The sequence below is a fragment of the Gardnerella bivia genome (assembly GCF_049262715.1).
GTDB classification, from domain to species: domain Bacteria; phylum Actinomycetota; class Actinomycetes; order Actinomycetales; family Bifidobacteriaceae; genus Bifidobacterium; species Bifidobacterium vaginale_A.
Genome location: NZ_CP058399.1, coordinates 576,715 through 634,385 on the forward strand (window position 1 = coordinate 576,715; position 57,671 = coordinate 634,385).

Below are 57,671 nucleotides of genomic sequence, written 5' to 3' on the forward strand. Positions count from 1 at the left end.
CGGCAACTTCGGTAACGGTACCCGTAGCCGCCTGAAGACAGTTAGTTCAGGTAGTGGAGATTGGGTATGGTTGGCAAGCGCCGGACTGGTATGTAACGGGCAATCCAGTTCCGTAACCCGAACCTGGGATGCAAGATTGGCTGCTCAGGTTCGCACCTTCCAAGCAGACTACGCGCTACCTGTTACTGGGAAAGTTGACCCAACCACCTGGATGAGCCTATTGACCTCAAAAGGCGACCCAAACCGAGCCTGCAAAGCCTGTGATTGCGCAACGGTACTGAATGCGCAACAAGCTAAGGACTTGAAGGCGGCCGGTTACACTCATGTTGGCCGATATTTGACCGGATACGTTGGCAAGGATACCTCGAAAGCGCTGACACAAGACGAGGTAAAGAACATCACCGATGCTGGTTTGGCAGTTTTCCCGATCTATCAAGATGGTGGGTACTATCAAGAATACTTCGCTAACAGTTCCCAAGGAACTATTGATGCTGTGACAGCTATTAGTGCCGCTCAACGTATCGGAATTCCATCGGGCGTAACAATTTATTTCGCCGTCGATTTTGATGCTTACGAATTTCAAATCGATTCCATGATTCTTCCGTATTTCCGGCAAATCAAGGCAGCGTTCAACTCGTCGAAGAATCGTCTGCGCTATAAGGTAGGCGTCTATGGACCGCGCTTGGTATGCGCCAAGGTTAGTGAAGCCGGTTATGCGTCGTTTTCTTTCGTTGGAGATATGTCAACTGGCTTTTCAGGTAATCTTGGTTACGCAATCCCTGATAATTGGGCGTTTGATCAATTCCACGAATTTACTTTCCCGTCATCGCCTAGCTTCCCGCTAGACAAAGATGCGTATTCGGGGCGAGACAGGGGTGTAAGTTCGTTTGTTAAGGTTCCTGCGAAAACGCCAGAAGAGCTGGAAGAAGATAACCGACGTAATCTGCTCGAGATCGCACGAGAAACTTTCGTGCGACGTGTACTTGAGCCCTTGGGTTACTACCCAAGCTTTTCTTCTGTTGGCTGGGAATACGGCCAGACACTTGAGCTTGGCAATGTGCATACGCCAACTTTCGACATGAAGGTCTCAGCACATATCGCGACTCAAGCAACGACATCCTCTAATGAATTGTTTTCAACTAACATCACGGTAAACAATGCGGGAGAACTGTCAGCCTCGACTCTAAGTTCAATTGACTCCGCAAGCGCAACCTTCGATGTGAAAGATTTCGGTTCCAATGGTGACTTCGCCTCAAAAATCAAACGTATAGCAGGGTCTGTTAAGTCAGGAAATATTTCATATGGACTCACAGTTGTGGATCCCACTTCATTGCAGGTATGGATTCGAGTGGATTCAGATAACCTTGCAAGCGGAAACACCGCAGTAAAGTCCACCATGTCCGTGACTGTCACCTATGAGGTCACCCTGCATTCAACGCTAGGTGTAGAATTACGACTACCCGAGGTTTCTGGCAAGGCAGTTGCTGTAGCAGTCGGTGTTGTCGCGCTCGTGGCACTCGCTGCCGTTGTAGTTGTCGTCGCACCCGAAGCTGGGCTAGTCGGAGGGCTGGTGGCAATCGGAGCAGCTGGATAGGAGCGCAAAGCAATGAACGCAGGCAGCAACAATGTGAAAACTAGAATTCTTGTTCTCAGAATAAGAAAAATAGCGCTCATTATTGCTGCCTGCGCGCTCTCTATCCTCGGAATTTTAATCGCGCTCTATTTCAATCTAATCCCTGGAGTCGTGGTTACCTCTCCCAAAATCGATGCGAAGTATTTGGTGGCTAGAGTCGACTCTGGCAACAATACCGTTGACGTTTATCAAACTAAAGGCCAGGTATGCGTTGACACTCACTCAGCATCACCAGCTGATGTACCACATCAGGTCTGTTCAGAGTCTGCACGTAAAATTTCCCATAGCGATATAACACTTCGTTGGTTTACATATGATGGCAAATTGACAGAGGTAAACGCCAACTACCCGAATACAACGTCCGTGCATGTTGTGATCAAAGATGGGGCAACGGTAATCATTGATCATAGTGAATCGTTTATTGAAAACCTCACTGACGCGTTGAACAAAGGAATGAAAAGCCTACCTGAGTCGGAGAAATGATTAGTAAGAGGGTAGGGTTGTTGGGCACCTGTAGACTATTGATTGTCGTCTAGTTGTTGATCCTCAGTGGTTTCTGGGCGTCGAGTACACCCAGTTTGCTGACGGCGAATATAGATTGTCGTTAAACCACACATTAAAGTGTAGATTGTCAGATTGAGTACGAGGTGCCCGCAGAGCATTGCTCGCACTGATAAATTGCCACTCTCAGCTAGTTGTGCCGTGGCGTAAGCCACTACAATGCCAACGAAAATAGAGAACCCAGATTTAATCAAGAATCGAGAGTTAAACCCTCTGAGTGGCAGGACACAACCAAAAAGAGCGCTAACGGGTATTGATACAGCAATCAAAAGTGACCCGAGTAGCTGAATACTCGGAAGCGTAAGAGCTAAAACGGTGTAGGAAACATGGCAAGCGAAAAATACAAAGGTAATACCTAGCAGCCATCTATACCGAATCCCACGATTGGATAAGTTATTGGTCGCTTCCATCTCAGTAGTCCACGAAGTCTCTCCATTACCGATGCTAATTATGTCAACTGGTGAAATTATATAGAGTATCAGCACGTCCAGCAAGAGGGGAGGATTCCCATGGCTAAGAATGGTACTAACAGGGGTGGACGTCGGGTGCGTGCGGGTGCGAAGCCGGATGCGTTGAGTGAGAAGGTTGCCAAAGGCAGCCCTGCGACTAGGTTGCATGATCCGCTTGAGGACGTGTTTGATTTCAGCGGCTCCGATGTGGGTGAGGACGCAGTGCTCGCCGGGGAGACCATGCCAGAACCTAGCGAGTATTTGTCTGAGGTTCAGCGGGATGGTAAACCCCTAGGCGCCGATGTGGTGTATCGCGAGACCTGGCAATGGCTCGATGCGCGTGGCTGCTCCCAGTTCGTAGTCCCGCGCCTGATTGAATCCTATGCGCAGGCGTTCGCGCGGTATGTGCAGTGCGAGCAGGCGATCTCCAAGTTCGGCCTACTTGACAAACATCCAACCACAGGGGCTGCAATCGCGTCCCCGTTCGTCGCCATGTCCCAGTCGTTCGGGAAGCAAGCGAACGTGTACTGGTACGAGATTTACGAGATCGTCCGCGCCACCTGCACCACCGACTACTCGGGCACGGCTCCGGGTGATGACGTGATGGAGCAGCTATTGAAAGCCCGCTCGTAGATGCGTCCTAGTTGCTTACTGGGGTTATGCGGATCGAAGAAACGATCACGCTGATGAACTAACTCATCACCACCGCAGCAGCCACAGCCCACGACCCCGACGACTACGACCGCCGCTACCACCAGCTCGAAACCCGACACCACCAACTAGAGACCGAGCACCAGCATATCACCGACAAGATCGACGATCTGCGCCACCGCCGAGCACAAGCCATCAAAGTCCACTTCTACCTCGCCACCCTGCCACCACTCGCATACAGCGACCAAGCATGGAACACCCTCGTTGACCACGCCATTATCAACGCTAATGGAGCCATCAGCGTCATCTTCAAAGACGAATAATCGGCCAGCTAACTCGCTCACAGCAATAAAAACCAGCAATTCCTACCCCCGTCTTTGGAAAACACCCCCCTACCGAATGAATCTGCCCCCAAGCCAGTCTTGTATCAAAATGAACGTGTAAGTATCCATGTGGGGAGAGTTGATATATCAACGTTCTTCGCTTGTTATTACACCTTAAAAATAGGCTAAATGTGCAAATAATGTGCTCAGTAATATAAAGATAATTTATCTTTAATGTAGTAAATTGTGTGTTGATAGTGTGTAAAATTCTTTACAAAATTCTATGATTTTATTTTTTCTTTATGCCAATGTAACGATTAGATATTACAAATAGTTGTTGCATTGAATAGTCAGTTGGCGAGGACGAAAAATATGAAAGCGCCAACTTGCTTAAAAACTTATTGTTCAAGTGAGTCGGCGCTTATTTATTAGGAGATTAAATTGTAATGTTATCTATTAAAATGTGCGAACATTATAGAAATTATTTAGTTCTTTCATATAACGTCCTGTTCCAGAAATGTCGCCTCTTGTTCCAACTGTGAATCCTGGGAATCTGTTCATGCGCGATTCAAAGTAGCTACGAGATCCATGTCCTTCGTATGAACGGCCTATGCTAATAGCTCCTGCGAAATTGCCAACAGAACGTATTACTCTATCGTTATCAACTTTGTAGTGAACTGCATAACCTTCTTGAGTTAGACGATTTCCAGTTTTTGCAACTTCACGAAGCCAGCGGTTGAAAATATTTCCCCAAATCTGTGGAGCGTTGAAAGTGTAAATCTTTCTAATCCAAGGATATCCTTTGCCTTTAGCGCGAATTAAAGCGCGTTGTGCTAAATATCCGCCGAGAGAATGACCTGTAATGTACAAGTTGCTAACAGTGTTTTCACGTCCATAGCGTTCCATTAGATTCTCAACATCGCGAGCTTGATCCGGATTGTGCCCAACAGCTATTGCGAAGTCATCGTCATAATCATTGAATTGCGAAGTTCCGCGAATTGCGAGAACTTGGACTGTTCCTTGTTCAAGGAATGGATAAGGGCTCACATTTTCAAACAATACGGCATCAAATCCGCCCCTATAATGGTATGTTTCCTTAACTTTCCAGAATGGAGCTATTTCATTGTGAATCAGACGATACTCGTTGCGATTTCTATAAACATCGTGAAGTGGTCTTGTGTAATCAAGAACTTTTTTAATGTAATCATCGTTTCTGTAAGAAAGCTCAGAAAATAGCGTCATATCTCGAGCGCTAATATCCCATCGTAACGGATTCTTGTCTTCGTTATCTGGGATACCATCTCCATCCGTATCGTTAATTTTTGGATGAGAATTGTATCCGTAATAAGTTTTGCCATTTTTTGTGTAAGTATAAATTTCTTGACTGTTAGTTAAACCATCACCATCCAAATCTTCATTAGGATTAAGAGGTTTTTTATGGAATAACGACATATCAATTGCGCCTGGCGTTTCAAGGCGAATAGTTCCATCTGAAATTTCTTTAGCTGTTTCCACTGTAAGAGGAGTGTGTGTACTCTCAGAAGATTCGCTTCGCGTATAAGCCATTGCTGGAGAAGTGAAGCTCAGCATGCTAAATACAAGGCACAGACCAGTGAAAAAGCCTGCAAGTTTAATGTACTTTTTCATGACAACTCCTATTTTGTTCGCATGATTTTTACATTTATAAAATCGCTAGCTATATTCAGTTATTTGTATGATATTCAGTTATTTTTTGATAGATTCTTTTCAAATGCGCGTTAGGAAATCAACTTTGATAACACGCTTTTTATTAAGAATGAATCTTAATTTTTTAAATCTTAATTGTTTCATTACTGCAACTAACAACTACTATTCTACACTGTTATTTTGTTTAAAAATACAACAATGCGTATAAAAGGAAAATTTATTGAATATCAATAAAATAAACTGTTTTTTGTTTAATAGTTAAACTCTCACGTTTTTTAGATTTGTTATAACTATTAGCTTTTAGATGTTTTATTCATTTGCTAGTTGAATTATTGTTTTTGAGATTCGCCTGTTTTTATAGTGTTTTATGTTCCTCTATTTTTGTATAGCTTTATCTAGTTTTGTATAGTTTTGTTTATTTTTATCTAGTTTCCTATAGTTTTCTATAGTTTTATCTAGTTTCCTTTTTTATTCCAAATCTTTTTTATTTTTAATAGTTTTAAGCGCGATATATGCAGATGCTATAAGCGTAAAGATTAATATAATTGTCAAAATATTATTTCCAGTCTTCGCTAGAGTATCATTTACAGAGTTTTGGCGCTTATTTTCAGAATATTCAAAAGAGTTGCTTTGCTTAACTAGTACGTTATTCCACGCTACTTGTTTTCCGTTTTCATCTATTAACAAAATTGTGTGATTTCCAACATATTCTTCAGGAATAGCAGCTTTGAATGTTGGCTTACTATTTTCATGATAATAAACAGTCACATATTCTGTTCCAGTTGGACTGTATAACAATCTAGGATCTGAATAAATATACGCGTACGCTTTTAATGCTTTTTCGCGCTTAAGTTTTTGCATAAATTCAGCTGTAGTATTTAAATACAATGTGATTTCATTATTTTTACCAGCGTAAACGATGTTATTTTCGCCAGCTTTAAGCGTATTTGCGAGTTCGCGATTAAGATCTGCAGAGCTTATTGGAGCAGAAGGCGTTTTTGTTGATTTTTTGTGTTCTTCGCTCTGATGCTCTTGATCGTTGTGTTCAGCAGGTTGTTCGTGATTTTGTGAATCTTGCTTTGGCGTTACTGGGTTCTCTTGTTCTGGAGTGGATGGAACAGTCGGGTTTGGTTGAGGTTGAGGTTTTGGATCAGGTTCAGGATGCGCAGGTTCAGGAATTTCTGGCTGTGGAGTTGGAACTGGAACAGGTTCAGGCTTCGGCACTGGAGTAGGGTTTGGCTCTGGTGAAGGCGCTGGATTAGGTTGTGGAGCAGGTGCAGGAACTACAGGAGTAGGAGTTACTGGCTTAGGTGCAGGAACTACGGGAGTAGGAACAGGCTTAGGTGAAGGAGTAGGATTTTCTGGCTCTTTCTTTATCGGAATTGATGGAGTAAGCTCTGTCCAAGCAATGATCTTTTTTGCAGGTTTCAATACTTCTGCTTTTATAGTTTTAACAACATGAGCGTTAAGTTTAACTCTTCTTTTTGACCCATTTTTGAACGTTATTTCTATAGTAAATGTTGTAATCCCAATGTTTTCAGTTTTTGGCTGTTCAATAACTGAAACTTTGCTTTCATCTGGCAAAGTGCTCAAATATGGAGTGAAATCAAAATTGCTAGGAATAGATGAGTCTTTCTCAATCTTTATTTCCTTGTTTTCTATAGCAGTAACAGTTGGAATTTGCATAATATCAGCTAATCGCTTATGCACAGTTATAGGAACTATAAGAGTTTTAAACTGGTTATTGGCAAATGTGAGTAATATTTTACCTTGATATTTTCCACTTTTAGAAGTATCAATTTTATCTGTAATATCTGTAATAGTAGATCCTTGCGGTCTGTCGGATGCATTAAGAAGATAATCTGTTACTTTTGGTAAAGCATCGTTTTCAAAAATGTCTATGTTCTTAATTTTAGGCTCGAAAGATTGTTCGTCAGTTTTAATAACTGGTTCATTAACTAATCCATCTAAAGCTGTTATTTTTCTTCCAATGCCGCTTATATCTTTGCGCTCGCCAACTGTGAATCCTTCGAAATCATTCATTCTAGGCTCAAAGTAACTGCGAGATCCGTGACCTTCTCCAGATCTTCCTACGCTTATTGCGCCTTTGAAGTTCCCTATTGCGCCTATTACATTATCATTATCAACCTTGTAATGAACGGCATAACCATCTTCTGTTAATTTGTCGCCAAAATCAGATGTTTCCCAAAGCCATTTGTTGAATAGATTTCCTTTAATCTTTGGAGCGTTAAAAGTATAGGCCTTAATTTTAAAGGAAGCGCCACTACTTTTAGCTCGAATTAAAGCTCTTTGCGCTAAATATCCTCCTAAAGAATGACCAGTAACGTAAAGATTGCTTACAGTGTTATTTTGACGATAGGTATCAATTAGTTTATCTATATCAGCAGCTTGACCTGGGTTTGAGCCAGTTCCAAGCAATACATCATTCCATATGTCAGATTTGCTTTCAGTTCCGCGTATTGCAAGAACTTGCACGCCGTTTTGCTCAATAAATGGATATGCAGGATTTACATTTTCAAATAATATTGCATCAAATCCGCTTTCAAAGTGGTATGTTTCTTTGACTTTCCAGAATGGCGCAAGCTCGTTATGCATGAGCTTATATTCGTTGCGATTTTTATAAATGTCAGTGAGTGGTCTTGAGTAGTCAAGTACTTTTTTGACGTAATCGTCTTTTCTATACACGAGTTCCATAAACAGTGCCATATCGCGAGGGCTAATATCCCATCTACGCGGATTTTCGTCTGTTTTGTCATCAATGCCATCGCCATCACTGTCTTTTATAAGTGGATGCGAATTGTATCCGTAATATGTGCGTCCGTTTTTAACGTATGTATAAAGTTCTTCTCTATTCTTAAGTCCATCGCCATCGCTATCTACATTTGGATCTAGTTCGGGCTTGTGATATAACAATGAGTCAATCTGATTGTTTTCTAAGCGAATTTTGCCAGTAGAAATATCGTGTGCGGTTTTAGCTGTAAGAGGAGTGTGTGCGTTTTGTGTTTCAGATGCATATGCTGTGTTTGTATATTTTGGTAATCCAGTGAATGCAGAAATAATCAATCCAAAAGTTATTGCAATTGTGCTTGCGTAGCGTATTGTGTTCGCGAGTTTTCTCATCTTTTTGTTATCCCTTTTATTCTTTTTTAATTATTCTTTTTATTTTTATTCTTTTGGAATTGATTTGAGAATAGATTTTCTCGTTTTTCTTTTTGCATACATTAAATATTTAGTACAAGTTATGAATTTTAGCAGATTGTTTAGCGTATAGTAAATAGCCTAGTAAGTATGCTAAATAGCTTAATAAATATATTCAGTTAGTATCTTAGTAAATTTGAAAGTAAAACTTAATAATTTTTTAAAATTATCTCTTTTGTTTCATTTTTTATTGCGATTATGCGAAATAAGTTCATTCTAAAAGATTTATCCAAATTTTATAGATGAATATTTTTTAGCTGTTGTTAAAGTCCTTATTTTGGTGTATTTTTAATTGTAAAGAAAGTAAACAAAATGGTGAAATAAATATAATTTGCTTTCTTTGCATAATTTGTATTATTGCTTTATAACGCTTTAGGTGTTTTTGTACGACGAATGTACAAAAGGAGTACGAAGACTGTACCCGTGCAATATGTGCGAGTTGTATGCGCAAGTGGATATGTGCAGATTTGTGTCTGCGCTTTAAGGAGGCAACGATGGCTGAAGTAATTATTGTGCGTAATCAAGATGAAGCAGGCGAATTATATGCTAAAAGCGTGGTTTCGCTTATTGAGCGCAAACCAGATGCTGTGCTTGGTTTAGCGACTGGATCAAGTCCATTAAAAGCTTATGAGCATTTAGCTAGTCTTGTTAAAGAAAAAAATGTTGACGTAAGTCACGTTCGCGGTTTTGCTTTAGATGAATATATTGGTTTGCCTCTTGAACATGAGCAGTCGTATCACAGTACAATCCGTAGAACTGTTACTGATTTAATTGGTTTGAATCCAGATTTAGTTCACGTTCCAGGAGATGTGTTGCAAGGTGCTCCATTGAGTGAAGGAGAAAAGATTGCGCGCGCAGGAGCTGAGTATGATGCTGCTATTAAGGCTGCTGGCGGTATTGATGTGCAAATTCTCGGTATAGGTTCAGACGGTCATGTTGGATTTAATGAGCCAGGTTCTTCTTTAGCTTCTAATACTCGTGTTAAGACTTTGACTCAACAAACTCGTATTGATAATTGTCGTTTCTTTGAAGGTGATATTACTAAAGTGCCTACTCATTGCATTACTCAAGGTATTGGCACTATTCTTCGTGCTCGTCATCTTGTACTTCTCGCTTTTGGTGAGAATAAGGCGGATGCTGTTGCTGCAACTGTTGAGGGTGCTGTTAGCTCGTTGTGTCCTGCTTCCGCACTTCAGCTACATCCTCACGCAACTGTGATTGTTGATGAAGCAGCAGCAAGCCGCCTGAAATTATCTGATTATTATCGTTTTGTGTATGCAAATAAGCCTTCTTGGCAAGGTATCTGATAATAATCGAATAAGTTAATAAGTGATAGATGAATAATAGGTGATAGGTAAATAATAAGTGATAGATAAAAAATAGGTGATAGGTGAGTAAAATGTCAAGAAATACTTATGCTGAAGTTGCACAGAAGATTGATGATTTATTCGCATCGCGTGAAAGTCGCACATATATAATAAAGAATGCTACTCGCGTGGATGCTCGCGGTATCGCACACAATGCGTGGATTGTCGTTGTAGATGGTGTAATTCAGCAAACAGGCTTTCGAGATACGGATCTCACCTCTTTTATCTCCTCTAGCGGGCTAGAAAACAAAGTTGGTTCTACAAAATCTGTTTCTGTTATTGATGCAAATGGGGATTTTCTTGCTCCTGGTTATATTGATCTTCATTCGCATGGTGCTTGGGAGAGTTCGTTTGACGATGGAGTTGACGGTATTCGTATTGCGCGTGCTTATCATCTAATTCATGGCACTACTAGACAAGTGTTGAGTTTGATCACAAATCCTTTAAATGTTATGCGCGAGAATTTGCGCGTTGTGAAAAATATTATGGATGATCGTCCGGATGTGCTTGGTTCTCATCTAGAAGGTCCATTTTTAGCGCTTTCTCGTAAAGGTGCTCACGATCCTAAATGTCTTGTAGACCCTACTCCTGAGCGTGTAGAAGCTTTGTTGGAAGCTGCAGATGGATCTTTGCGACAAATAACTTTAGCTCCTGAACGTGAGCATGGTATTGAGGCAATTAGGCGATTTGCTGAAGCTGGAGTTATTCCTGCGCTAGGGCATTGTGACGCTGATTATGATTTAGCTCGTGCTGCGTTTAATAATGGTTCTACTTTGATGACGCATGTATTTAATGCAATGAATGGGATACATCATCGCAATCCTGGTCCAATTCCTGCTGCTTTGGAAGATTCCAGAGTGACTATAGAGCTTATTAACGATGGTTTCCATGTTGAGAATCCTGTACTAAGAATGATTTGGAATTCTGGCAAACATCGCATTGCTTTAGTTACAGATTCTATGGCTGCTACTGGTTGTGCTGATGGGTCTTATAAATTAGGTGCTTTAGACGTGACAGTGAAAGATGGTCATGCTCGATTAGTGTCTAATGGTGCTATTGCAGGTTCTACTCTCATATTAGAGGTTTCTGTGATGCGTGCTGTTAAAGAGCTTGGATTTGGTTTGCCTGAGGCGATTGAAGCAGCAACACTTGTTCCAGCGCATGCTTTAGGTATTGATAAACCTAATGACATAACAGGTGCGCCATTGGGAATGATTGAGAGAGGATACGCTGCAGATATGCTCTTGCTTAATTCTGGTGATTTAACAGTTAAACACGTTTGGTGCGATGGTTATAAGATTTCCTAGTTGATTGGTTATCGGGGGCGAGGTGTGGCGTGGCAGTTGCCCCCGAATGTGTGCTGGAGGGTGGGTGTTTTTGGGGCTGATGGGCTGGCTGGTTGGGTGTTTTATAGTTGATTAGATAGTTTTTGTTAATAGTTTTAGTTTTGTTATTGGTTTTTTCTTGGTCTTGTTTCTTGTTTTGGCTTGTTTGTGGGTTGGGTTGGTGTTTTTCGACACGCCGGTGTTTTGGCTTGTTTTCAGTGGTTTTGGGGTTGTTTTGTTTTTTGGGTTTGCGTTTTAGCGTTGGTTGGTGTAAGTTTATCTTTTGCTGCTCAGCGCGGCTGGTTCTCCTCGGTTGGGGTTGATGGGCCGGCTGGTGTGGTGGTGGTTTGAGAACTCAAAAGCGTGTCTGTACTACTTATTTAGTTAATTATTGCCAGTTCATTGTCAGCCTCACAGTTTGTGGGGTGCCTGAGAGATGGTTAAATGATGGTGAGGTTTTTGTGGGATGTTTTTTCCTTAAAGAATATCTCGTCTTTTTCTTTATTTTTTGGAGCCTAGTTTGGCTTTTCATTGAAATTTTTTTCGTGGAGGGTTCGATTCTGGCTCAGGATGAACGCTGGCGGCGTGCTTAACACATGCAAGTCGAACGGGATCTGACCAGCTTGCTGGTTGGTGAGAGTGGCGAACGGGTGAGTAATGCGTGACCAACCTACCCTATGCTCCAGAATAGCTCCTGGAAACGGGTGGTAATGCTGGATGCTCCAACTTGACGCATGTTTTGTTGGGAAAGTGTTTAGCGGCATGGGATGGGGTCGCGTCCTATCAGCTTGTAGGCGGGGTAATGGCCCACCTAGGCTTCGACGGGTAGCCGGCCTGAGAGGGCGGACGGCCACATTGGGACTGAGATACGGCCCAGACTCCTACGGGAGGCAGCAGTGGGGAATATTGCGCAATGGGGGAAACCCTGACGCAGCGACGCCGCGTGCGGGATGAAGGCCTTCGGGTTGTAAACCGCTTTTGATTGGGAGCAAGCCTTCGGGTGAGTGTACCTTTCGAATAAGCGCCGGCTAACTACGTGCCAGCAGCCGCGGTAATACGTAGGGCGCAAGCGTTATCCGGATTTATTGGGCGTAAAGAGCTTGTAGGCGGTTCGTCGCGTCTGGTGTGAAAGCCCATCGCTTAACGGTGGGTCTGCGCCGGGTACGGGCGGGCTAGAGTGCAGTAGGGGAAACTGGAATTCTCGGTGTAACGGTGGAATGTGTAGATATCGGGAAGAACACCAATGGCGAAGGCAGGTTTCTGGGCTGTTACTGACGCTGAGAAGCGAAAGCGTGGGGAGCGAACAGGATTAGATACCCTGGTAGTCCACGCCGTAAACGGTGGACGCTGGATGTGGGGCCCATTCCACGGGTTCCGTGTCGGAGCTAACGCGTTAAGCGTCCCGCCTGGGGAGTACGGCCGCAAGGCTAAAACTCAAAGAAATTGACGGGGGCCCGCACAAGCGGCGGAGCATGCGGATTAATTCGATGCAACGCGAAGAACCTTACCTGGGCTTGACATGTGCCTGATGACTGCAGAGATGTGGTTTCCTTTCGGGGCAGGTTCACAGGTGGTGCATGGTCGTCGTCAGCTCGTGTCGTGAGATGTTGGGTTAAGTCCCGCAACGAGCGCAACCCTCGCCCTGTGTTGCCAGCGGGTTATGCCGGGAACTCACGGGGGACCGCCGGGGTTAACTCGGAGGAAGGTGGGGATGACGTCAGATCATCATGCCCCTTACGTCCAGGGCTTCACGCATGCTACAATGGCCGGTACAACGGGGTGCGACATGGTGACATGGAGCTAATCCCTTAAAACCGGTCTCAGTTCGGATCGTAGTCTGCAACTCGACTACGTGAAGGCGGAGTCGCTAGTAATCGCGAATCAGCAACGTCGCGGTGAATGCGTTCCCGGGCCTTGTACACACCGCCCGTCAAGTCATGAAAGTGGGCAGCACCCGAAGCCGGTGGCCTGACCTTTTTGGAGGGAGCCGTCTAAGGTGAGGCTCGTGATTGGGACTAAGTCGTAACAAGGTAGCCGTACCGGAAGGTGCGGCTGGATCACCTCCTTTCTACGGAGTTTTTGTGCACGCTCGGTTTGAGTGTGGTTACTGGTGTGGAAAACAATAGTTGATGTTTTTATGTGAGTGGTTTAGGCATGTTTTTGGGTTCCCGGATTGCCACCCCCCTTGTTTTGGGGTTGTAGTCTGTGACTCATGGGATTACGGGTTAATGTTTTGTTGGCTCGTGTTTCGTGGTGTTGTGGTGGTTTGAGAACTGGATAGTGGACGCGAGTAAGAATACGAAACTTTTTGTTTTGTTTTTTTGCTTTTATCAATTTCAACCGGCTCCATTTTGGTGGAGTCGTCTTGATCGTTTTATGATCGTTTAGTGTGATGATTAGTTGTCTAGAGTATTTTGCTGGTAGGTCTTATTAGTGTGTATTACTGGTAAGGGCGTATGGTGGATGCCTTGGTAGACAGGACCGATGAAGGACGTGACGGGCTGCGATATGCCTCGGGGAGCTGCCGAGTGGGCTTTGATCCGAGGATTTCCGAATGGGGAGACCCGGCCATTGTTATGAGTGGTCACCACAGTTTTGTGGGGGGTACGCAGGGAAGTGAAACATCTTAGTACCTGCAGGAAAGGATACTCCGTGAGTAGTGGCGAGCGAAAGCGGATGAGGCTAAACCGGGTGCGTGTGATAACCGTCAGGTGTTGCGTGCTCGGGGTCGTGGGATTGATTGTTCAGCCTCTGACGGGGTTGAGAAGAGTGATAAAATGTCGTGTTATGTGAATGGGATTGAATTCCCAGCCGTAGAGGGTGATGGCCCCGTAGCAAGTCGTGCGATGTCTCTTTATGTTTATTCCCAAGTAGCGCGGGCCTCGTGGAATCCCGCGTGAATCTGCCCAGACCGTTGGGTAAGCCTAAGTATTCCTGTCTGACCGATAGTGTACTAGTACCGTGAGGGAAAGGTGAAAAGCACCCCGGGAGGGGAGTGAAATAGTTCCTGAAACCGTGCGCTTACAATCCGTCGGAGCCTTTTTATGGGGTGACGGCGTGCCTATCGAAAAATGAGTCTGCGAGTCAGTGGTATGTGGCGAGGCTAACCCGGGTGGGGGAGCCGTAGCGAAAGCGAGTTTTAAAAGGCGTTTGAGTCGCATGTCCTGGACCCGAAGCGGGATGATCTAGCCCTGAGCAGGTTGAAGCGCGGGTAAGACCGTGTGGAGGACCGAACCCACCTAGGTTGAAAACTGGGGGGATGACTTGGGGTTAGGGGTGAAAGGCCAATCAAATTCCGTGATAGCTGGTTCTCTCCGAAATGCATTTAGGTGCAGCGTCATGTTATTGCTTGCAGGGGTAGAGCTACTGGATGCTTGCGGGCCCATACCGGGTACTAATAGCAGCCAAACTCCGAATACCTGTTAGGTTTATCATGGCAGTGAGTCGGCGGGGGATAAGCTCCGTCGTCAAAAGGGAAACAGCCCTGATCGTCGTCTAAGGTCCCTAAGCGTGTGCTAAGTGGGAAAGGATGTGGAGTCGCATAGACAGCCAGGAGGTTGGCTTAGAAGCAGCCACCCTTGAAAGAGTGCGTAACAGCTCACTGGTCTAGTGGTTCCGCGCCGACAATGTAGCGGGGCTTAAGCACGCCACCGAAGACGCGACTGTGTGATTTTTTCACGCGGGGTAGGAGAGCGTCCTGTATGAGGTGAAGCGGCCGTGTGAACGTGTCGTGGATTATACGGGAGTGAGAATGCAGACATGAGTAGCGAGAGACAGGTGTGAATCCTGTCCGCTGAATGACTAAGGGTTCCGGGGCCACGTTCGTCGTCCCCGGGTGAGTCGAGTCCTAAGGCGAGGCCGACAGGCGTAGTCGAATGGATGAACGGGTTGATATTCCCGTACCGGTGTTACACCGTTCGAACTGAATCTGAGAGTACTAACCTTCGTTTTATTATCTGGTTTCCTTTCGGGGTTGTTAGATGGTTTAATGTTGGGACTGTATCGGTAGTAGGTTAGCGTGGGAGTGACGCGGGTAGGTAGCCGGCTGCGGAGGTGGTTTTCCGTGGCTAAGCGTGTGGGCTGTCCTCTAGGTAAATCCGGGGGATGTTAAGCTGAGGCGTGATGGGTAGGCTGTAAGGCTGATTCCGGTGATCCTGCTTGCCAAGAAAAGCTTCAACGTGAGGTGTGATTCCGCTCGTACCCTAAACCGACACTGGTGGTCTGGTAGAGTATACCGAAGCGATCGGGCGAATCCTGGCCAAGGAACTCGGCAAATTACTCCCGTGCCTTCGGCATAAGGGAGACCCCTGATGGTGATATGGTTTCACATTGTTGAGCTGTTGGGGGTGGCACAAGCTAGGGGGTAGCGACTGTTTACCAAAAACACAGGAGCGTGCGAAGGCGTAAGCCGCTGTATACGCTCTGACGCCTGCCCGGTGCCGGAAGGTTAAGAGGATCCGTTAGCCTTTTAGGTGAAGCGGTGAATTTAAGCCCCGGTAAACGGCGGTGGTAACTATAACCATCCTAAGGTAGCGAAATTCCTTGTCGGGTAAGTTCCGACCTGCACGAATGGCGTAACGACTTCCCCACTGTCTCGGCCAGGAGCCCGGCGAAATTGCAGTACGAGTAAAGATGCTCGTTAAGCGCAGAAGGACGAAAAGACCCCGGGACCTTTACTATACCTTGGTATTGTCGTTAGGTGTGGATCGTGTAGCATAGGCGGGAGGCTGTGAAGCGTGGGCGCTAGCTTGCGTGGAGTCGTAAGGTGAAATACCGCTCTTTCCATATCTGGCGTCTAACCTCAACATGTTATCCGTGTTAGGGACAGTGCCTGGCGGGTAGTTTAACTGGGGCGGTTGCCTCCTAAAGAGTAACGGAGGCGCTCAATGGTCCGCTCAGCCCGGTTGGCAATCGGGTGTTGAGTGTAATCGCACAAGCGGGCTTGACTGTGAGACTGACGGGTCGAGCAGGGACGAAAGTCGGAGATAGTGATCCGGTGCCGGCGTACGGACGTGGCATCGCTCAACGGATAAAAGGTACCCCGGGGATAACAGGCTGATCATTCCCAAGAGTCCATATCGACGGGATGGTTTGGCACCTCGATGTCGGCTCGTCGCATCCTGGGGCTGGAGCAGGTCCCAAGGGTTCGGCTGTTCGCCGATTAAAGCGGCACGCGAGCTGGGTTCAGAACGTCGTGAGACAGTTTGGTCTCTATCCTCTGCGCTCGTTGGAATGTTGAAGAGGCCTGCCCATAGTACGAGAGGACCTGGGTGGACAAACCTCTGGTATGCCGGTCGTCACGCCAGTGGCGCTGCCGGTTAGCTACGTTTGGAAGGGATAACCGCTGAAAGCATCTAAGCGGGAAGCCTGCTCTAAGATTAGCATTCCTTACACTTTTGTGTGTGAACCCCCATGTAGAACACGTGGTTGATAGGCTGGATGTGGAAGCCCTGTGAGGGGTGGAGCTGACCAGTACTAATGGGTGATTGTAATATACTTTAAATTTAAGGTTTAAACAGTTTAATGTTTTAGACGCTTGGAGTGTTAAACGTTTCTGCGGTTAAGATTGTTGAGATTGATTTAAGTTATACTCGCGTTCATGTCCGGTTCCCAAACCGTCACTTTCCACTCATTAAGTGAGTGTATAATATAGTTTTGCGGTGGTCATGGCTCAGGTGAGACGCCCGGTCCCATTCCGAACCCGGAAGCTAAGGCCTGACACGGTGAGGGTACTGCACTCGATAGGGTGTGGGAGACTAGCACGCTGCCGCATTATTCTTTTAACGGGGAGTCACTTGACTCCCCGTTTTCTTATATTACTTTCCACGTTCAGCAACCTACTACTTACCATATAAGCCTTATAACCCGGTTTACAAGTTAAGCAGGTTTATAAGCTAAGCACGGTTTATAAGTTAAATTAAAAACCCCGGGGCTTTAGTCCCAGGGTTTCTAACTAAAAGAGAAGAAGAAAATTAAATTATATTAAACACAACTCAAAACATTAAACTCAATGATTTAAATCCTATTAAAAATAAAACCACACTATCCTGAACAAAAGAATACCAAACCCTTAAAAAACCCTGAAAAAACGGTATTTTTATTATAAGTTAGTATAAAATTATCGTATTTGACTATTTCTTATGCTATTTTTAGTGCACAGTCTTGAACATATGTGAGAATTGCTATTATGACTAAAGCGATTTTGAATACAACTGAAGGAAAGATTGAAATAAATCTCTTCGATGATAAAGCTCCAAATACTGTTAAAAATTTCATTGGATTAGCGACTGGAGCTATAGCTTGGGAAGATCCATATACTCATAAAAAATCGCATGAACCATTTTATAATGGTCTGCTTTTCCATCGTATTATTAAGGATTTTATGATTCAAGGCGGTTGCCCATTAGGTAATGGTACTGGTGGACCTGGTTATGAATTTGATGATGAGATTGATCCTTCTGAAACCTTCGACAAGCCTTATTTGTTTGCTATGGCAAATGCAGGAAAATATCGTGACGCTGACGGTAGTGTTCATGGTACGAATGGTTCTCAATTCTTTATAACCACTGTTCCTACTCCTTGGCTTAACGGTCATCATACTATTTTCGGCGTTGTAAGTAATGAAGATTCACGCAAGGTAGTTGATGCGATTCAAAATTGTCCTACTGATTCTACTGATTTTCCGATAGAACCGATTGGTATAATTTCAGTAGATATTGTGGAATAATTTTTTGAATTTTGAATTTTGAATTTTTTAAAAATTTAAAGCTACTCTGTATTTTTGCTATTAGCTCGTATAGGTTTATATTCGTTAAGCTTGAGTTATATATGCGTTTCAAGTAAGAGTAGCTTTTTGTTTTTTGTTTTTGTTTTTGTTTTTGTTGCTGTTTGCTGTGTATTTGTTGTATTTTTCCGTTGTGTTTTGTTTCTTAAAAAGTGTGTACAAAAGTAGTGTGTTGTTAGCATAAAAGTAGTGTGTTGTTAGCATATTGTGTTCATCTTTCGCGTGATCAGCTATGAATTTGCTAATGGGACACCGTTTGCCAAGCACTGCTAGTATTCGATAATAGCTGTTATTACTGCATTTCTTTCCAACTGTTCATATTGACTAGCTATGTCGTTGCCGTATGCGCTACAAACGTGATTATTGCAAGACTTGTTCTTCATGCATGATTTTTAAGCATGAAGTAGACCTGCCAACGCTTGAAATAAGAACATAAACAAGAAATTCTGTACACAAATTTTGGGGAATAACCCGAAATGCGTGTACACACTTTTAGGAAATAACACTGTGTTTTACTTTTATTTTCCTTTCTTTTTGTAATTTTGTTTTCTCTTTGCTTTTATGCACTTTATTCGTTTATTTAGTATTACTATTTGTACTTTTCTTTATTATTCGCTTTTTCTTTATTACTTACTTTTCTTGGTTTTCTTGCCTTTCTTTACATTGCTATGCACGTAATCTTGATAATTTTCAGGCAAATTTGGTCCGTTAATAGATTGCCCATCGTATTCGCATTGTCGAGCGAATTCCGGCATTTCGTCATCTTGTATTTCTGAGTTTTGATCAGTTTCATCTTTATTAGAGTTGCGCAGCTTTTCTGCAGCTTCATACCCTATAAAGCATTGCTTTTCCCATTCTTCAGAATATAAAGGGTTCTCTTTATGTCTTCTTCGTTCTTTAGTCTCTTCGTAAAATCTGTACCAAGCTAATATCAATTGTGTGTTTAATCTTGTTTGTAAAGTGATTACTTTTGCAGCTGATAAGTCATTTGTTAATGATTTCCGCAAAGAAATAAATATATCTACTATTATTTGTATGCATCTATTTTTTTCTTTAGGATCTTTGGTTGAAAATATCTTTCTTGCTAATTTGTCATCTTTTGATATTTTGATTCTGATATTTTTGTTATCGTGCATAGCGTATTTCTCTCTACGTAATGTTTTCGTGCAATATAATTTAAAACATAGGTTTCAAAGTGATAATAAATTATATTTATTGGCTGTATAAGAATCGAAAAACTAGAATAATTGCTATATAGCAGGGTAGGCCTTGTAATAAGTTTTCATATAACTTTTGAGTATGATATCTTCGCAATATTTGTTTTCTTCATGAGGCATTCGTGTTATACGCCATGGCATTTCTGTAATTACTCTGTTATATAAAGTCAGACCCGAACAGTTCTTTAGCTTTTTGCTCACAGTGTCTATGAGTTTTAGTTGAGATTTGTTGAGAGGATGTTCTCGTTCATACAAAGACATTATTAAACATCCTCTGTGTATTATGACTTTATCTCTATACCTATTGAATAGTTCTAAAGATACTGGTCCATTATCCCATGCTTCAAAGTCCTCATAAAAGAGTTCTCTATCTGTTGTGGCAAGGCTATGAGCTTGGGCATAGTATGTTAATTTTTGCAATCTCATTGTTGTCATGGTTCCGAGATTGTCTAATATGCGGTTAGCAACGTTTATAATAGACATGTTTAGCTCCCTTGCTGGAAACGTCTAATGTAAAAATCATAGAAATTCATAAAATATGCAAATGTATTTTTCTGTAAAAAGTACATTAGCTATTTATTATTCTCTATGATGCTCTTATCGATTTCATCAATGAAATTAATAAGGTTATGCGATTTATTATACTGAAAAATTACATTTTACAATAGTATTTTCTATATATACTATTAAATTTTTCTTAGAACTGTTACGACCTTTCCCATTATCGTTGCGTTGGTTCCGTCTATAGGAGAATATGTTGGATTGTGTGGTATCAGCCAGACGTGTCCGTTATCGTTTCTTAATGTTTTAACTGTAGCTTCGTTATCAAGTAGTGCTGCAACTATATCTCCGTTGTTAGCGTCATGCTGTTCTCGTACAACAACGTAATCTCCATCGCATATAGCTGCGTCAATCATGGAATCGCCATGTACTTCTAACATAAAGAGGTTTCCTGATCCTGTTAATCTCTCTGGAAGACGCATTACATCGTCAATATGCTGTTCTGCTGTTATTGGCGTTCCTGCTGCAATTCTCCCAACGAGTGGCACGTCATGTGATGTTTGTATGCTTTCGCTTTCATACATATCTACGTCAATGCCTAGTGAGGGTGTTGGAGTTAATTTATTTAATTGGCTTGTTTGAGTATTGTTGATAACCTCGATGGCTCTTCCCTTGTTCGCGCTAATGCGAATAAGTCCCTTAGTTTCTAGAGCTTTTAGTTGATGCTTAACAGAAGATGTGCTACGCAGTCCAACTATTTCGCCGATTTCTCGGAATGAAGGTGGGAAACCATGAGCGATTATATTTCGCTGTATGGCATCCATAATTTTTTTCTGTCGTTCGGTCAGTGAAACGGCATTATCTTCCGGAAAATCATCTTGTTTAGTGTTTTCGTCGTTCATGGTCGCTCCTTTCAATGTTTATAGTAGCGCATGTTTAAGAAAAAATCAAACATCTGTTCGACACGCCGTTGCATATTTTTTGAGAATGTGTAATTATTAAAACACTTGTTCGATAGAACAAATGTTCACAAAGAAGATTGTATGGAAGGAGAAACGTATGAACAAGATATCTGGTGTGCGCTCAGTAAAGAGAAGCAGAGTTGTTAAAAAGTATTTTATTTCGCGAATTAGCGTGGTGCTTTTAGCTATTTTTGCCATCTGGTTAGTCGCTTTTCCTAAAGTTACTGCTTCGGCTACTACAGAAAAGCTTGTTTCTTACACAGTAAGACCTGGTGACACTTTATGGGGGTATGCAAAATCAATAAATGATGGCGGAGATATTTCTGATGATGTAGAGCGTTTAATGGAGATAAATCATCTTTCTTCATATGATCTACAAGTTGGTCAGATTATTAACGTACCAGTTATAGAAAAATGATTTAAGTGCTTTTTATTGTATTGCTAGATTGCATACGAATTATTCTTCTGTATGAGATTTGGGTCAGTTGTGTACAGAGTTTTTTGAACATGTAAAAGTCAACTAATAACTATGAATTGGGGGAATTATAATGAGTTGTGATAATAACGATTTGAATCGCGTAGATAGTTGTCAGTGCTTTGGATGTAAAAGCAATGATGAAAGTTTTGGCAATGACTATCCAAATGCTATTGATAGTTCGGAAAATGTAATAGTTGAAATAAACCAATATATGGATATAGGTATAAAAAATAAGGATAGGAATTGTATTAAGGATTTTGGCGATTCAATTTATTCAAAAGTTCCTATGAATATTGAGCTTCATATGAATGTTGATGCTATGAAATATATTTACGCTCGTTTGGCTGATAGTCAATTTGCTGCTATGAGATTACGAGATCTTTTACGCGAATGTATAGAAGAGTGTACTAATTCCTACTATTGTCAAAGAGATGATTCTGGTTGTATGAATCGTGAGGATGATTCTTTATCTTGTTATTCATTATTGTCAAAAAGTGGGGATTGTGGCTCTGCTAATTTAGATGGAACTGACGGGTGTAATCGAGAGTATGTTGTGTTTTGTTCGTGCGTTGTCTAGTGCAAAATAGATTTAAGCTGGTTGTTTATTATCAGTTTATATTTATGCATTTTTCAAGATGCAATACCATGCTTTTGGTTATAGCTTATGTTTCGAAGATCGCTTGTACTGTAACTCGCAAATTGCTATTGCTTACTGGCGCTCGTTTTGATCGTTAGCAAATGCTGTGTGATGTAATCAAAGTATCTTGCTTTTGACTTATAAAATCTAAGTTGACTAATTCTTTTTAAGAATATTAGTTAGTTTAGCTTTAGATGCTTTTTGCCTATAATCACGCTTTTGTGTACGACCGAAATAACTCAAATTTTTGCCTATAGCACTAAATTTTGGGGAATAACCCACATTTTGGGGAATAACCCAAATTTTGCAGCTTATCCGTTGATAACTCTAACCCAGACCTATAAACCCAGATAATATGTGAGGCGAATATCATCATAGACATTCGCCTCACAGGACATCATCTTGCGCATTCGTAAAAGCATCAATGCAATACGAACGCATTATTAAGTGGAATGATGGTCACTTTTGCAGGTAACCAACGCGAGTAAGTATACTCATAGCACTGTATTTCCAGCCAGTGGAGCGTGTTATATGGTGTGTGCAAAACATGTTCACATTTGCAATTGCAATCGTCTGTGTGGAGCATAGAAGTGTTTGTGGTTCTGAGAGTGTGTGCGGTTGTGAAGAATGTTTATGCTGATGAAGAGCGTGTTCATCATAAAAGTATTTGTGGTGTTAATGCGTGAATGGTGTTAATGCGTGTATGGTGCTGAGAGTGTGCATAGCGTGAGAGCGTGCATGGTGTGAGAGTACGTACTGTATAAAAGCATGGCGGTTGTGAAGGCTTGCGTGGCGTAAAAGTGTTTACTGTATTAACGCTTGTATGGTGCTGAAGGCTTGCGTGGCGTAAAAGTGTTTACTGTGTTAAAAGCGTGTCAGTGTTGGAAAGTGTTTGCAGTGTTATTGAAAGCGTGTGAAGCATAAAAGTGTTTGCAGTGGTATTTAATTTAGTTGCGTGGCTATTGTTCTAGGTGCTTAAGTGCGGTTAGTTAAAACGCAGCTGAAAAAGTATTGAATTATATAGACTCTTATGCTGAATCTTGTGACTTGTGATTAGTGACTTGTGATTAGTGACTTGTGATTAGTGATTAGTAATTAGCTACTAGTGATCAATAATTATTGATTAGTAATTATTGATTAGTAATCACTAATTAAATATTAGCGATTAGCTACCAGTAATTAGCGATTATCGATTAGCAATTAGGATTGTGCACTTGATTTGTTTTGTTTCAAATCTTCAATGGCTTTTTCAAAATCTTTAAGGCCGGTGAAGTTTTGATATACACTTGCAAATCTTAAATAAGCGACTTCATCTAATTCTCGTAAAGGTTGTAAAATGGCTTTTCCAACTTCTTCGGATGTAACTTGCGCTAGTCCGCGCGCCCTTAAATCTGCTTCAACTCTCATTCCTAGAGTTTTAAGCGCTTCAGAATCAATAGGTCTGCCCTGGCATGCTTTGCTTACGCCAGCAACTACTTTTGACCTATCAAATGGTTCTACTGATCCAGACCTTTTCATGACAAGAAGTTGTGTAGTTTCTACAGTCGTGAATCGGTTGCCGCACATTTGGCATTCACGACGACGGCGTATAGAATAGCCATCTTCGCTGATTCTGGTGTCAATAACTTTTGTGTCAGAATTTTTACAAAAAGGACAATGCATAAGATAAGCATACTAGAAATTATGAGAAATTTAATATAGTTATACCAATAAAATAGTTTTAATTTATTAAATTATTAAAATTTTGGTTAAAACTTCATAAATTCTGAATTATTTTATGTTATTTTTCATAATTTTGTGATTGAGAAATTGGATTTTATTGCATAAGAACTTAGAAGATTATGTGAGCTATGGCTCATGGATAGTAATTTTGTTATGCTTGCGCTGTGCGAATTATTGTTGCTGATTGTAGTGCTGAATACTCAGGTCGTCTTAATGCTTCGCTCCCAGCTGCGAAACGTGTTCTGCTTATTAAAGCAGATGGTAGCGTATTGATCTTTTCAGAATTAGGTTCTTATAAACCTCTTAATTGGATGGCTGCTCCATGCACTACGCGTGTGGAGCATGTTGCTCAAGGGATGAGATCAAATAATAACAACGTGGAAAATGATAGAAACAATATGAAGGAAATTTCTGGAGCTGGAGTTTCTGGAGCTCTGGTTTCTGAAGGTGAAATTTCTGGAGATGTGGTTAATGGAGTTGGAGTTAATGAATATCGGGTTTCTGGAGATGTGGTTAATGATTCTTCTTATAAAGTTAAAGGTGATGAAGATGATCTGAGAATATCTGAAAATCTTTATGATGATTGTAATTTTTGTGATGGTGATGTGTTAAAAGTTGCTGCAAAAAAAGGCAAGGATCTATTAACAATTATTTTGCATCACGTTTATGATGATCAGTCGCATGATCTTGGTGAAGATCCAGGTCTTATTAAAGATGGTGTTGAAGATCATTTACAACGTTATTTAGCAGAGCAAATTGAAAGAATAGGTAAAGGTGCTTCGTTAATTAGGCGAGAATATCCTACAGCAATAGGTCCTGTGGATATTATGGCTGTTGATGCTGATGGAGTGCATGTAGCAATAGAGATTAAACGTCATGGTGGAATAGATGGAGTTGAACAACTTACTAGATATTGCGAACTGTTGAATCGTGATCCATTATTAAAACCTGTACGAGGAGTTTTTGCAGCACAAACCATTACTCCGCAAGCAAGAGTATTGGCGCAAGATCGCGGTTTTACATGCCTAATACTTGACTATGATGACATGCGAGATACAAAATCTAACGAGTTGCGTTTATTTTAATTTATGTGCGCTCGCGGAATTACAGGTTGTGTGTGTTGTGCGTATGCGCCTGAGAGTGTGATGCAATGTGTGCAATGTGCGCAATGTGTGCGATTGCTTGCTTTGGTGATTGCATGATTGTGTGGTGTGCATTATATGCATACGCTCGTGTGGTTGAGTGATATACGTAATTGAGAATTTCGTATATGTGCTCACGCGATGTTCGTTTGATGCCTGTGATTGTGCATTGTGCGATTACTTGCTTAGATGATTGTGTTATATAAGTGATTGCGTGATTCTGTGCTGTTATGTGTGCGCTCGCGGGATTGCACACAACCGTCATGATAATGCATTCGTGTTGTCGGCATTATGCGTGCGCTTGTTGGATTGCATTATGTGCATTTGATGTTCATGTAAACGCATATGTGCAAGCGTTGCGTCAACGGTCGCAGTTGTAATTGTGTGAGCGTGCGATGCAGTGCATGCGATTGTCTGTTTCGGTGATTGCTCAATTGAGATTTGCGTGATTACGGTGATTGTATGATATACACGATTGCATGATATAAATAGAATAGTGAAGGTAGATTTGTAGAAGTTTATAGATGTGATTAGGTTACAAAGAGGTATGATTATGGGATTTTTTAAAAATAAAAAGTTTTTAGATAAGCAAACAGATAATTCGAAAGATGATTCCTCAAGATTGACTAGCACAAGTCTTAGTGGAGTATCATTTAATGGGTATTTTCATGAATCTTCACATGAAGAAAAGCTTGATAATAACGGAAATCCCATTCGCTCAGATAAAAACATTAAAAAGGGAATCACGCTGAACAAGCTTAAAGTGATGTGTGCTTCAATGATTGTATTAAGTGTTTTTGGAACAACATTGTTGTCGAATTTTTCTGGCGGATTATTTGCTGTTTTATGCGAGGTCGTGTCTTGGACTGCTTTACCTTGGTATGCTTGGGCGCTAGTTCGTGGATATCATAATACGCATAACGTTACGTTTTACGGATTAAGATTATTGGCTTTGGCTTTAATATGCGAAGTGCCTTACGACTTTGTAACATCAGGAAAAATATGGGATATGAGCTCACAAAATCCGGTATTTGCACTTCTTATATCGCTTGTTGTTCTTAGTGGCTTAGATATGGCGCGATCAAAATTAAAAGGCTTTATCAAAATACTTATGTCTTCAATTATTGTAATTGCAGGAGCTTTATGGAATTTGATTGGAATGGTTGGCGTAAGACAGAGAATCATGTGGGGAGGAATAATTATTTTTGTTTTAGCTATGATTTTTGAGCTTATGAAGAAGCGCGAAATTAGCATGGAACTTACAGCAGGCATGTTTGGTGGACTATCTCTTGTAGCGCCTGGAATTGGAGTAGCAGTATTGCACTACAGGAGCGTATACGGTGATGGTCCTATGCCAACTAATAGATTCAGATGGATTATGTATGCTTGGTATCCGTTAATGCTGCTAATTGCGTCAATAATAATACTTCTGTAGATTCAATTCATAGTTAGAATCAGGCAAGTTTACATTCGATTTTTTGCGATAATCCATTAGATTTATAGCTTTAAGCGCTAGTACAGCTGTAGCTACAGAGCTTTAACTTCAGTTTTGAGTGCTACTTATAACTTTGGCGCTACTTATGGATTTGGTTACTACTTATAGCTATAAGTGTTAGCTGTTTAGCTGTGGACTCGAAGTTTTGTTTGCGCTTTGTTTTTTTCAAGAGTGTAATTATTGACGTAATTAGGCTGTATTGCAGTGTAGTTTGGCTTGAGATCAAATTATCTAGTCAGCATGCTTAGAGTGTAACCAAGCAATTTAGAATGTAGTCTGCATATTTATCTGCTTAGTATCAATGTCTTTCATGTGCGAGTTGATGAAGATGTCTTTTGTATGCAAGCTGATAGCGATGTTTGTTGCTTACAAGTTCGTATCAGTTTCGTATATGAGTTGATAGCGATGCTTGCCGCTTACAAGTTAGTATCAATTCTGCTTACAGCTTAAATATTGCGAAAGATTGTGATCCAAGTATAAGAGAAGAACTGTTGAAAGAAATTTCTCCAATTTGCAATAGAGCTGGGTTTGATTCTTTAGAATTTAGTCCTGCAAGAGAGTCAAGCGGGATAGACTCATTGCTTAAGCTAGGATTCATTACAACAATAGTCTTTTCAGCTCTAAAATCAGATCCTTCTAAACTGTCTACAGAGCAACGTTCATATGCAAAACTACGCCCATTAACAGGAGCGTGTAATACTCTCCATGAAGCATTTGCATGTAAAGAAGCGCGATTGTGTCGCAAGAATATCAGCGCGCGTACCCATGAGAGTAAAGAATCTTCACATTCTTCTTGAGCTGACACTGTAGGTATCTCTCCAGATTTCACTAGGCAACGGCGTTCGGAAGCGTTTGAACTTTCTTCAACAGGCAAATACAATTTCGACTTTGGCGCTGTAGAAAAACCTAAATTCTTAGAATCGTCCCACTGCATTGGTGTGCGAGTTCCAGTCCTAGCGTATCCGCCTTCTTTAGTTGGAATATCGCGATATTTCATGCCTATTTCATCGCCGTAATACACGAATGGAACTCCCGGCATGGTGAGAATCATGCCAAAAGCCACGCGTCTTTCCCTATCGCTTAAGCGTGGAGCCATGCGAGGAGTGTCATGATTGCAAGTTATAAAACTAAAATAGCCCTCATTGCAAGTAGATTCATATTGTGGGCAATAATCGTCCAAAAATTGACAAATACTACCACCGCCTAGAGCGTTAAAATAACTGTGATCATGTTCAGGGTTATTATCTAACGCATTGTCAACATCCCTCGTGAGTCTAGCGTAGCCATTTGGATAACCGTCCCATCGCCAATTAAGATAGAAATCCATATCAAATCCGGCAGCCAAAGCTTGACGCGGTCTGCCCCATTCTGAAACAAATGCAGCTTGTGGATATTCATCTTTCACAATTCCTAACATCTCTTGCCAAGCGTGAATTGTGTTATCTTTACCTAGACTTCCTTCGCCATTATTGTCGTCATTTTTTACAAGCGAATCTGCCATGTCAACACGGAATCCATCTGCACCCATTCCAAGCCAAAAACGCATTACATCGACCATTGATAAGCGAGTTGCTGCAGCTTCTTCAGACTCTGGAGAAGATTGCCAAGATCTATCACGATTAGCGAAACCGTAATTTAACGCTGGCTGACACTTAAAGAAATTCAAAATATACGTTGCATCTCTATCTGTTTCTCCGCCAATAAATGGCATAGAATAACCAGAAAAAGCGCTATCTGTCCAAATGTAACGCTTAGTAAATTCATTTTCTTCAGCACTAGAGCTTTTCTTAAACCATTCGTGCTCTTCGCTTGTATGACCGGGAACTAAGTCAAGCAAAATATGCATATCCCTTTTGTGAGCTTCAAGAAAAAGACGTTTCAAATCCTCATTAGTTCCATAACGCTTAGCAACCTTTTTGTAGTTACGTACATCGTATCCAGCATCTTTGAAAGGTGAGTCATAGCAAGGATTAAGCCAAATTGCGTTACATCCGATAGATTTCACATAATCTAATTTTTCAATAATTCCAGCTATATCGCCAATTCCATCGCCATTTGAATCGCAGAAGCTTTGAGGATAAATTTCGTAAAATACGGCATCTTTAAGCCATTCAGGGTGATCGTGTAATGACATTTTAAAACCTCTTTGTACTTAATTCGCTTGTAAATTTGCCAATTTTCTATTTATTTTTTATCTTATTTAGTATTTTTTATCTTATTTATTTTTATTATCTCGTATAGATTTTTCATTATCAATTATTATCAATCGGTTGTTGCTTACGTTGATTAGTTAATCGGTCAATCATTTAATCAGTAAATTATTCAATCAGATTTAGTTAATAATTTAATCAGATTTAATCATTTAATCAGTAAATTATTCAATAAAGTTAATCAGTCAATTTTATTTGGAGTTTTCGCATCATTTTTTCAGTAAACAAGCCGAATTTATTAAATGCAAACATGCAGATATATGCAAAACTCACAAAACATACCATAAATAATTAAAGAATATACAGCTATAACATTATTAAAAATATTAAATGCAAGCGATATCAACATTTTTTAGATTTTGCATTAACTATTAAAACTATATTTTTCACACAAAACTAAACATAAACCAAACATAAACCAAACATTTTAATAACAAAATCAAGCATGCTGTTATACGTGGTTTGCGAACGTATTCATATTCGTGTATACTTCACAGTGCTTACGGACGGATACTCAAAGCATGTGACGCTGCCAAGCGCAGCAAAACGCGATGTTGCGCCACAGCTTAATCCGTCACTACGCCACCAAGGAACATGCCAACAAGGGCATGACATGAGGAGGTCAAGGATGACGAATATCAAGAAGATGCTGGGCGCTGGTATTGCAGTTGCTTCATTGCTTGGATTTGCAGCATGTGGTTCAAGCTCCAGCACAAAAAGCTCGGAACCAAAGGAAGCCAAGCTCACTGTATGGGCAGCTTCAGAAGATCAGGCAAAGTCTGATTCTTGGTTACCAACTATGGAAGAGGCCTTCAAGAAGGCTCATCCAGAGTACAAGATTACTTTTAAGAACGCTGTGGTTGCTCCACCAGATGCTTCCAAGACTGTAAAGCAGGATGCTAAGGCTGCAGCTGATGTGTATCTCTTCGCTAACGATCAGTTGGGCGATTTGGTACAGGCTAATGCTATTGGTGAGTTGAGCGATGACGCAGTTGCACAGGTTAAGCAGCAGGATGCAGAGCCATTGATTCAGTCTGTAACTGCTCAGAATGGCAAGATGTACGGCGTTCCATTCACTGGTAATACTTGGTTCATGTACTACGATAAGTCCAAGTTCACCGATGAAGATGTTAAGTCTCTCGATGCTATGCTCGCAAAGGGCAAGGTTGCTTTCAACGTTGCTAACGCTTGGTATCTCCCAGGCTTCTATCTCGATGGCAATATGTCCCTCTTCGGTGAGAAGAGCAATGACGGCAAGGCTGGCATTAAGCTCAGCGATAAAGCTGCTGCCATCACTAAGTACCTCGTTAAGCTCGTTGCTAACAAGAACTTCGTCATGGATAATGATGAAGGCGCTGGCTTAGCTGCAATCCAGAACCACACTGCTGACGCATTCTTCTCTGGTTCTTGGCAAGCAAATGACGTTAAGAAAGCTTTGGGCGCAAACTATGCTGCTGCTCAGCTTCCAAAGTTCAAGACTGAAGCTGGCGAATTCCAGATGAAGTCCTTCGCTGGTTCTAAGGCTGTTGCTTACAACCCGAACTCCAAGGCTGCACGCATTGCTGCTAAGTTTGCAGCATTCCTAGGTTCTAAGGAATCTCAGAAGAAGTACTATGAGCTTCAGAACACCATTCCTTCCGATAAGTCTCTTGCAGACATCGTTAAGGGTGATCCAGCTGCTGTTGCTCAGATGAACACCATCGCCAACACCTCCGTGTTGCAGCCAACTATTGCTGAGATGGGTTCCTTCTGGGATCCAACCAAGACCTTCGGTACCGCCCTCGCTAATAAGGAAATTAACGAAGGTAATGCTGCTGCTAAGACTGCAGATTGGGCCAAGGGCTTTGAAGCTGCTTTGAGCAAGTAACTTATAAAACAAAATAGGTCATAGGAATTTATTATCTTATGGCTTCTTACCGGCAGATGCCCCGCTCCCCATTTTTAAAGTTGCACGGGGCGGGGCATCTTGCCTTATAAAGCCCATAACCATATGAAAGGTATGTCATGACTAGCACGGCATCCACCAAAGGCAAGCGCAAAAAGTCGCCAGATCCTGAGCGCTTTGAGCCTTCAGCTTTTTCCTTAAAAGAGGCAGCAAAGAATGCTGACGTTCTTTCCTGGATTTCAATTCTTATTTTCGGATTTGGTACTTTTGCACGCCGTCAGTTCGTTAAGGGCATTGTTTTCTTGGCGTCTGAGGTCGCAATCTTTGCATTCTTATTCACCATCGGCGCTGAGTATCTTCCTAAAATAGTGACGTTAGGTACTGAGACGCAGCATTGCGTTAAAGTTGACGGTTTCCCAGAGTGCACAGCAGGAGACAGTTCTGTAGAAATTTTGCTTTACAGTGTTATGTCAGTAGCGGCGGTTGTTTTACTTGTTTATGTAGCAACTTTGTCTTTGCGTAGCGCTTACAAAGCTCAATCAATTGTTGCTAAAGGCAAACGTCCTGTTAACTTTATAGAAGACGTAGCTTCGCTTTTTGATCGTAATGCGCATGTTGGCTTAATGTCATTACCAACAGCTGGCATAGTTGTATTTAGCATTTTGCCATTGATCTTCATGATTTCCATGGCCTTCACTAACTACGATTCTACGCATGTTCCGCTGTTCCAGTGGGTTGGATTAACTAACTTCTTCAAGATTTTCTCTACGTCTAGCGGTGCAATCAACGCAGCAACATTCATAGAAGTTCTTGTATGGACTCTTGTGTGGGCATTCTTTGCTACATTCCTGAACTTCTTCTTTGGTATGTTTATTGCAATGATTATTAACAGGCGCACAACTGTGTTGAAGAACTTGTGGCGTACTTGCTTCTCGTTAACAATTGCAGTTCCTCAGTTCGTGTCATTGTTGATTATGCATAGCATGCTTCAGCATGATGGTGCAATCAATCGTCTTTTGCATTCATTGGGTTGGATTGGTGACCCACTTCCATTCTTTGAAGACGCTACATGGGCTCGCGTAACTGTTATTCTTATCAACCTTTGGGTTGGTATTCCTTATACGATAATGCAAATTACAGGTATTTTGCAGAACGTGCCAGCGGAGCTTTACGAAGCTGCACAACTCGATGGTGCAGGATGGTGGCAGCGTTTTATGAACGTTACAATGCCATATATCTTCTTCGTTATGACCCCGTACTTAATTACCACCTTTACAGGCAATGTCAATAACTTCAACGTCATCTACCTGCTTTCCGGCGGTGCTCCAACGGAAGTCGGATCTTCTGCAGGTAAGACTGATTTGCTTATTACATGGCTGTACAAGTTGACTGTTGATAAAGACAACTACTGCATGGGCGCGGTAATCGGTATTATGACCTTCATCGTGTTGGCTGTAGTCGCATTGATTACATACCGTAACTCTGGCTCTTACAAGAACGAGGAGGGATTCCGGTGAGTGATAAAAATCCTAGATCTGCTGGAGCAACTGGAAAGAAGAAATATAAGTCTGCTGTAGTACACAGCACTCGTACAGTTCCATTATTGCGAGACCAGCGTGTATTGAGAATCATTGGGGATATTCTTACTCACATATTCCTTGTGGTTATGTCAATTATCTGGCTAGCGCCAATTGCATGGGTTGTGCTCGAAAGTTTCAACAAGAATCCAGCTCCTTATCAGAGGACGTTCTTCCCAACGGAATATACGTTTGATAACTACGTTAGATTGTTCACTGAGCGCAATGTGCTTGATTTCCCACGCATGTTCATGAACACACTTATTGTGTCTATATTCGTGTGCATAATTTCGCTGTTCTTCGTATTGGCAGTGGCATTCTGCATGTCACGTTTACGCTTCCGCGGACGTCGTACATTCATGAATATTGCTTTGATTCTTGGCATGTTCCCATCCATTATGGCTGTTGTTGCAATCTACTTCATTCTTAAAGCCTTTGGATTAACAAATGGTTCTGTTGTACTTATCTCGCTGATTATAGTTTATTCAGCAGGTAGCGGTGCAGGCTTCTATGTTATGAAAGGCTATATGGATACAATTCCAAAGTCGTTGGATGAAGCTGCTTATTTGGATGGCTGCACAACTTGGCAGGTATTCTGGAGAATTATTCTTCCAATATGCAAGCCTATGATTGTGTTCCAGGCTATTGTTGGCTTCCTTGGACCATGGCTTGACTTCGTTTTGGCAAAGGCAATCGCTCGTACTCAAGATAACTACACTGTTGCTTTGGGTCTGTATCAAATGTTGCAGAAAGAGTATATAAATCAGTGGTTTGCGCGATTCTCAGCTGGTGCTGTTTGCGTGTCAATTCCAATTGCAATTCTGTTCATTGTGATGCAGCGATTCTATGAAGAATCAATGTCTGGTTCTGTAAAGGGCTGATTTTTACACTAAAAAATTGGACAAATACAGATTCAGTAAATAGTAGTGAGGGCCGGACGTTATTAAGCGTTTCGGCCTTCGCTATCTAATTTATATATTCAAAAATGTAGTAATATTTTTAGCAAAACGTGTATTTAGCTGAGTTTAATTTAGCTGAGTATTTCTGTTTAGCTTATTTCTGTTTAGCTTAGATGAGTTTATCTTAACAATTATAAGGATTGCTTTATGACGTATTTACCTTCGGCGCAATGGCCAACTTATGAAGGATCTCTTGGCTTTTCTCTAAATGCAAAATCAACTACTTTTACATTATGGGCGCCTACTGCAACTTCAGTGACGTTGCGTCTTTTTGAAACAGGTAATAATAGCGAGCCAATTCAATCTTATGAATTAAAACCTCATCATGATGGAGCTTGGCGAGTTAATATTCGTAAACGTCTTGATGGAACTTATTACGATTATTTAGTTGCGTTCCAAGATGGAACAGTTAATCGAACGAGTGATCCTTGGGGTATTGCTAGTGGTATTAACGGTGAGAGAAGTTTAGTCATTGATGAAGATCGTGTAGCTCCTGCAAATTGGCATAAAGATAAATCTCCAAAGTTTTCTGCTCATTCTACTGTGATTTGGGAAACGCACGTGTCTGATTACAGTAGCGATACTAATGGCGGTTTTAATCCAGATCATAGAGGAAGGTTCTTAGCTTTTACAGATGAACATACTTGCGTAACTTCTGAAGTTGATGGTAAAACTTTAACTTCTCCAACAGGTCTTGATTATCTTAAGAAGCTTGGAATTACGCATGTGCAGCTGATGCCAATTTATGATTTTTGCACTGTAAACGAGATAAATCTCGATAAAGCTCGTAAAAATGGCGAAAATGTTGATTCTCTATACAACTGGGGTTACGATCCGGATGCTTATAACGTTCCAGAAGGAGCTTATTCTACAGACCCTTATGATGGAACGGTTCGTATTCGTGAATGCAAAGCTATGATTTCCTCGCTACATGCGCATGGTTTGCGCGTGGTTATGGATGTGGTTTACAACCATATGTATCATGCGGATAATGCGTTTGAACGTACAGCTCCAGGTTACTTCTGCAGAAGAAATGAAGAAAGTATACTTTCTAATGGATCTGGTTGTGGTAATGATATGGCTAGTGAACGTCCTATGTTCCGCAGGTTCATTATTGAGTCGTTATTGCATTGGGCTCGGTGCTATCATATTGACGGATTCAGATTCGACCTTATGGGCTTGATTGATACTGAAACATTGAATCAAGCTCGTCAAGCTCTTGATAAACTTCCTGACGGTAAGAACATACTTATGTATGGAGAACCGTGGTCTGCTGGATTTACTGCTGTGCCTGAAGGAACAAGCATGGGAGATAAGCTAGGAAGGCATAATTTAGATGATCGAATAGGTTGGTTTAGTGATGAAACTCGCGATACTCTCAAGGGTAACGTTATGGATCATCATGAGCATGGATATATTAACGGAAATGAATTTTGGACTTCTGACTCTGCTCGTCAAGCTTTAGATGGGTGGCGCGGCACTCCTTCTGCAGGTAAAAAAGTTGGACAGATTATTCAATATATTTCTGCTCATGATGATTTAACTCTGTGGGATAAATTGTGTATTTCTTTGCGCGAAAAGCCTAGCGATTGCGATTTTTATGCTAAAGACGCTAATTCAGTTGCAGATCTTTTCACTGCTAATATGCTTGCTGCTGGAATGGTTTTGTGCTCTGCAGGTTTGCCGTTTATGTTAAGTGGTGAAGAATTTGGGCGAACTAAAGGTGGCAATGACAATACTTATAAGAGCGGTGTAAATGTGAATAAGCTTGATTGGGTGCGTTCGCAGAAGTTTGAGCCGCTTGTTCGCTGGTATAAAGATTTGATTTCTTTGCGATCAAAACATAAGTCTTTCTATGATTCGAAGCGCGTGCAAATTCCTGCTTCAAATAAAACTGTACTAGCTTCTCTTATTGGTGATGACGTAATAGTATGCGTTAATCCTATGTATAATTCAGATGCTTGCGTTACTTTGCCTGAATTATCTGGGAATGTAGACTCTAAAGCGTCTGGAAAAGCGTCTTGTAAAGAAAGTTGTAATGATTGGAGTATTGTTCTTGATTCTTCCTTCTACTTTGCTGACTGGACTGGTAAAGATGCAAAGTGTGTGAATATAGAATCTTGTGAGCGCAAAGATAGTCACAGTGTGAACGATTCTCGCTTGGAGGATTTAGATTCGAAGAACTTGAATACGGGTTCGCATGTGTTGCATATTCCATCTAGAACTTTCGTAGTGCTAAGCAAGTCTGGTAATGCAGACCAAACGCCGAAAAAATAGTAGGTTGATAGAAGTAGATAGAAGTTGATAGAAATAGATAGAAATAGATAGAAGTAGAAATAGTGGTAAAAATAGAAAAACAGGAAGTAAAAATAGTGGATAGAAAAATAGTGGATAGAAAAATAATAGGTAGAAATAAACATAAAAATAGTAAATAAACATAAAAATAATAGATAGAAATAACAATAATAATGTAAATTATTAGCGAAAAACTAGTGGTTTAATCAGTGGTGAAACTGTTTGTGAAACGTTTTGCGAAGCCGCTTGAAAACGGTTAGTGAGATTGTTATCGAATTGGTAACGCTGCGAAATCAATGAAAATTAGAAGGAATAAATAATAGTACTTGTTTGCAAACGATATCAATAATTTATATAATTATTAGCTAGAGTGCGTCTTAATCCAGAGATGTGTTAAGTTTATTGCGCTCGCGCTATCGTTTGCACACATGGTACTAGTGCAATGAGATAAAATGTGCTATTAACAAAGGAGCATAATGAGCAAAGAGGCTGATAAAAAAGAGGCTGACAAAAAAGCCGAGAGCGCAGTTTCCGTTGAAGAAAGTGCAGAGCGTCTTCAACGTCCACTTATTAAATTAGCTAAAGCGTGCGGAGTGGCTACTTTTTATATTGATCAATTAGGTGATTACACTGAAATTACTGATGAAGCGTTGGTTGGAGTCCTTGACGCTTTAGGGTTTAAGTCCGATACTCCTGAAAGCATAGCTGATTCTTATGAGCGTGTTTTAGCAAAAACAGCTAGTGAATTGTTACCTCCAACTGTAGTTGCGTTTAACGGTGTGAAAACTTGCGTGCCAATGCATGCCGTTAAAAATTACGAATTGCAAGGTAATAAAGTAACTGAAAAGAATATTTCTGTTACTTTAACTCTCGAAGATGGTAAAGATTACGAGGGTGATCTTGGTGAGATTAAAGTCGATGAAGATGGTGAATTCTATATTGAACTTACAGATGAGCTTCCTATGGGATATCACACTATTCATGCTCGAATCACAAATAATAACGGCAAATTAGTAGCTCATGCTGATTCAACACTTATAGCTGCACCTGAACGTATTCCTCTTCCTCAAAGCGTTAAAGAACATCATCGCTGGGGTTATATGACGCAACTTTATTCTGTTCGCTCTAAAGATTCGTGGGGAGTGGGCGATTACGGTGATTTGCGCAGGCTTCTTAAGGACGCTGGTGAAATTGGTAAGGCTGATTTTATGCTAATCAATCCTATACATGCTTGCGCTCCTATTTCTCCGTTAGAGCCTTCACCTTATTTGCCTGAATCGCGTAGATTCTTGAACGTGACGTATATTAGACCTCAAGATATTCCTGAATATGCAGAGTTATCTGGTGAAGAAAAAGCAGAAGTAGATAGATTGCATAATAAGGTTGCTGCATCTAATGACAATCCAAATCCAATTGATATCAATGCTGCTTGGGACGCTAAGCTTCCAGCGTTGCGTTTGATTTTTAAGAAAAAGCGTAGTGATGCGCGTGAGCGTGAATTTAGTGAATTTAAGTTGCGTTCCGGCGAAGATCTAGATGCTTTTGCGACTTGGTGTGTAGCTTTTGAAGTTTGGGGTGCTCCTTGGGGAGATAATTTGTGGTTTGATACTACAGGTAAAGGAACTCCTCAGATTGAATCTTTGAAGAAAGAACATGCCGATTTATTGGAATTCCATCGTTGGCTTCAGTGGATTGCAGACGAACAGGTTGCTGCTGCTCACGCTGAGGCAAAAGATTCTGGAATGGCGATTGGCCTTATGCAAGATATGGCTGTTGGAGTTCATGGATACGGTGCTGACGTTTGGTGGAGTCCTGAGCGATTTGCTAATGGAGTAAGTGTTGGTGCTCCTCCTGATTTCTATAATCAGCAGGGTCAGGATTGGGGACAGCCACCGTTTGATCCAAATTATTTGGATGAAACTGGATACATTGCGTATAGAGATATGGTACACAATGTGTTCTTGCATGCTGGTGCTGCTCGAATCGATCACGTGCTTGGACTTTTCCGCTTGTGGTGGATTCCGCAAGGTCAGGGCGCTAAAAATGGTGCGTATGTTTACTATAACGTTGACGCGATGCTTGCAGTTTTGACTATTGAAGCTACTCGAGCTGGCGGACTTGTTATAGGCGAGGATTTGGGTACAGTTCCTGCTTATGTTTCTAAAGTTCTTGCATCTCATGGAGTGTTGGGAACAGTTGTTGAGTGGTTTACGCATGATGATAAAGCTGAGGCTGCTAGTAAGAAAGCTGGAAAGAAGGAAATTATTTACGCAAATCCTTCTACGTATCGCGAATATGCTTTAGCTTCTGTTACTACTCATGATTTACCTCCAACTGCAGGATATCTGGAATTTGAGCATGTGAAATTGCGTGAAGAATTGCATTTGCTTACTGAACCTGTTGAGAACTTTAAGAAAGCTGCTCAAGCTGAGCGTGATGCAATGATGGCGATGCTTCTTAAAGGCGGTTGGATTAGCAAAGAAGCTGCAGATGATGTTGAAAATCATGTGCAAGAAATTGTTGAAGGAATGCATGCTGTGTTAAGAACTTCGCCATCGCTTTTGTTGCAAGTTGCATTGGTTGATGCTGTTGGCGAAAAACGCTCTCAAAATCAGCCTGGCACTAGCACAGAGTACCCGAATTGGCGTATTCCTCTTGCGGATGAGAATGGCAATGTTGTTCACACGGATGAAGTATTTAAGTCTGCTAGAGTTCTTTCAATGGCTGCCGTAATGCAAGGTAAATGATGATCGCAATCTGAGTGATAGCAGATAACTATATGTAATACACAGAGATTCGAACATGCTTTTTATGTTTAGATCTCTGTGTATTTGCTTTTATTCGTTTCGTATTCGCGTATTTAGTTTTGTTTTATAACCTACTTTTTTAATAGAATAGCTTTGTGTGGGGGAAGGAAAGAATAGTGCATAAAAACAAATCACGAATTTTTGCTGATTTTGTAAATAATCCTAGTGTGAAAGCTAATCCTAAGCAGGTTATCAAAGGTGATTGCTGGAGGATTACTGTAATAACTGATTCTATGCTACGTCTTGAGTGGAGTGATGACGGTTATTTTGTTGACTCTCCTACTCAAATGGTTGTATGTCGTGATTTTTATAGTGATAGTTCTGTGCAGCCAAAGTTTTCTGTGCGCGAAAACGAAAATGGCTGGCTTGAAGTTGAAACAGACAAGCTGCTTTTAAGCTATAATCGCAAATCTTTTACTAAAGAAGGGTTGAGTGTAGTTGTGCGCGGCGTGCCGTGCTCGCAATTTAATACTTGGCATTATGGCGATGATAATCCTGGAAATCTTTTAGGAACAGCTCGTACTTTAGATGAGGCAGATGGCGCTGTAAAACTCGACGATGGCGTTATTTCACGAGATGGTTGGGCTGTGTTAGATGATTCAAAATCTTGTGTTATTGTGCAATCAGACGAAGTAAATGGTAATACAAATCCTTATGGAGCGTGGGTTAAGCCGCGTTTTAGTGAATCTAGTGGATCTAGTAAATCTGATGCGTCTGGTTGTGTGTCTGATTCGTCTGATGCGTTTGAAGAATCTGATGTTTCTGATGTATCTAAAGAATTATCTTCTAAAAGTAAGCGTTATCACGACTTGTACTTTTTTGGCTATGGTCACAACTACATTGATGCAATCCGCGATTTTTATAAGCTTACAGGCTCTCAGCCACTGTTGCCGAGGTTTGCACTTGGCAATTGGTGGAGTAGATATTGCAGGTATTCGCAATCTGATTATGAAAATCTTATGAGCAAATTCAAGCATGAAGGAATACCTTTTAGCACAGCAGTTATAGATATGGATTGGCATGTTACAGACGTTGATCCAAAGTATGGATCTGGATGGACTGGCTATACGTGGAATAATCAACTTTTCCCAGATCATAAATCTTTCTTGAAAAAACTCGCGAACGAAGGATTAGCGTCTACTTTAAATTTGCATCCTAGAGATGGCATTCGCGCTTTTGAAAAGGATTATCCGCAAGTCGCGCGCGATATGGGTATTGATCCAGCTAGTGGTAAAGCTGTTGAATTTGACTTAACAAATCCGCGATTTGTTGAAGCGTATTTCAATATGCATCATCGCATGGAAGACGAAGGCGTTAAATTCTGGTGGATTGATTGGCAGCAGGGCGGAGTTACGCGTGAACGTGGATTAGATCCACTTTGGATGCTTAATCACATGCATTATGAGGATTTGGCTCGTGATGGTGGCTGGCCGCTTACATTCTCGCGATACGCAGGCCCAGGCTCACATCGATACCCGGTTGGATTCTCTGGAGATACTGTAACAACCTGGAAGTCGCTTGCTTTTCAAGCATATTTCACATCTACTGCGTCAAATATTGGTTATGGCTGGTGGAGTCACGATATTGGTGGTCATATGCTTGGTGTGCGAGATAACGAGTTGGAAGCGCGATGGTATGCTCTTGGAGCTTTTAGTCCTATTAACCGTCTTCACTCAAGTTGTTCTCCTTTTGCTGGCAAAGAGCCTTGGAATTTTCCGCGTGAAACTCGTGACGCAATGGTTAAAATGCTTAGATTAAGAGCATCTTTGCTACCTTATTTATATACGATGAATTATCGAGCGTCATTTGAGAATATGCCAATAGTAGAGCCAATGTATTGGCAATCTCCAGAAGTTGGAGCTGCTTACGAGATGCCGCAAGAATATCGTTTTGGAAGTGAGCTTATAGTTTCGCCTATAGTTTCTAAAAATGACGATGCTACTACTAAAGGGTGTGCTGGAGTGTGGCTTCCTGAAGGAGATTGGTATGATTTCTTTGACGGGCGGCGCTATGTATCTCGTTCTCTTGGTGGTCGCAGATTTGAAGCTTGGCGAGCGATTGATAGAGTACCTGTATTTGCTAAAGCTGGAGCGATTATACCGATGCAAGTTTTGCCAAGCATCGAAGAATGCGCTCGCGATTGTGATGTTTCGAAGTCTGTTAATAGTATTGAAAATCCGAAATCTTTGCGAGTGCTGGCGTTCCCTGGAGGTAACGGCGAGTTTGTGATGCGCGAAGATAATGGTCGCTTTGAAGACGCGCGCGCTGGGAAAACTGCCGACACGAAGATGAAATTTGTTTTCAGAGATGAAAATTCTTCTACGCAATTTGTGATTGATGCTGTAAAAGGTTGTGACAGTGTTGTGTCATCTCTGCCGTCTGAGCGTAATTGGAGCGTTGTATTTAGGGGCGTTGCGTGCCCTGATTTTTCGCGCGTTCGCGTTTTGCTGGGCGATTCTCGTGGAGAGTTTCAGCTTGAATCTAGCGCTGTGAAAGTTTCATATGAAGGCGAAGAATCTACGTTAAGTCTTACTGTTTCTGTGCGTAATGTGCCTGTTTGCAAGCGTGTGCGAGTGATTGTGGATGGAGGTTTGTTTATTGCACAAGATCCTAAAGTTGGGGATTCTTATCGTTTGCTTTTGCAAGCTCAAGTGCCTTATCGAGGTAAAGAGATGGCTTTTGATGCTATTCGTGAGTCTTGTGGTAGTGCGAGTGCTTTGAGCGCGCTTTCTGCTCTTGAATATGAAAGCGAAGAGCAGATGATTGAACAGCGTAACAGTGTTGATATGGTGAATGCTCATGCTTGCGTGCAACCTTCTGTAGTTAAGTGGGCGCAATGGCGTTGTACTTTGCCTGTGTCTGTGAAGCATGCGCTTGAGGAGATTTTGTTACGTTCTAGTGAGTGAGTTTGTGTGGTTTACTGTGTGTGGTGGTTGGTGGTTGGTTGGTGATTGGTTGGATGAGTTTGTTTTTTGTGTGATGAGTTCTGGCTGTCTGGCTTGGTTGGCGTATGGTGAATCGGCGTCTTGTGCTTGGTTGGTTTAAGTGGTGTTTGGTGCTCGGTTGGTTTATGTTTTGCGAATTTGTATTATTGAAATCAACATTTGTACTATAACAAATGTTTAGATTGACTGGTGAAAAGTTGTGAAAAATATCGCATTTCAAAACATTCACAAATAAATAATATTTTTAAAAATCGTTGAAAAATATGCCCTGGGGGGGGGGGCATCAAGGCTTTTTTGTCTAAACATATGTTATTTGCCTTTAAAAAATTTTTTAAAATGTTATAATGACTTAACAGTGTTGCTGTAGCCATACTACTTTGGTTGCACGCTATTGAACTTACGGCGGAACATCGCTGATGCGTTAAGTTTCGTGCGCTAGTTTTGTTTTGGCGCGTTTGAAAGTTGATGCAAAGACGCAGTTGTGCCATGTTTTGGAAAAAGGAAATACGTAAAAATTAGTAACAGAGCATGATTAAGAATGCGGTTGCTGTGTGCAATGTGTTGTTGTGAACTTTTTAGTTACGTAAGTTTAAATTTACGTAGCAGAGAGTAGAAAACATTTGTGCGCATATGATTTTGCATTCTAAAAATCATTTCTAAGAATTGCATAACTTCGAACTAATTGATGATACGAAAGAAGGAGAAAATGGGTACAAAGTCTAGTAAACATGCGCGCAAAGTAAAGTTGGATTCAAGCATAAATAACGCGATTGCACATGCTGTTGACGCTCGCAAAGTTGCTTCGTTCACAGCGAGTGCTGCTGGCGTAATTGCAGGCGCTGCTCTTGCATTAGGAACTACTCCGGCTGTAGCTGTTAGTAGTGTTGCGCAAAGTGGTAACGATCAAAACATTCAATCGAATCTTGATAATACTCAAAGTGATTCTGGTGCTGATGCTAATGGTGCCGGCAGCGATGGTGCTGAAGTTAATAGAGATGGTGTTAATGGAAATACTCCAACTTATTCGGATCGTTCAGCTACGCCTGCACCTGCTCCAAAAGTCAACAGTGAGATAACGATTTCACAGGAAACAAAAGATACGCTCCCTAATTTGTATGCATGGGGATCTTCTGACAATGTGTACATTGAAAAGGGGCAAAACCAAGCAGTAACCTTTAAATTTGCAAAACCAACAGATGGCAGCACCATTACTAAGGTAGCTATTTTCCCATCTGATGGTAATACTGTTGATAATACTAAGAGTAGAAGGTACCTTGAGTATTATTCTGCTTCTGATGAGCATCAGCCATATTCGGGTACATATGACTTTCAGCCACACGATGATGGCTCAGCTACGCTTACCATGACTTCTCTTTATAGAAACAACAATATGCCGGCTGTTGGTTATGCTGCAAACCGCTGCATCTATGTGTATGGCATGAAAGACGGGAAGGAAGTTCTGCTGTATAAGACGAATATTGTGCGTGCAGCAACACTTGTTCCACCTAAAACAGCTGGCTCAATTGTGCTGAAGTATAATGAAGCGCTTACTGAAAAACAAATTCAAGATAAGCTCAAGGCTGCTTTAGATGCTCCTACAGAAGCTACCGGTAAGCAATCAATTCGCGAGCAAATTACAGTCGCAAGTAAATCTAAAGGCGTGGGTGTGAGAAATGTTGAAGCCAAAACGTTTACCAACACGCCAGATGACCCTGAAAACAAGGTAATTATTAACAATCAGCGTGCGTATCTTCCAACTGAGCTTACTCGCTTTAATAGAACAACATCTAAACAGGGTGCTGCTGAAACAACTTATATAACTACAGTACAAACCCTTAAAACTCATCTCATAACCGACACTGGTTATACCTCTGATGATTTACCGCTTACTGTTGCGCGCTACGATACGCGTATCCAAAAGCCAGTTGTTGAGGAAACTGACCCGTCCAAGGTGTCTGACGAGGTGAAAACCGATATTAAAAAGAAGCTTTCGCGCCTTAATCACGTGCCAGAAGACAGTGTTGTAATTAACAATGACGGCACTGTTGCTATCAACTTCACTGGTGTTGATGAAAAGGACGCTCCTAAGATTCCTTTGCGCAACCTTGTGTTGAAGAAGTTTGCAGAAAAGGATATTTCTGTTCCTGCAAACGATAAAGCGGTCTTTGTGTCTAACCCACTTGGATATTCAAAAGCCGAGATTGACCGAATCAAGCAGGCTATTCTTGACGCTAACAAAGAAAATAAAGAGCTTGGTCTTACTAGCAAAGATCAAATTACGCTTGAGTATGTTACGGGTGATACTACCGTTGGTCATGAAAATATAGGCATCTCTAATGGTCAGGCAGAAAACAAGATTACAGTTAAGATTAAAACTGACAAATCAGTTGCCGAGTTTACATCTAATGTAAAAGAGAGCAAGCTTACAAAGCTTCCAAATATTCGCACAGATTACGAAGTTACTTGGAAGAGTAATAAGATTGATGGTCGCGATACCGATGAAGGTATTTCTTGGAGTAATGATAAGAAGACCACTATCATCTACCGTTACGATCCAACTAAAGCAGAAGAGTTTGATACAAATAAGATTCTTGGTTTGCTGAAGGCTACGCCAAAAGACAAGCAAGCTGGTTTGCGCGAGCTTACAGGCGGCGAGCAGCTTACCTATGAAGGTACAGGGAATAACGCGCGCAAGTCGCACATGCACTATGCGTTGCAAAATGGCGAGCCAACGGGCGAGCTTACGCTTGGCAATATGAGCGGTGCTTATTGGCAGGTAGTTCAGAAAGTTTCTAATTCTGGCGAAAAACTCGGCGATAATTTATCGGAAGCTGGTTCGTATACATGGGATCCAGAAGCTGGTTCTGTAATTGTTGCTGCTAAGCAGAACAAAGTTTTCAAGGCGCGTCTGTTTGTTGAGCCGTATGGAATGACGTACTATAAGGATGTTTATCTGGAGCAAGGTCGCAATCCTGGCAATACAGCAAAAGCAATTAACGTTATTTTTGTTCCACAAACGAATCACAAGACGAATGATTTGAAGAAGTCGGTTCTCGAGCACAAGACCACTAATATTGAAGGCAAGGATATTCCAACTGATTCTGCGTATTACAACGCATCGGAAGCTAAGAAAGCTGCGTATGACGATGCGTTAAAGGTTGCTCAGCAAACACTTGCAAAAGTTGGAACTACCACAGACGATAAGTTATCTGAACAGCTTAAAGCTGAAGTTGATAATGCAACTATTAAGCTGGATAAGGCACGCGCCGAGCTTGATGGTGCTAAGACCATTAAAGACGGACTGGATCAGTCGATAGCTGACGATGGCACGCCTGCTGAAGGTCAACAAGCTACAACTGGCACAAAGGCTAGTGATAAGTATAAGAACGTCACTAATCCCGATTTTAAGGATGCAAGTGGCAATGCCGATACCAAGAAAAATGAGGATGCTAAGAAAGCCAAAGAAGCATATGATAAGGCGCTCGAAGAAGCCAATAAGGTAAAGGCAGACGACAACGCCACGCAAAAGGCTGTTGACGATGCTAAGGCCAATCTGGATAAAGCTCGTCAAGCGCTTAACGAATTTAGCACTAATAAAGACAAGCTTAATGCTGCTATTGCTGAGCATGGCAAGGTAAAGAATGGTAAGGACGCTCAAGGTGCTCAAACGCTGACTAACGCCGACCCAGCATATCAAAACGCAACTAAAGAAGAACGCAATGCATACGATGAAGCTGTAAAGAAAGCAAACGATCTTTTAGCAGATCCAAACGCTTCTCAAAAGGAAGTGAACGAGGCGATTGCAGCTCTCGAAAAAGCTAAGAAGGCTCTTGACGCTAAAGCAACAGATAAGTCGCAGCTTATAACTGCTGAAAAGCTCACCTTTGATAATCCTGAGCCGGACAAGCCAAACGGCAAAAAGAGCACTTTCTACAAGAATGCCTTTGACAAGCAGACTAGCGGCGCAAACGATCAAGAAAAACAAGCTGCTAAAACCGCTGTTGACAACTATAACAACGCGTTAGATAATGCGCGCAAGGTTCTTAAGAACGATAAAGCAACTCAGGCTGAAGTTGACGATGCTAAAAAGAAGCTTGAAGCTGCTGAAAAAGTATTGCATGAAAAATATGCAAGTAACGCTGATGAACTTACGAAAGTGCTTGCGGATAACTTTAGCGGTTACCTGATGCCTGCATACTTTAACGCTTTTGATAAGGCGCAAGCAGGTGATAATGACGCCAAGAAAGCGTTCAAAGATTACAACGATGCTTATCAAAAAGCCAAGGAGCTTAAGCAAAAGCTAGAAGAAGCTAAGAATGGTGGAACTGCTCCAGATCAAAGATTGATTAATGAAGCCAAGACAGCTCTTGAAAAAGCTCGTACTGTTATTGACAAGTATGCAACTAACACCAGCAGGCTTTCGGCAGCTGTATTTAATGACCTCGCAATACAAAACAGCCCAGCGTATAAGAATGCATCTGCAGATGATGCAAGTGTAGAGGCAAAGGCTGCTAAGACTAGGTATGACAAAGCTGTAGAGAAGCTACACCAGGCGCTTAATAAACAGATGCCTAAGGATCAAGCAAATGGTAAGGATATTCCTGATACGAATACCCCTGAGAAGGACGGCAACCTTGATGACAAAGACTACCTGAAGAATATTCAGGCACATGCGCAAGGTGAGCCACTTGATAGGGATATTGATGCAATCCTTAAGGAAATGAATGAAGCAGCTGCTGAGTTGAACAAGTTCGCAACCAAGACTGACGATTTGCTTAAGTCGATTAACGAGGATGCAGTCACGCATCAAAACCCTGCGTTTAAGAATGCTTCGCACCCTGACTATAAACAAGCAGACGGCACGACTGCCAACAAAACCAAGAATGATGCAGCTAAAAAGGCTGTAGATGACTACGGTAAAGCCCTTAATGAAGCTAAAGACTTGCTCAAGAATCCTTCTGCAACTCAGAAGCAAGTAAATGACGCTAAGGATAAGCTTGACAAAGCTCGTGCAGAGCTTAACAAGTACAACACCGACACCGCCAAGCTCAAGGAAAGCGTAAAGAAGCACGGCTCTACAGATGGCGCTGCACCTACAGAAGGCACACAAACTTCTGATGCGTATCGCAATGCGTCTGATCCTCACTTCTTAACTGCTGATGGCAAGCCGGATGAACAGAAGAACACTCAGGCTGCTGCAGACAAAAAGGCGTATGATGAAGCTTTGACAAAAGCTCAGGAGCTTTTGAAGAAGCATGATGATGCAAATACGCCACAAGACGCAAAGCCAACGCAAGCAGATATTGACGCTGCACTTAATAATCTCGATGCTGCGCGCAAGAAGCTTGAGGACAACTACAAGACTGATACCACTAAGCTTGACGAGGAAGCGAAGAAGTCTACTGCAGAAGGTGCACAAACCGTTGGTGAAAATGACTTCGAGAACACTCCAGAGTTCAAGAACGCTAAAGCTAAGACAAGCGATGGTCAAACAAATGCTGACGTTGCTGCTTATCAGAAAGCCCTCAAGAAAGCTCACGATCTTGTAAAGGCTGCAGCAGATCAAGGCAAGAAGAACAGCGAACGTCCAACTCAGCAACAAATTAACGAAGCGCTGGATGCTCTTAAAGCAGCTAAGAAGCAGATTACTGACAACTACAAGACCAATCTTGAGCCGTTGACTTCTGCTAAAGATTTTGCAGGTGGCGATTTCAAGAAGACTCCTGAGTATCTAAATGCTGTTGCTAAGAAGGATGCTGGTGACCAAGGTGCTACACAAGCCTTAGGTGAAGCTGGGCAAGGCACAGGCTTTGACAATGTTCTCAAGAAAGTTGCCGACAAACTTAATGACGATACTTGGAAGGCTAAGGCAACCCAAAAAGAAGTAAACGCTCTGCTTAAACAGCTGAAAGACGCTCAAGACAATATTGCTAAGAAGTACAAGACTGATGCAATTAAGCTTGAACGTGAAGTAGGCGATAAGGACCAAGACGGCAATCCAGTTGTTCCTCCGTTTGAAGCATCGGTTGCGTACAAGAACGCGCTCGAAAAGGCGAAGACAGAATCTGAAGAGGATGCCAAGAAGGATACTTCTGCAACTAAGAAGCTCAAGGAATACGCCGACAAGCTCAAGGCTGCACAGGAACTCCTCAACAAGGTGAATAACCCTGATCCAAACGCTGATCCAGCTTCAAAGCCAACGCAGAAGCAGGTTGATGATGCTCTTGATGCCTTGAAGAAAGCTAAGAAAGACATTGACGACAACTTCAAGACCAAAGTCGATGACTTGCAGAAGGAAGCCGATGATAAGGACGATAAGGGCGTAGCTAAGAATCCTACTTTTGAGAACACAACCGAGTTTGCAAACCTTAAAGACATGACTAAGGATGGCAATAAGCCTGATGACCTGGTAGCGTATGAGAAAGCTTTAGCAAAGGCTAAGGAACTCATCGACAAGAACGATGGCAAGGTCAAGAATGCTGATGGTCAAGAAGTTGACGTTCCAAAGGATCAGCTCCCATCCCAAAAGGAAGTTGACGATGCTCTTCAGACGCTGAAGAAGATTAAGGAAAAGATTCTTGCTAACTACAAGACCAAAGTCAACGATTTGAAGACTGAGGCTGCGAAGTCGAAGGATGAAAACTCCACTCCAGGCTCATCGACAACACCTTCAACGGATACAAAGTTTGAGGATTCCGCCGAGTTCAAGAACGCTGATGCTAAGAAGGGTGAAGGTGGCAAGGAAAATGCTGACGTCACTGCTTATAAGGAAGCGTTGAAGAAGGCTAGGACTTTACTTAATAAGTTCGATGAGAATGGCAAGCCAAAGCAAGGTGAAACTAGCATTCCAACTCAGAAGGAAGTTGACGCTGCTCTAGATGCCTTGAAAGCCGCTAAGAACAAGATTACTGAAAGCTACAAGACCAATAAGTCTGCTCTAGAATCAGAAACTGGCAAGGATTCAGATTTCAAGAAGTCAGTCGCTTTCATGATTGGAAGAAAAGATGACCTTGACGCGTACAAGAAGGCGCTTGAGGAGGCTAAGAAGGTTCTTAACGATCCTAATGCAACTCAGGCTCAAGTTGATGCAGCTTTGAAAGCATTGCAAGATGCTAAGAATCGCATAATTTCTTACTATGGAGTTGGCGGAATTTACGATAGTTCAGCTGTAGATAAATCTGAATTGCAAAAAGAAGTCAACAATTCTGGCGATGCTTCTGCTAAAGCAAACGCTCATGCTGATTCAGCTGCATCTAAGGCGTACAAGAAGGCTCTTGCTAATGCTCAGCGCGTGTTAGCTGATCCTAATGCAACTCAGGCTCAAGTTGATGCAGCTTTGAAAGCATTGCGTGACGCTAAAGCAGCATTGCAAGATTATGCTAATTCTTCTTCCCAAAATAATGCTAATGGAAAGTTGCCAAATACTGGCTTAAATGCAACGTTCTTTGCAAGCTTCAGCGCATTGTTTGCTGCTATGGGAATAGGAATTGTGTCTACTAGACGCAAGCATAGCAAGCGTTAAATCATAAAAACGCATAGTTAAACGAAATCCCTAGCTTCCGAAAGGCTGCTAGGGATTTTTAATTCGGTTTTAATTCGGTTTTAATTCAGTTTGAGAAAAGTAAATAAAATCTGCAGAGAAATCTAAGCCAGCTAGAGTCACATGTCTAAACCATCCAGAGTCACACGTCTAAACCATCCAGAGCCACACATTAAAACCAGCCAGATCCCCACTAAAGACAGCTAGAACAACACGTAAAAGCCAGCTAGAGCACTACCGTAAAACAACCAGCCTTTGAGTTGGTCTAGTCATAGCAACATACACATCTGCAGCAGCGCTCAAGCGTGAGCAAGCTTCATTCTCAATCAACTCAGGCTTAATTAACACAACAGCGTCATATTCCAAGCCTTTTACATCTTCAGCGCTACACACGCTAACTTGAGCATCGCCATAGTTTTCAGAAATCTGCCTTTTAAGCTGTTCCCATTGCTCGCTTGAAATATTTTGTTTAAGAGCATTGTAAACAACCTCTTGCGTGCTTTTAAGCATTGATTTAGGTGTAATAATCGTTACGCGACCAGTGCCATCTTCAGATACAAATTCATGGAACAAGTCAACGCAATATTTAGCAAGAGAAGTATTCAAATCTGAATCATTATCATAATTTTGCATCACTAAAGATCCAGAAACAGAACGAACTGCGCTAACAGTTGAAATATATAATCCGGATTTAATCGCTAAATCTCCTGCAGCTTCAGAAATTTCGCGTGGATTGCGATAATTTATAGTCAACTCGTACAAATCCCAATTATCTTTTCCAAAAACAGGATTCATACTCGCATTCCAGCGATGAGTTCCGCCAAGAGCAGATGTTTGAGCAACATCTCCAACAATCGTAAATGATCGCGAAGGGCATCTGCGTACAAGCATCCGCCATTCCATTGGAGTTAATTCTTGAGCTTCGTCTACAACAATATGCCCATAAGTCCACTCGCGATCTGTTGCCGCGCGCGCTGCAGCCATGCTTGAATCGCATCCATTCAGATTGTCAAGAAGCATATCCGTAGTTACAAGACCATTTCCAATCCCAGCTTGAGCTAAAGTATCTGATGCAATTTGACGTTCAGATTCTCTTTGAGCTTGCTGAGCTAGGTTGCGATTATCTGTTTTAGGATCTGGTCCAAGCAATTCCATAGCTTCGTCTAGAAGAGGAATATCCGATTTTGTAATAGGACTACCTTTAGGTCTAATCAAAGATTTAACTTGCTCGTCAGAAAGCCATGGAGCGAATGCGCGTAATTGTTCGCCTTTAGAGAATAATTGATCAATAAGCCAAGTTCCGTTCATTGGCAACCAAGCTAAATTAAGAGTTATGCGGATTTTGTCGTCTAAACGCAATTGAGAAATAACGTCATCAAGCTCAGAATTTTCAGGATTGTAATCTAGCTGCTCTATATAACGATTTTTCAAAGCGCTAAGCACTGATTTTACAAACGTATTGCGAGCGATATTATGCGGCTGATGAGCGCTTTTAGCATCCGATTGTGCTTGTAAAATATCTTCTTTCTTTAGCGGTATTGCAAAACCGTTTATGCGAACAGTAGGAAGATCTTTTGGAACGCGAATTCTAGCTTCGATAGCATTCGAAATAGCTAGGTGCATTCGGAACATGCCTTTAAGTTTAGCGACTTGTGGACTATCTTCAGCTGTTGCTTCAATTCCAGGAATCAAGTTTGCTATTGTTCTGCTTACAACGCCAGTTTCACCTAAAGAAGGTAAGACTTGATCGATATAACGCAAGAATGCGCTGCTAGGTCCAACAACTAGTACTCCTGAGTTTTCAAGTTTTCTTCTATGTGTGTAAAGCAAGTATGCTGCTCTATGTAAAGCTACGGCTGTTTTGCCGGTTCCTGGTCCGCCTTGAACAACAATAGGACGATTTAGTGGTGCTCGAATAATGCGATCTTGCTCTGCTTGAATTGTTGCAACAATATCCGTCATCTTGCCAGTTCTTCTAGAGCCAAGTGAAGCGAGTAGCGCGCCTTCGCCTGTTAGCGTTCCTTGAGCAGACGCGTTGCTTACTTCATCTGAATCAACGTCAAGAACTTCATCTTCAATGCCAATAACATCGCGAAAGCGAAGTGTAATATGACGGCGCATTACTATGTCTGCGTGGTGTGAAGGAGTTGCTTCATAAAATGGTCTTGCTGCTTCTGCGCGCCAGTCTGTTAAAAGCGAATCTAAATTTTTATCTAGTAAACCAATGCGACCGATATAATGACGAGCTCCTGAATTGTTGTCAATGCGTCCAAAAACAAGGCGATCTTCTACTGCTCTCAATTGCATTAGGCGATCTTCATACATTGTTGCAAAAGAATCACGTTCTGTGCGCTGAGTAGGTGAACCGTGAGATCCTGCTGCGCGTATTGCGTCAAGTCGAGTGCGTGCATCTTTGCGTAAATCGTCAAGACGTGCGTAAGCGCGATTCACATTGTCTTGTTCTTCGCTAATTTGTGAGGAGTACGTAGACATTTTGGTCCGTTCTAGTTGGTATCAATCTGCTATCGTTTGCTTTTCAAGTTTTACAGTGCTGCTGTGAGCCTTGCGTACATAAGTTATTGCGTTCGCAAGAGTATCTTAGTGCTTAAAACTAGGCGTTTAAGTATATCTCGAGGCGTATACGTAAATTTCGACTATGACGCTAGAATTTTAATCTCTCACGCGATTTTTGAGTTGATTTTTCGCAAGTTTTGCGTTTTAGGTTGTGATTTTATTTGTGAGTCTTTTTGCACGTTATTTATTTGTGTTTATTCGTGTTTATTTATGAGTTTTTTATACGTTATTTTTTATACGTTATTTTTTGTTTATTTTTATATGTTATTTATTTGTGATTATTTTTGCTTGTTTTTGCGCATTATGTTTTTACACACGTTGTTTTTGCTTATTTTTTGATTTTTGCTTTTTGCTTTTTTGATTATTTTTTGCACATTACTTTGCACATTTAGATTATTTTTAAGGTGTAATAACAGGCGAAGAACGCTGATTTTTCAACAATTTACAAAGAGTGCGAACGGCGGGACTTGAACCCGCATGAGCATACGCTCACTGCCACCTGAAGACAGCGCGTCTACCATTCCGCCACGTTCGCATACAGAGCATAAAGCTACCATATTTATGTTTATTTAGCAAATAAAATACTCAAATAAACATAAGCGTGTTGGTATTACTATCCTCTTACTATCGTCTTACGGTTTTTTATTATCCTTTAGATCCGTTCTCATAATAGTGAGCTAATGATTCATCTCTAAATTCTTCGAAATATCCATTATCAATTGAAGAACGAATATCGTCTAGAAGTTTTACAAAGAATCGCTCATTGTGGATTGTTGCAAGAGTGTATCCATTCATTTCTTTAGCGCGAAGCAAATGATTTACATACATTCTTGAGTAATGTGTGCAAGTGTAGCAATCGCATCCTTCTTCAAGAGGACCTTGATCGTGTTTAAAATCGGCTCGCTTTACATTGTATCTTCCGTGACGAGTGAAAATAGCACCGTTGCGTCCACATCGAGCAGGGGCTACACAATCGAAAGTATCTCCACCGTTTTCAACGCAAGCAAAAATATCGTCAACTGCTGCTATTCCAAGTACGTGACGTGGTCGATTCTCTGGCATAGCGTCACAAATCCAAGCGCAAGTATCTCCAATAATGCGCTTTTCAATTGCTCCACCGATACCGACTCCGTCAAAGTCAAGAGAAGCAATCTGCGAAGCTGCGCGTCTACGCAAATCTTCATAATTTGCTCCTTGAACAACGCCATACAACGCTTGATAAGGTTTTCCTAAACGCTCTTGTGTTAAACGCTTATGCTCATCAACACAGCGCTTTGCCCAACGGAAAGTGCGTTCAACAGATTCTTCTTGGTAATGGCGAGTGTTCATTAGAGTTGTAAGCTCATCGAAAGCAAACATAATATCAGCGCCTAGTTTATGTTGAATGCCCATAGAAATTTCAGCACTGAATCTATGTTTAGCTCCATTAAGAGGAGATTTAAATGTTACTCCATCTTCATCTACGAAAGCCATTCGCTCTTTGCCTTCTGCAATAACGTCATCTGACTTCATGCCTGTAACGTCCATTGCAAGTGTTTTCTTAAAACCAGCTCCAAGAGAGAGAACTTGGAATCCACCTGAATCTGTGAAAGTTGGACCATTCCAGTTCATGAATTTTGCTAATCCACCTGCTTCATCTAAAGTATCTGCGCCTGGTCTTTCGTATAAGTGGAATGCGTTGGAAAGCATGCATTGCGCGCCTAAGTCTTTAATTGTTTCAGGTAGTACTGCTTTCATTGCAGCTTGAGTTGCGACTGGAACGAATGCAGGTGTGTGAATATCCCCGTGAGGGGTATGTATTATGCCGGTTCTTCCATATCTAGCGCCATTAAGTCCTTTGCCATTTTCACTATCTGGAAGACGAGTTTTAGAAGTGAAATAAAACTCGCTCCTGTCGCCAGGCTTATTTGGTTCAGCTCCGCGTGGATGCTCAATAAGATTATTCATATGATTTACTCTATTACTTTTTACAGATAACACAGTTAATTTAAAGGATTCGCTCACAAAACTTTAAGCATTTTAATGAATATATAGATATAAGCTACAAAAAGCAAATGGAGTTTTGAGGGTTTTGAGGGTTTTTAGAGATTTGAGGGATAGCGAGTTTCGGGAGTTTTGGAGAGTGAGAGAGTTTTGGAGAGTGAGAGATAGTGAGTTTAGGGAAAGTTTGTGAGAGATTGCAAATATGGTGAGAGGTTTCGAGAGGTTTCGAGAGATAACGAGAGATAGGGAGAGATAGTGATCTTAGAGAGGTAGCTAGAGATGAGTTTTGTGTGGGATTTTGTTTTAAGGAGTTTTCAAATTATAAATTACTTAGAGCTAATTAGTAAGATTAAGTGATTGATAGACGAGTATAAGCATTGCGTGTATAGAAGCGTGCGCGCATGTACATAAATTACACAAATAATTAACATAGAGAACTGTATAGTTTAATAACAACATGGTTTATTATTAGTGGAAGTTGGTGGAAGAATTTTAAGGAGTGTTTATGGCAGAAGATATGTATGACAACAATGGCAATGAGAAAAAGCTTGATGAGAGTCAAGCTAGTCAAGCTAGTCAAGCTAACTATGACGATACTGTAATTAAAGAGAATGCAGCAGATTCAGATAATCAAGCAAATCAAGATCATAATGTAAAAGCTGAATCGCAATATAGTGAAAGTCGTTCTGTAGAAGGCGAATCTGAAGAGAAGCAGCCTCAAACATACAGACTTGCTCCAAAATATGGTGCGTACAGGATTACTAACACGGAATCTAATTCTTTTGCAGCTGCCGGAACTCAATCGCAGAATGCGCAGAATTCTCAGAATGCTCAAAATTCTCAGAACCTGCAGAATCTACAAAATCCGTATGCTGTACAAAATCCGCAAAATTATCAAAATTCTCAAAATTCTCAGAACCTGCAGAATCCTTTCCTAAACAATCAAAATCCATTTAATTCTCAGAATCTGCAGAATCCACTTCCGCCTGTTCCTCCTGAAAATCTGCAGAATTCTACTTCGTATTCTTCTCCACAATATAATGGATCTTCTAATAACGGTTTTAAAAACAATAGCAGCGCTCCTCAGTTTGGAAACCCTTATTACAATTTGGATGATTTAGATAACTACAGTGAAAGTTCAGATAAATTAAGCGAACAAGGTGATTCAAATCAAGGTGATCTAAATCAACTTCAGCCTGCGCTATATGCTCAAAATTCAGGATTTGACTCTCAAAATTCTGGTGCAAATTCTGGTGCAAATTCTGGTGCAAATTCAAACCAGCCAATGGGCTACGCAACTGGTGATTCTTCAGATTCAGATGATGACTTGCAAGAAAGATTGAAAAATGAAATCAGAAATTTGCCAGAGTATAACGAATATCCTCCTATAAAAGCAAATCCTAATCGTTCTAATTCTGCTGCTTCTCATGTGATGGTGGCAATAATTTCTGCTGCTGTTTCTGCAATCATATGTGTTGTGATGACGCTTTTTGCTATCAATAATGGACTCATATCTTTGCCGCAATCAGGCTCTCTTTCTGGATTAGGTTCAAGCGCAGTTACAGGAGGAAAGGGTAGTGCAATAATCAAGGGCGGCAATGCTCCTGATTGGGCAACTGTTGCGAAAAATGTATATAGATCCGTTGTGTCAATACAAATGCGCTCAGCAAATATGGAAGGTAAAGGATCTGGTGCGATTGTTGACACAGAAGGTCATATTGTTACAAATAATCACGTAGTATCCGGTGCAGAGCAAATTCAAGTGACGCTTTCTACTGGGGAAATATACAAAGCACAAGTAGTTGGAACAGATAAGACAACCGATTTAGCTGTTTTGAAAATAGTAAATCCTCCTAAAAATCTTCAGCCTGTGAAATTCGCTGATTCAAATTCGTTGGCTGTTGGAGAAGCGGTGATGGCTATTGGAAATCCTTTAGGATACTCTAATACTGCAACTACTGGTATTGTTTCATCTTTGCATAGACCTGTTTCGGTTATGGACGATAAATCTCGTTCTGAGATTGTTACTGATGCTGTGCAAATAGATGCTGCTATAAACCCTGGTAATTCTGGTGGTCCTACATTCAATGCTGCTGGTCAAGTTATCGGAATCAATTCGTCTATCGCATCATCTTCATCTAAAGGTAGCGTGCCTGGATCTATAGGAATCGGTTTTGCTATTCCTTCTAATTTAACTAAGCGAGTAGTAGACGAGATTATTAAAAATGGTTCTGTAAAACACGTAGCTTTAGGAATTACGATTAGAAATGCTTTAGTCACATCTAACAATGTTTCTAGAGGTGGTGCGCAAATAGTATCTGTTACAGCTGGAACTCCTGCTGCTAAAGCTGGACTTCGCGAAGGAGATACAATAGTTGCGTTTAATGGTGAGCCTGTTTCGAGTAATTATTCGCTTTTAGGATACGTGCGTGCAACAGCGTTGAATGGTCAAGCTTCTCTTACGGTTGTAAGAGGAAATAATACTATTAAGCTGAACGTTGTATTTAATCAAGAAGAAGCTGCTGTAATGGGTGAAACTCGAAAAGATCCTCGTTCTCGTGTTCAGCGCGGAGATAATCAAGGAAATAAAGATAATCAGGATTCGCAAAATCCTGCTCCTGCTCCTGCACCTAAGCAAAATAAGCATGACGGGGATGACGATGACGATTCTCAGCAGCGCGGTGACGATGACGATGGAGGAATTTTTGATCCATTCGGATTCTGGTAAATTAGTGTGCTAAGCGCGCTGGATTGTTCTAGTTTAATTTCCAGATTGCGTTAGTTGTTAAGAATAATGCACCTCGATAGTAATAATTTGCTTGCTATCGGGGTGTATTTGTATTTGTGAAACGCGCTTCACAAAATCAGTCAACAACAGTATGTTTCGTAAACAAAGGTATAAAATAATACATATGACTTATAAAACTTTTGCAGAACTAGCAGAGTCGCGATTTTCTGCACGCGATTTTTTCGATACTCCAATAAGCAAAGACATATTGGATTCAATACTTAAAACTGCATCTAAATCACCAAGTTGGAGCAACACGCGACCATATGCGCTCGCGATTGCACAAGGTGAGCGCAAGAATCGCATTGTGAAGTCTTATTTAGAAAAATGTGATGCAATGCTGAAATCTAAAGATAAATCTTTAAGTGAGTATGAAAGAAAAGCGTTGGAAGAACAATCTTCTCCAGACGGAGATGTTCCAGTTATGCAGCCGTATCCGGATGATTTGAAACAGCGTAGTGCTGAATTAGGTTTATCTCTATATGCTCATTTAGGAATTGATAGACATGATTTTGCAGCTAGAAATGCGCATATGAAACGCAATTTTGAAGCTTTCGGAGCTCCTGTAATCGGATTCGTTTTTGCTAGAAGCGATTTCATGCCTTTTTCAGCAATGGACGCAGGATTGATGTTACAAACGCTTTTCTTAGCAGCTAAGTCTGAGGGAGTTGATTCTTGCCCTCTAGGTGTATTAGCAAATTGGAGAAGCCCGCTGGATGCGGAATATGATATTCCAAAAAACTATGAATTGCTCACAGGATTCGCTCTTGGGTACGCAAGCGATTCTCCTGTGAACAAATTCAGAGCTAAGCATCCAAATATCGAGCTTTTATAAATCTATTCCTTTACTTTATAAAGCTTTTAGGATTTCCGCGCTTATATACAGTAACTTTTCCTGGTATAAGTTTTGACTTCCAAGCTGTTTCAATTTGCGCAATATCTTGTTTTTTATAATGCGAGATGTTGTAGTTTAAAGCCAAGAAGTAGTACCACGGTTCGTTAGAGCTAGTTACAAAGTAATCGGGCTCTTTCTTTGATGAGCATGATGACATATCTTCATCGGATTGCTGTTGTGTAGGCAATTCGTTAGTTATAAACGAAGAATTTTTATGACTGCAGCTAATAAGATTCTTAGCAAAATAAGGATTAGCAGTCACTAATTGCCATGAGTATTGGCGTAAATCATTCGTTTCTGGAGAAATAGAATTTCCTTTTGAATCTGTAATTGCTTCAGTATGCAGCCAGGATCCCATCCATCTCTTATTGTAAGCGTTGTTCTTTGAAATGTAATTTGCAAGCGCTCTAGATCCAGAGTAATCAAATCGTATATCGTTTACGCATGCGCATACGTTCCAAATAATGCTTGGAAGAAGCAAAACGAGAATCAAAATACGCGAAATAGTTCTACTTGCGTATCTTGTGCATCTTACACATCTGCTTGAGCTTAAATTCGAGCTTTCACTCAAGTTTGAGCTAGAGTCCAAAGTTAATTCTGTGTTAGATTCTGTGTTAGATTTTGAGCATTTGCATAGATTCCTAATAAAACCAGGTATATCTTTAAGCTCTAGTGGACTTTGCGAAACACAAATCCAAATTTGAGCAATGAAAAATGTGAACACGATTCCGCTGTGATGCAAAGTAAAGTATTTCGTTGCAACAATTGAAAGCATGAGATAAGGGAGTATCAGCGTGCTAAGAGTGTGCCTTGTGCTAGAAATGCGAATTACAAAAATCCACATAATTAAAGATATTATTACGCAAATCAAAGTCGCAAGTACGCTTAGTGACATGCGTCTTAAAGACACGTCATTAGAGAAAGATGTGAAAGCGCTTTCAGAAGGCATCACAAAAATAAAAGATAGCCATTGTATGATTTTAGAATTGCCATCATGAGTAGGTCTTGTTGCAAATGCGTCTGATGCAGGCCAAATGCAAACTGTGTTTAGAACTCCAACA

At 41.4% G+C, this 57,671-nt stretch carries 30 protein-coding genes, 1 tRNA gene and 3 rRNA genes (2 of these 34 only partly in view); 22 read left to right on the top strand and 12 right to left on the bottom strand.

Annotation, left to right across the window (positions count from 1 at the left end; genetic code table 11):
* The 3 genes from HXT27_RS02530 to HXT27_RS02540 all read left to right on the top strand — a co-directional run.
* Positions 1-1,594: the 3' portion of a glycoside hydrolase domain-containing protein gene (locus tag HXT27_RS02530; protein ID WP_103043304.1), read on the top strand. 611 nt of this gene lie to the left of the window's left edge; 1,594 of the gene's 2,205 nt are visible here — the last part of the coding sequence; its start codon lies beyond the left edge, outside the window; its stop codon occupies positions 1,592-1,594.
* Between the two features lie 12 nt (positions 1,595-1,606).
* Positions 1,607-2,116 (top strand): hypothetical protein, encoded by a 510-nt coding sequence (locus tag HXT27_RS02535; protein ID WP_103043303.1) that lies wholly within the window; start codon positions 1,607-1,609, stop codon positions 2,114-2,116.
* Between the two features lie 587 nt (positions 2,117-2,703).
* Positions 2,704-3,276 carry a P27 family phage terminase small subunit gene (locus HXT27_RS02540; RefSeq protein ID WP_422113194.1) on the top strand — a complete coding sequence of 191 codons (573 nt, stop codon included), beginning with the start codon at positions 2,704-2,706 and terminating at the stop codon, positions 3,274-3,276.
* A 146-nt stretch (positions 3,277-3,422) separates the two neighbouring features.
* Here the strand turns inward: HXT27_RS02540 and HXT27_RS02545 are convergent, their stop codons facing one another.
* The 3 genes from HXT27_RS02545 to HXT27_RS02555 form a co-directional block, all read right to left on the bottom strand.
* Complete coding sequence (locus tag HXT27_RS02545) at positions 3,423-3,656, bottom strand: hypothetical protein (protein WP_158245139.1); 234 nt, start codon at positions 3,654-3,656, stop codon at positions 3,423-3,425.
* A 417-nt stretch (positions 3,657-4,073) separates the two neighbouring features.
* Entirely contained in the window at positions 4,074-5,264 is a 1,191-nt protein-coding gene (locus HXT27_RS02550) for a lipase family protein (protein WP_103043300.1), read from the bottom strand.
* A 507-nt stretch (positions 5,265-5,771) separates the two neighbouring features.
* Positions 5,772-8,444 (bottom strand): Rib/alpha-like domain-containing protein, encoded by a 2,673-nt coding sequence (locus HXT27_RS02555; RefSeq protein WP_103043299.1) that lies wholly within the window; start codon positions 8,442-8,444, stop codon positions 5,772-5,774.
* A gap of 572 nt (positions 8,445-9,016) precedes the next feature.
* Between HXT27_RS02555 and nagB the strand changes: the two genes are divergently transcribed.
* The 6 genes from nagB to HXT27_RS02585 all read left to right on the top strand — a co-directional run bounded on the left by nagB (position 9,017) and on the right by HXT27_RS02585 (position 17,941).
* The gene (nagB, locus tag HXT27_RS02560) at positions 9,017-9,829 is read left to right on the top strand and encodes a glucosamine-6-phosphate deaminase (protein ID WP_075523651.1); all 813 of its coding nucleotides are present in this window, start codon (positions 9,017-9,019) and stop codon (positions 9,827-9,829) included.
* A 92-nt stretch (positions 9,830-9,921) separates the two neighbouring features.
* Positions 9,922-11,196 carry an N-acetylglucosamine-6-phosphate deacetylase gene (nagA, locus tag HXT27_RS02565; RefSeq protein ID WP_075523652.1) on the top strand — a complete coding sequence of 425 codons (1,275 nt, stop codon included), beginning with the start codon at positions 9,922-9,924 and terminating at the stop codon, positions 11,194-11,196.
* 560 nt (positions 11,197-11,756) lie between these two features.
* Positions 11,757-13,282: ribosomal RNA gene (locus tag HXT27_RS02570) — 16S ribosomal RNA — on the top strand.
* Positions 13,283-13,649: 367 nt separating this feature from the next.
* A 23S ribosomal RNA gene (locus HXT27_RS02575) occupies positions 13,650-16,713 on the top strand.
* A 157-nt stretch (positions 16,714-16,870) separates the two neighbouring features.
* Positions 16,871-16,987, top strand: a 5S ribosomal RNA gene (rrf, locus tag HXT27_RS02580).
* The 16S, 23S and 5S rRNA genes sit together here, the layout of an rRNA operon.
* A 414-nt stretch (positions 16,988-17,401) precedes the next feature.
* Positions 17,402-17,941 (top strand): peptidylprolyl isomerase, encoded by a 540-nt coding sequence (locus tag HXT27_RS02585; RefSeq protein WP_075523665.1) that lies wholly within the window; start codon positions 17,402-17,404, stop codon positions 17,939-17,941.
* A gap of 683 nt (positions 17,942-18,624) precedes the next feature.
* On the opposite strand, the gene HXT27_RS02590 is transcribed toward HXT27_RS02585, so the two are convergent.
* The 3 genes from HXT27_RS02590 to lexA all read right to left on the bottom strand — a co-directional run bounded on the left by HXT27_RS02590 (position 18,625) and on the right by lexA (position 20,618).
* Positions 18,625-19,134, bottom strand: coding sequence for a hypothetical protein (locus HXT27_RS02590; RefSeq protein ID WP_103042764.1), 510 nt, complete (start codon positions 19,132-19,134; stop codon positions 18,625-18,627).
* Positions 19,135-19,248: 114 nt separating this feature from the next.
* The gene (locus tag HXT27_RS02595; RefSeq protein WP_075523668.1) at positions 19,249-19,698 is read right to left on the bottom strand and encodes a Panacea domain-containing protein; all 450 of its coding nucleotides are present in this window, start codon (positions 19,696-19,698) and stop codon (positions 19,249-19,251) included.
* Between the two features lie 203 nt (positions 19,699-19,901).
* Positions 19,902-20,618 (bottom strand): transcriptional repressor LexA, encoded by a 717-nt coding sequence (lexA, locus tag HXT27_RS02600; RefSeq protein ID WP_075523669.1) that lies wholly within the window; start codon positions 20,616-20,618, stop codon positions 19,902-19,904.
* Positions 20,619-20,775: 157 nt separating this feature from the next.
* Here lexA and HXT27_RS02605 point away from each other — a divergent pair, with 157 nt between their 5' ends.
* Together HXT27_RS02605 and HXT27_RS02610 are read left to right on the top strand one after the other, a co-directional pair.
* Entirely contained in the window at positions 20,776-21,096 is a 321-nt protein-coding gene (locus tag HXT27_RS02605) for a LysM peptidoglycan-binding domain-containing protein (protein WP_075523670.1), read from the top strand.
* Positions 21,097-21,226: 130 nt separating this feature from the next.
* Positions 21,227-21,733, top strand: coding sequence for a hypothetical protein (locus HXT27_RS02610; protein WP_075523671.1), 507 nt, complete (start codon positions 21,227-21,229; stop codon positions 21,731-21,733).
* Positions 21,734-22,993: 1,260 nt separating this feature from the next.
* Here HXT27_RS02610 and nrdR read toward each other — a convergent pair.
* Positions 22,994-23,455 (bottom strand): transcriptional regulator NrdR, encoded by a 462-nt coding sequence (gene nrdR / locus HXT27_RS02615; RefSeq protein WP_075523672.1) that lies wholly within the window; start codon positions 23,453-23,455, stop codon positions 22,994-22,996.
* A gap of 224 nt (positions 23,456-23,679) precedes the next feature.
* On the opposite strand from nrdR, the gene nucS reads away from it, so the two are divergent.
* Together nucS and HXT27_RS02625 are read left to right on the top strand one after the other, a co-directional pair.
* Entirely contained in the window at positions 23,680-24,600 is a 921-nt protein-coding gene (nucS, locus tag HXT27_RS02620) for an endonuclease NucS (protein WP_103042765.1), read from the top strand.
* Between the two features lie 604 nt (positions 24,601-25,204).
* A complete protein-coding gene (locus HXT27_RS02625) occupies positions 25,205-26,092 on the top strand; it encodes a TraX family protein (RefSeq protein ID WP_233186078.1) in 888 nt (295 codons plus the stop codon).
* Between the two features lie 499 nt (positions 26,093-26,591).
* On the opposite strand, the gene HXT27_RS02630 is transcribed toward HXT27_RS02625, so the two are convergent.
* A complete protein-coding gene (locus HXT27_RS02630) occupies positions 26,592-28,286 on the bottom strand; it encodes an alpha-amylase family glycosyl hydrolase (RefSeq protein WP_103042767.1) in 1,695 nt (564 codons plus the stop codon).
* A gap of 704 nt (positions 28,287-28,990) precedes the next feature.
* Here HXT27_RS02630 and HXT27_RS02635 point away from each other — a divergent pair.
* The 7 genes from HXT27_RS02635 to HXT27_RS02665 all read left to right on the top strand — a co-directional run bounded on the left by HXT27_RS02635 (position 28,991) and on the right by HXT27_RS02665 (position 48,352).
* Complete coding sequence (locus HXT27_RS02635) at positions 28,991-30,229, top strand: extracellular solute-binding protein (RefSeq protein ID WP_075523675.1); 1,239 nt, start codon at positions 28,991-28,993, stop codon at positions 30,227-30,229.
* 137 nt (positions 30,230-30,366) lie between these two features.
* Entirely contained in the window at positions 30,367-31,764 is a 1,398-nt protein-coding gene (locus tag HXT27_RS02640; protein WP_103042768.1) for a carbohydrate ABC transporter permease, read from the top strand.
* 86 nt (positions 31,765-31,850) lie between these two features.
* On the top strand, positions 31,851-32,705 hold the full coding sequence (locus tag HXT27_RS02645) for a sugar ABC transporter permease (RefSeq protein ID WP_075523689.1): 855 nt from the start codon (positions 31,851-31,853) through the stop codon (positions 32,703-32,705).
* Positions 32,706-32,930: 225 nt separating this feature from the next.
* Positions 32,931-35,060, top strand: a complete 2,130-nt coding sequence (pulA, locus tag HXT27_RS02650) for a type I pullulanase (protein WP_103042769.1) — start codon at positions 32,931-32,933, stop codon at positions 35,058-35,060.
* A 494-nt stretch (positions 35,061-35,554) separates the two neighbouring features.
* Positions 35,555-37,825 carry a 4-alpha-glucanotransferase gene (gene malQ / locus HXT27_RS02655; RefSeq protein WP_075523677.1) on the top strand — a complete coding sequence of 757 codons (2,271 nt, stop codon included), beginning with the start codon at positions 35,555-35,557 and terminating at the stop codon, positions 37,823-37,825.
* A 176-nt stretch (positions 37,826-38,001) separates the two neighbouring features.
* Positions 38,002-40,791, top strand: coding sequence for a glycoside hydrolase family 31 protein (locus HXT27_RS02660; protein ID WP_233186079.1), 2,790 nt, complete (start codon positions 38,002-38,004; stop codon positions 40,789-40,791).
* Between the two features lie 745 nt (positions 40,792-41,536).
* Positions 41,537-48,352, top strand: coding sequence for an FIVAR domain-containing protein (locus HXT27_RS02665; protein WP_103042770.1), 6,816 nt, complete (start codon positions 41,537-41,539; stop codon positions 48,350-48,352).
* Positions 48,353-48,604: 252 nt separating this feature from the next.
* Here the strand turns inward: HXT27_RS02665 and HXT27_RS02670 are convergent, their stop codons facing one another.
* The 3 genes from HXT27_RS02670 to tgt all read right to left on the bottom strand — a co-directional run bounded on the left by HXT27_RS02670 (position 48,605) and on the right by tgt (position 52,891).
* On the bottom strand, positions 48,605-50,863 hold the full coding sequence (locus HXT27_RS02670; RefSeq protein ID WP_103042771.1) for a HelD family protein: 2,259 nt from the start codon (positions 50,861-50,863) through the stop codon (positions 48,605-48,607).
* A 533-nt stretch (positions 50,864-51,396) separates the two neighbouring features.
* A tRNA-Leu gene (locus HXT27_RS02675) sits at positions 51,397-51,479 on the bottom strand.
* 110 nt (positions 51,480-51,589) lie between these two features.
* Positions 51,590-52,891, bottom strand: a complete 1,302-nt coding sequence (gene tgt / locus HXT27_RS02680; protein WP_103042772.1) for a tRNA guanosine(34) transglycosylase Tgt — start codon at positions 52,889-52,891, stop codon at positions 51,590-51,592.
* Positions 52,892-53,432: 541 nt separating this feature from the next.
* Between tgt and HXT27_RS02685 the strand changes: the two genes are divergently transcribed.
* On the top strand, positions 53,433-55,655 hold the full coding sequence (locus HXT27_RS02685) for a trypsin-like peptidase domain-containing protein (protein ID WP_233186080.1): 2,223 nt from the start codon (positions 53,433-53,435) through the stop codon (positions 55,653-55,655).
* Between the two features lie 184 nt (positions 55,656-55,839).
* The gene (locus tag HXT27_RS02690) at positions 55,840-56,550 is read left to right on the top strand and encodes a nitroreductase family protein (protein ID WP_103042773.1); all 711 of its coding nucleotides are present in this window, start codon (positions 55,840-55,842) and stop codon (positions 56,548-56,550) included.
* Between the two features lie 10 nt (positions 56,551-56,560).
* Here the strand turns inward: HXT27_RS02690 and HXT27_RS02695 are convergent, their stop codons facing one another.
* On the bottom strand, positions 56,561-57,671 hold the 3' portion of the coding sequence (locus tag HXT27_RS02695; RefSeq protein ID WP_075522994.1) for a hypothetical protein. The gene runs 662 nt beyond the window's last position; the window shows 1,111 of its 1,773 coding nt (coding positions 663-1,773); its start codon lies off the right edge, out of view; it ends in the stop codon at positions 56,561-56,563.

Coding starts and splice junctions, on each gene's coding strand:
- HXT27_RS02535 (WP_103043303.1), top strand. CDS start 1,607: ATGAACGCAGGCAGCAACAATGTGAAAACTAGAATTCTTGTTCTCAGA.
- HXT27_RS02540 (WP_422113194.1), top strand. CDS start 2,704: ATGGCTAAGAATGGTACTAACAGGGGTGGACGTCGGGTGCGTGCGGGT.
- HXT27_RS02550 (WP_103043300.1), bottom strand. CDS start 5,264: ATGAAAAAGTACATTAAACTTGCAGGCTTTTTCACTGGTCTGTGCCTT.
- HXT27_RS02555 (WP_103043299.1), bottom strand. CDS start 8,444: ATGAGAAAACTCGCGAACACAATACGCTACGCAAGCACAATTGCAATA.
- nagB (WP_075523651.1), top strand. CDS start 9,017: ATGGCTGAAGTAATTATTGTGCGTAATCAAGATGAAGCAGGCGAATTA.
- nagA (WP_075523652.1), top strand. CDS start 9,922: ATGTCAAGAAATACTTATGCTGAAGTTGCACAGAAGATTGATGATTTA.
- HXT27_RS02585 (WP_075523665.1), top strand. CDS start 17,402: ATGACTAAAGCGATTTTGAATACAACTGAAGGAAAGATTGAAATAAAT.
- HXT27_RS02590 (WP_103042764.1), bottom strand. CDS start 19,134: ATGCACGATAACAAAAATATCAGAATCAAAATATCAAAAGATGACAAA.
- HXT27_RS02595 (WP_075523668.1), bottom strand. CDS start 19,698: ATGTCTATTATAAACGTTGCTAACCGCATATTAGACAATCTCGGAACC.
- lexA (WP_075523669.1), bottom strand. CDS start 20,618: ATGAACGACGAAAACACTAAACAAGATGATTTTCCGGAAGATAATGCC.
- HXT27_RS02605 (WP_075523670.1), top strand. CDS start 20,776: ATGAACAAGATATCTGGTGTGCGCTCAGTAAAGAGAAGCAGAGTTGTT.
- HXT27_RS02610 (WP_075523671.1), top strand. CDS start 21,227: ATGAGTTGTGATAATAACGATTTGAATCGCGTAGATAGTTGTCAGTGC.
- nrdR (WP_075523672.1), bottom strand. CDS start 23,455: ATGCATTGTCCTTTTTGTAAAAATTCTGACACAAAAGTTATTGACACC.
- HXT27_RS02625 (WP_233186078.1), top strand. CDS start 25,205: ATGATTATGGGATTTTTTAAAAATAAAAAGTTTTTAGATAAGCAAACA.
- HXT27_RS02630 (WP_103042767.1), bottom strand. CDS start 28,286: ATGTCATTACACGATCACCCTGAATGGCTTAAAGATGCCGTATTTTAC.
- HXT27_RS02635 (WP_075523675.1), top strand. CDS start 28,991: ATGACGAATATCAAGAAGATGCTGGGCGCTGGTATTGCAGTTGCTTCA.
- HXT27_RS02640 (WP_103042768.1), top strand. CDS start 30,367: ATGACTAGCACGGCATCCACCAAAGGCAAGCGCAAAAAGTCGCCAGAT.
- pulA (WP_103042769.1), top strand. CDS start 32,931: ATGACGTATTTACCTTCGGCGCAATGGCCAACTTATGAAGGATCTCTT.
- malQ (WP_075523677.1), top strand. CDS start 35,555: ATGAGCAAAGAGGCTGATAAAAAAGAGGCTGACAAAAAAGCCGAGAGC.
- HXT27_RS02665 (WP_103042770.1), top strand. CDS start 41,537: ATGGGTACAAAGTCTAGTAAACATGCGCGCAAAGTAAAGTTGGATTCA.
- HXT27_RS02670 (WP_103042771.1), bottom strand. CDS start 50,863: ATGTCTACGTACTCCTCACAAATTAGCGAAGAACAAGACAATGTGAAT.
- tgt (WP_103042772.1), bottom strand. CDS start 52,891: ATGAATAATCTTATTGAGCATCCACGCGGAGCTGAACCAAATAAGCCT.
- HXT27_RS02685 (WP_233186080.1), top strand. CDS start 53,433: ATGGCAGAAGATATGTATGACAACAATGGCAATGAGAAAAAGCTTGAT.
- HXT27_RS02690 (WP_103042773.1), top strand. CDS start 55,840: ATGACTTATAAAACTTTTGCAGAACTAGCAGAGTCGCGATTTTCTGCA.